Here is a 56,583-nt window from a genome sequence, read left to right on the forward strand (position 1 = left end):
TCTTCCACCCCGTTCTTCCCTGGCAACAGAGCTTTACGACCCGAGGCCTTCCTCACTCACGCGGCGTTGCTCCGTCAGACTTGCGTCCATTGCGGAAGATTCCCTACTGCTGCCTCCCGTAGGAGTCTGGGCCGTGTCTCAGTCCCAGTGTGGCCGATCACCCTCTCAGGTCGGCTACGCATCGTCGCCTTGGTGAGCCGTTACCTCACCAACTAGCTAATGCGCCGCAGGCCCATCCCCAAGCGACAGATTGCTCCGTCTTTCCCGGTCCCTCCAGGAGGAGAGACCGCATATCCGGTATTAGCATCCGTTTCCGGAGGTTATCCCAGTCTTGAGGGCAGGTTGCCTACGTGTTACTCACCCGTCCGCCGCTAACCTTGTCCCGAAGGACAAGATCCGCTCGACTTGCATGTATTAGGCACGCCGCCAGCGTTCGTCCTGAGCCAGGATCAAACTCTCCATAAAAGAAGACTTCGTGTCCGAAGGACGATGAAGTGCTTCAAGGTGTTTGACTTGCTCATTTATAACGTTGACTTGCTTCACTCGTTGTTCAGTTTTCAAAGAACAAATTTCCATGTCGCTTTCAATCGGCGACCTTTATAATATACCACAATGGCCTAGATTAGCGCAAGCATTATTTTTCAAGATTTCTTGAATCCCTTGATAACACTGCGTTTTCTCTGTCCCTCTCGAAGCGGCGAGATTTAATTTAACACATGCATCAAGGAGCCGTCAAGGGCTGTTCGACATTTATTTATATTCCCAATTCGTCGTCAGCCCCCGAAGCGGCAATGCCTTATTGCTGGCGATGGACACCTGCTGCTCCCGCCGTATACCCGATAATCCTCAGCGGGACTTCCGCTTTCTTTCGAACGCCGTTTTCATACTGGACTTCGAATTGAACAGAATACAAGCCTCTCTCCAAACCGGTGTCCAATTCCCCCCACTGACTGTGGTGCATTTCGCCGCTGTGGATGGAATTGGAAGGCGTTGGCTTAAGCACAGTTCTTGTCTCCATTATGCTGCCGTCTTTGCCTACAGCCCGTAGATATGCAGTTACGTAACGCACTGGCGCCGGAGAAACATAGCCGTAGACGATCCACTTCTCTCCCGCATAGAAGTCCTTTGGATTTCCGCTGATTACATGGCCTGCATCGGCATGGATACGCCGCCATTCCGATGTATGTTCAATATCGCCTGTCAAAGTGAGCGGCAGGACCTGGATCTGTTTGGTTATCTCGCTTTGAAGGTTGCCGTCGCTCACCACAAGCCGAATACGGTACATCCCTGGCTCCGCCGAAATAATCGTCGAAGCAATGTTTGCCATGGTACGCTTCCCGGATGGGCTGGAAATCTCCCACGTTTCTGTAAGCGGATCCCCATCAGGATCAGAGGAGCGATCCAGCAATGTCAATGAGTCCCCCTCGTATACAGGTTTGGGCGACCAGTCAAATTCGGCGATAGGCGGACGATTTGGCTTGATCCAGAAATAACCCGGATCACTCCATGCGCTCCAGTCAAACCCGTCGAAAACGCGTACCCGTATATACATATAGACATCCTCGGGCAAATCGGAATTCGGCCTCCAGCTATTGGCCGTGCCTGGCAGGACAGAGGAATCAAGAAGCTTTTCTCCACCATACCGGTAAACGATAAGTTGGAAATGAGTTTGGACATCCTGATCAGAATCGGAATAAACAAATCGGAATAATGGCTTCCGTTCCATCATCTCGGTTGGCTTGAGCTGATCTTTGCTCGCAGGATTGGCAAGCATGACAGACGGCAGCCGGTTAAGAATGGTGACCTGTTTTTCCATCTGGGCTTCAGAGCCGCTTGAATCCTGCACCAATTGACGAATGCGGAACAATCCGAGACTGCTGAACGTTTTTTGCCAGCTCGTACGAGAGCTGCCGGCTATCGTCTCCCCGCCGTTGGTCGTTGCATTTCGCAAATACCAAGTTTGAGGGAGATTCTCTCGACTTCCGTCCTCCTTGTCATAGGCAGTGGAGTCGAACGTAATTGAAACGCCACGGAAAGTACTCAAGTGTGTTTGATTGAATCCAGGAACCGGAGGAGTGTTGTGAGCAGGTATCGTTCCTATGTTGACCGTCTGAATGGAATACACCGACCAAGCCCCGTACTCATCCTTGACGGCCATCCCGACTTCGTAGATACCTCTTTCCTGCGGCGTGACGAGTTTCTGATAGACGGTTTCCCCGGATGGCGTTACATAGTAGAACTTCTTCTCTAATATTCCTTTTGTCGTTCGATAATCGATGCCCGTGTTCTCCGTGGAGTAGTTAGTCGAACTCACATATCGGTCGGGATCATAGCTGCTGTCCGTCCAGATGACTTTCCCGTCAGCTGCGGATGCAATCGTGAAATGCGACACTGGCCTCCGGTGAACCGTCACTTTCTTTATAAACGGATTTGAATCCTTTCGATAGTCTCCGAATCGATTGTCCGGATAGCGGTAATCCGGATGCGGATCGTCCCTCGCCTGCAGCTTGACGAGGTAATCCCCCACTTTATCAAAGGTCAGCTGTTCGGATTCAACCATGCGGCCGTTTAGAGATGATAAACCTTGATTGTTGATGAATCGCGGCGTATGTTCATAGCTCCATAAGTAGGAGCCGGCTTTAGGATCCCCTTCCGGATCGAAGAACTGAATGTTTTCATACTGCACATCAGCCCTCGCTGTGCCTTCATCCCAGATGGCATAATCCGCAGACCACTCCACTTTGTTTTCGACGGCCTTGTAAGTCAGTGCGCTGAAACGGACAAAGGCTTTGTTGGCATAGTATCCGAACTTGCCTTCCGTGAACTGGCCGTCTATGGCGCTTAGAATGGGAATGTTGTTCAGGAACGCTTCAATTTTATTGCCTACTGTTTTGACCTTCAATCCGTAGCTGACATCGGACTGGAAAGGGTAGCTACCATTCTGTAGTACCATCCTGGATCCATTCATATATTTCACAAGGTCAAACGAATGGCCATCTGTCTCTACCGCGTACCGGTTCCGTGGATCCTGCATGCGGAAGCTGAAGCCCATGCTCTCCTGGTCGATGTCCACATCCGTCATGCGAAGGCTGAATTTCATCTCCACATCATTCAGCGAAACGTCGGATACCATCTGTCCGTTTGTGAACGTTTGACGTGCAAGCGGACCTGTCGTAGGATCGCCTACGGCCATATAGACGTAAGGAATTTTCGACGGATAAGCAGGTTCCAGAACTTCAAACAGGACACCGTTACCTGTATACTCTCGGAAAAATGCACATCCATAGGCATTGCAGTCGCCGCCGGTGTTGGCATTATCCGCTGTAAGGGTTGTGTTGCTTCCTGTCCTGTTTCCGTTCCAATCAACGAAGGTGCCTGTTCCTCCGGGAAGCCGTTCCTTAATTGTGCCATCCCTCATGCTCAGCCGCAGCACGGTGGATTCAATGCTTGTCGAGCCCCCGTTTTGAACTAGAGGGACGTACAAATCATCCGCCGATGGCGACATCGACATTGGATGATAATTCAAGGTCGTCATCCCCCGGTAAAATCCGACCTGGTTGCTGTTCAGTCCGGCTTCCCGATTGATTTCATTCACATACTTCTTCCAGACTAGATTCATGTTGGCGTCGTATTTGTTAACCGTTAAGTCCAGGTAAGAGTGAATCGGATTCCATGTCTGTCCTGAAGATATTTTGGTGCCATGGCCCTCATAGGTGTATGTGTTCCCATACGGGTCCGTGTACCATTCATCCGCAATGTGATAATCAAAGCCGGTCCAATACGTTCCCGGCCTTAACGGTACGGATTTGATTGTTCCAAGGCGCTTGGGAGATAAATCAGGACCAAGCTTGACGAAATATCCGGCATCCCCGCCGTCTGGGAGCGTGTAGTTGGAGGAATGGTCATTGTAGAAGCTGCTTAAAACAATGGTTCCGTCATTTCCGGAACGGGATATTTTCCATTCATCAAAGGATCCCCATGACTTGTCCCGATCGGCTACAATTCCATCGAAACTGGAGGTAAAGCTTTTTTCCTTCAAGACTTGTCCTGTTGATACATTGTACGCGGCAACCCTCACTTCACCTTGCGCGGTCTGGATTACATACAAATAGGATCCCGATACGGTAAACCACTTTCGATAGGCGTTATCGATTGTAATCACGTACTCATACGGGCTGCCATTCGTCCATTTCCGTTTAGGCGAATAGGGGTTGCTGTAATCCCAAATGACAGGCGACAACTTCTTTGGATTCATGCCATAGATGGTGTAGCTCGAGCCCTTGTAACCGGAAAAGATCGTGAGTTTTTTAGTTGAATATACTTGAGGCAAGAAGTGATTGTACAAGATGTTTCCGTCACTTCTAACCTGCATCAATTCATTGTCTTTATCCAGAATGATGTCATTAAACTTGTTTTTGTTCGTAAGTGCGCGCCAGGGAGAAAGGGAGTTGGGTCCAAATCCATTGTCGGCTTGCGTTCCCATGGTCCAAAATACAGTATCATTTCCTGTTGCGCGGTTCATTTCATAGCGGTTCATATTATTCGCTGCCCCGCCGAAATTGCGGCCTTCGCCACCGACCAGGCTGCCGCCGTCAACACTCCACAGCTTGAGCTTGTCGTATACCTGCTCCAAAGTGTTCGGGACGTAAACAGGCCAATCAATCATTTTCTCCGGACGGATGGTCGTACTGGCGTCCAGATCCGGCTGCGGGTTCTTGCCTTTGAGATCGAAGGATACTTCTGGAGCATTGTTCACGATATTTAGGACAAGAGTTGATTGTGATTGATTGTCCGTGCTGCCCGTCAGGCCGTAGTTTTCAGTTACCTCTGTCCAGAATAAATACTTTCCGACTTTGCTGCCGGCAAAGGTGACTTGCTTCATAGTCCCGGTCAATGTCTGCCAGGTATCATCTGCAAAGCCATTGTTCAGCGCGTCGTATTTGTATTTGTATTTCGCCGAAATGATTTCATCGCCATCCGGACTGTAGGATTTATTGAGAATGACGTTAGGCTCATTACGGATGCCAAGTGAAGGAACTTCAAGTTTGGCAATGGGGGGCTGATCGGGTTTGACGATAATCTCGCATACGGCTGGAGCGTCCGATTTTCGGCCTTTCGTATCATACACATCCAGTTTGACTTGGACGGTGATATCTTGGCCGGTTCCGTTCGCATAGCTGGTCTGTTTGTTCTGCCATTCGTCGCGGGAGTGATCGATTGGCGTTCCGTCTGGACTGTAGCTGCCGCTTGAATCGAATGCGCTGAAAGGGACAATGTGATTTTCGATGACACTGGCCGGGCATTTAATGATTGAAATGGGGCTGCGGGAAAGAACGTTAATAAAGGCGCTGGCCTCTGCTGTCGCTCCCCACTGGTCACGGCCGGTTCCATAGACAGTATGAGTGCCTTTCTCCATTGTGACTTCGTACATGCCGTATTCGTTCGTCGGGTATTTGCCTTTTAAGCCTTTGATCCAGGGCGTGCCTCGACTGTAATCGAAACCATCAAAGATGAAGTCATCTCCGTCTGGATCAGTCGGAGTTGGTACCGATGGATCCTGAATGACGACGAGATCAAGAAGATCGCCTTCCATGGCTTGGCGGACCGGTTTTGTCGGTTCGCTGGGTTTCACCCATGCAATCTGGAAAGTTGGCGGATGGTTGTTCTTTGGTCCTTTGACTTCAAGAGTCTTCGGTCCGATCCAATCAGTTGCTCCGCAATCGGTTGATACCTTCATATAGACTTGATGGTTACCTTGCCCGATTGCTCTTGGATAGTCGGACCGGGTATAGGTCGTATCGGAATAACTTCTGATCCATTCAGTGACGCTTTCGTTGCTGCCGCGAACGAATTTGTACATGTGACCGGTATACGTGCAGCTTCCCAGTTGCAGATCCTTTGGGTGAGCTGTGAAGCTATCCCCGTAGTCTATTGAAGGGGGGAGGACGTCAAAATCGGCCTTAATCTCTTTGTTTGGAGTCGGCGTCGGTGTTGGAGCTGCGCCAGGCGTAAAGGTGCGCTGAATCGTATTGTTGCTTTCGTTGGATTCATTGATGACGTTGCCGCTATCTACCGTGAGCTTGAAGGTTTTGGATGCGCTAGTCATGAATGTGCTCACAAACGTCAAGCTGGCTGATTCGCCGCTCTTAATCGAGCGAATGGTATCGAGCTTGAGTGTGATCCCCTTTTCGTCCGTCACCTTGACATTGAAAGTGTTATTGATGTCCATGCCTTCGTTATGATAAGTGGCCGTGAAGGTGGCGGGTTTCCCGACTTCGATGACAGGTGGGCCGGAGATGTCGTCTGCGATGAGGTCGTGTTTGGTGGTGCCTATCCTTTCGTATGTAACAGTCACCTCATATTCCAAAAGATAAGTTACACCAGACCAGACTGTATTTGAATCGAATAAGTAATCTCTACCTTGAACATTTCCGCCAAGTGAATTATCAACGCGGTAATCAATTCCAACAAGATTATAATTTGCACTAAGTTGTTTGTGGACTTTTAAATAACCGTAACCGTCAGCACCCTTCCCTATATAGTCAATAACAAGACCAAGAGTGCTTGGGGTGGCCTGAGTAATATTAATTGATTCTGGATCAATTTTAGAAATTGACACTTCCTCTTTTGAGGATGTAAACATTGAATCAGGTGGAGGTATTTTATCTGACCATGAAGCAGCGCTCCCATCCGAATACCTTAATTCCAAGGGAATGCTTTTTCCACTACTATCTACGCTTGGAATTAAACTTGGATATTGAGAAACCCCGTTAACAATAGTTTCGGATGGTGCATTCCATGTGAAGTCTCCTGTAGAACTCTTGCCAGTCCTCCAACTTTTTCCGCTTGAATCTCTCCATACGGAGAAATACATAGTGGAAATTCCTGTAGAATCAACGTTTATAGGGTCACCATTGATTTGGGGTATTTCAATCTTCTTTGCCGCTTTATTGTACGAACCAAGTTGCCCTTTTATTAAGCCATTTTTTTTAATTGAATAGGATTTCACGTCGTAACTCTGATATTGGGGAACGCTAATGTTAAAATCATTGATTATTTGACTTGAATAAAATTTTTGGTAGCCAGGATTATTTGCTGAACTGAAAGTGCTGGTAAATGTATCTGAAGATGCAGCCGAGGCTGGTTGAGGAAATACCGAAAAATTAGACGTAATCAATGAAAGGAGTAATAATACAGCGGGTAGATTCTTCAATTCTTACCACCAAAAATTCGTCCTTCTTTTTCTAGATAAATTTTGTTTTGCTTATTAGCCCAGTCAAAATACAGGAATGGCCAATCACCATTTTTAATATTGATAAAATCTTTTTTATCTAAAGTGACGAGATGCCATACTTCCACTGTTTTGTTTTTTTGTATTTTCAGGGTTTCGAGTTTATTTAATTTAGAATCAAAATTTAATGGGTAAATGGCTGCGAAATTCATATAAGGATTACTAATCATCTCTCTAAGGTAAAGCTCAGTGTTTTGTGATGTTTTTGTAGCAGTCATAATTACATTGAAAGCTATTAAATAGTCGTTGTCCCATCCATTTCCATCTGCTCTAATAAGATTTGGCACTAGATTTCTGTAAGGACTATTTTTGTCAGCCAAATCTATTACAAGCATTTGTTTGAACGTCCCTTTAGCATTAGGGGAGATATCTTCTGTAAATGGAAATGATCTAATTATGGATGTTCCCCACATCGTTTCAATATTTGTTCCTCGATAAGCTACTTCCGCATACGAGGCAGCTCTTTTATCCGCTGTCAGATTTCCGCCATTTAAAACCGTCAGGACCCGATCCACAATAACCGTGGCCTGAGCGCGCGTAGAATTTTCTTTCAGACCCAGCTCTCCGCCGGTAAGGCCAGATAGGATTCCGCGCTTCGTTGCTTCATAGACCAATTGCGTGTCGCTAGTCTTCGTATTCCGCAATGTTTGATCAATAGCCCTTACTGTGATTCGCGCCATTTCCTGGCGGCTGATCGGCTGAGTCCAATTCCCATTAAAATCGGATGTACGGTGTATGCCAGCTTCTACAGCTGCACTTACATACGGCGTGTACCAGGGCTTGCCGGATAAGTTTGCGGGGATATCCAATTGGAGAGATAAATCAACAAGCTTCAGGAATTCAGCCCTGCTGATCTCTTGATTCGGTTTGAACGTGCCGTCTTCGAATCCATTGACCAGCTCTTTCGAGATGAGCTTTTGAATCGAGCTGTAATACCAGTCGCTGGATTTCACATCCTTGAAGGATGTACTGGCGGCCGCAGTTGAAGCTGCTTCAATTGATGCTGTAACGGAAGAAAAGAGAAGAGCAGCAGCTGTTAAACCGGTGGTCAGTTGGGAAAGTTTCATTTCAATCCGCTCCTTAACATAGGATCTTGTTATTTCCTAACCTGCTTGTGAATGGTCTGGCATGAATTGATCGGGTGATAGAGCAGCGGCTTAATTTCATTCGTAAAAAGGTTGTCCGACTTTCACACCTTTGTCACTTAAATGAACCGTCCGCTTTTAAACCAACACTAGGAATCGTTCTGTAATTGTCGTCCAGGAAAGATAAAATTATATGGTCTAAAAATTGTTATCGTTGTTCCCGAGCCTGCTCCGCAATAATCATCGATCTGGTCGAGTTGATAGATTCATACATGATCAAGCCTGAACCGGCTAGCATAACCATAGCCGACAAGGTAATTAACATTAACCGAACCAAGCTGCATTCCTCCAGACACCTCTTTTTGCCTTATATCGGTAATTTTAATGATTCCTTCCATAATCAGAACAAAAAAACACCCGTCCCAGCATCAGCTGCGGACGGGTGCTTCCCGATTCCGAATCATTCATTTCTTCCTATTATATCCATGTAGAATCATTAATCAACAACAAATTTATCTCGGGAGCTTGTATCTCAGCTCAAGCGCATCGGATTCCCTGGGATCGGCCATGACAGCCACTTCCCGAACATACCCTCGCTGAACGAGCTTCTGCAGGATGAGCGTAAGATCGACATGAAGCCCGTTCATGGAAGGATGGCTTGCCAGCTCCATGATGCTCCAAGGCTCCTCCCTCGATTCCAGAATATGAAAGATTAGAGAGGAGCAGGATCGCATTTTGCTCATGATCGAAAACTCGCAGGCGAGAAGCACGAGCTGAATGCGCTGTTCAAGCGTCTCCGGACTCGTCGTGAGCTCCTCATACAGCTTATAAATGCCCGGATGGAACCTTCGCATCTGCCGCCAAACGGATGGCTCCGGATGAAGTCCGGCTTCAAGCAGCTCCATATGGGCATAATGATTTAAAGTTTTGATAATATCGTTATGAGCATCGAATTGAAACCCGTCCGAAAGGTTTTGCTTGGCTTGAAGGCATGATTTCAAGAAAGCCTCATACTCCACAAGCAGCTTCCGCTTCATGAGCTCATCCGGGAATTGGCTGATGCGCGCCTTGATCTGTTCGAGGAAGCTTTCCTTGTCGAAAACAACGTCTCCTCGCAGCAGCCATTCGATGATCCTGCCGTCGCTCCCGTTGGAAACCCATTGCTCCAAGCCCACGCAGGTTGTCCGGCGGATCATGACACGCTGCCCTTCCATGCGCAAATGTTCAATCGAGGGCCGGCTGCACGCCGAGCTCGTGATGACGAGCAGCAGCAGGTCCAACCCGTCGATCTGCGGATGAAACGGATAGGGATGAGAGACAGACACAAGCCCGATCACTCCTTCTTCAAACTGGAGCATACTCGAAACGTGTTTTTTCATAAGTTCCAAACGGTTATCCCCCATATAGCTTCCACCAGAAGTTTCCGCTATAATATTAGTCTGTAGGTTATGATTCGACAAAAACAGGCGGTTTCCTGCCTTGCTTACAAGAAATCGGGCCGCTATGCCCGAGCCAATGAAAGGGAATGAATTCGAGTGCTACTTAAATCCAGCAAGATCAACGAGTTCCGCCTGTGGGGGCTTGTCCTCATCCTTGTCGGAATGGGGGTTATGATTCTTGGCACGGCGGGCATCGTTTTCTGGGGCCAGACCGGCAAAGTGATTGCCGCCGTGTTCATGGTTATCGGCATGATCGCCCTGCTCGTAAGCGTCGGCATCTATTTCTGGGCAGGCATGCTCTCTACCAGCGCGGTCATGCTCATCTGTCCGGAATGCGGACGCCAGACCAAAATTCTTGGACGCACCGACCGCTGCATGTACTGCAAGACGATCCTCACGCTGGACAAAGAGATGGCGACGCACGGTCTGGACAGCGATGATGAACTGCCTGTTGCTGCAAGCAAGACCGATTCGGGACCGGCAGCAGCCGCTCCGCCTTCGTCCCAGGCCTGAATTTCATAAAAGCCCTCGGCGCCGCGACTTCACTTGGAAGTCATGGCGCCGAGGGCTTTTTTTGATCGTGATTTAAATCGTCCTTGAATCAAGATGGATTGCTGAGGCCGTTGTGGATGACAGACCAGACATCATCCGCCTGGAAGGAGCGGCTCCATGTGGCCACGCCTGCCAATCCGTATTTGTGGACCAAGGCGATGCGCGCCTCAAGGGAGACTTTGTCTTCGATCCATATCCGGTTCAGCCCTCCCTCTACCGGGTACTGAACATAATTCTGGCCCGTTGACGGATCAAACTCCGGCTTCAGCTTGTTCGTCGCGATCAGCTCCCTGATCTTGTTCATGCCGACAGCCTTGGACGATACTTTGACCGACCCGTCCGAACCGGTTTTCTCCGTCCAGATCCGCGTATATAGAGGCATGCTCAAAATCAGCTTGGAGCCGGGAATCTTATCTTCTTCCAGCAGCCTCAAAATCGAATTTTCCACCCAAGGCAGCGAGGCGACCGAACCCGATTCGGGACTGGACGCCCAATGCTCGTCATAGGCCATGAGCATCATGTAGTCGACGCTTTGAATCAATTCGGCCCGGTCCAGGAACAAGGACCACATCTCGCTATTGGACTTCGGCGTCACATCGATGGAAACGACAAGACCCTGCTCATGCAGCATCGGCGTCAGCTCCCTCACGAATTGAACGAGTGCGCCTTTGTCGGAAGTCCGTACATTCTCGAAATCGATGTTGATGCCCTGAAGCTGGTACATTTTGGCGTAGGCCAAAAGCTGCTGGATCATGGAAAAACGGGTCTCGACATTGGCCAAAGCTTGAGTCGTCCGTTCCGGATCAAAGCCGTTGCTGAACAGCGCCCACACCTGGATCCCCTTGCTTCTCGCCCATTTCGCATAATTGGCATCCGCCTTGCTGCGGATTTGGCCGGCTCCATCCATTAATTCGAACCAGGTGGGGCTGACGACGTTGACCCCTTCCATGGCAGGGAACTTCGCCGGATCGGGAGCCACGTTGTATACCGCTTCCCAAGTCAGATTGATTTTCTGGCCGGTTGATTTCCACGCCAGTTCAGGCTGCTGCTCGACTGGCTCTTGAGTCGTCTGCTTGTCCGACAACCGAAGCTCGGATTTGCGGGCATAACCGCTGTACCCGCTTGGCCCTTGGACGGAGTACCAGTCTCCTTCTTCCTTCCAGACCGTGAGCCTGCCTTCCAATGGAACCTTTTCAATATAAGGGCTATGAATGCTCGGCCCGTTGCGGACAGCCAGCTCCTTTTTGCCAGGAATCGCATACTGGATGCTGTCGCCTCCCTTGGCAAGCGTAACGGCTCCAGTGACCTTCGATACTTGAGCTTGGACGCCGTACAGCGTGTTCAGCGGAGTCAAAGGCACATAGACGATGCCTTTTCGGGTTTCCGGAGCGACAGCCAGCTTGAACGGTTTGCTGCCAAGCTTGGCGGTGAGAGTATCCGTTTTCATTCGCAGCACTTGACTGCCATTGGTTAAAATGATGGATTCCGAATCGGCTTCATAGCGAATCGGAATCTCGCTTCCGAGCATGGAAGTGACGGCTTCGATCGGAAGCTTGATCTCGTCGCCCTCCAGCAGAGCGCCCGCTCCCATGAACTCGCCTTTATAGAACAGCGGATGCTCAACCGAGAACACTGGCGTCTCCTGCTCGTTGCTTGGCATAAGCAGCTGATATCCTGCCCATGCCCCTGCCATGATACCGATACATACACAGAATCCCAGCAAGCGGCGAAATCCTCTTCCCTTGCGCCTGCCCGCAGAGGTCATGCCCCTTCTCATTGCCCACACTCCTTGCGTATACAAAGATTAGACGAGTTCGGAACGCAAAAAGTTGACCGATCCTTCTCTATGAGTCTATTAAAAGAGGGCTATATTCATGCACATAAAAAAAACCGTTTGGAAGCATCGCTTCCAAACGGTTTCAATTCACGGTCGTTTTCGCGCATTGCGTGCATACTCCGTAAATTTCCATTCGATGTCCTTCGACACGGAATCCGGTCTCTCGGGAAGCGGCTTGCTCCACCTCCATGAGAGGAGGATACTCAAAGTCGACGATATCTCCGCATACTTTGCATATGGCGTGATAATGGTCGGACAAGTCGGCATCAAACCGGCTGGAGTCATCCCCATAGGTCAGCTCCCTGACCAAGCCTGCCTCGACGAACAAACGCAGGTTGTTGTAGATCGTAGCGACGCTCATGCTCGGGAAGTCGGGTGACAAAGCTTTATAGATCTCGTCCGCAGTCGGATGAGTCATGGAATTCATCAGAAACCCAAGTATCGCGTGACGCTGCGGGGTCATGCGGACGCCGCTTGCCTTCAGCTGCTCCAGAGCTTGCTCAACGCTGGCTCCCATTCCCGATCACGTCCTTCGTAATTTATAGTTGTATTTACTTTGTAGTAGTTCTATTGTAAGCCTGAATTTTACGTTTTGTCAATGAAGAGGCTACCATCCAACTTTTCTCTTTGCATGGCCTATGGGCTTCATCCGGGACCGGGATAAGAGGTAATCCGTATGTCGCTGTTGGCATCGACCCGGATCCGGTACGTACCGAGCCCGATTTGGCCTTTGACGGTCTTTTTCTCGATTTGGAGAGGCAGCTCGGAACGGATCGTCCCGAAGGTAACCGATCCATCAACCGTATAAGAACCATCCGCCGGCAAGGATAAGAGAATTTCTCCAATGGAGCTGTTGATGTCCCAAGTGCCCCCGACCACAGAGCTTGCCAGGCTGATCTCTCCATTCAGCGTATCCGCCTGCACGCTCCCGCTGACTTCACGGACATGGATGAATCCGTTCCTCGTCTCGAGCAGCGCTTCACCCCGAACATCGTTGATGTCCAGATTGCCATTGGCCGTGGAAGCGGTCAGCTTGCCATGGATCGACGAGGCTGTAATCGCTCCTTCCTTGGCCGACAACGCCGCGTCTCCGGTAATTCTCCGGGCTTTCACCTCGCCATTGCTGGTGCCCGCTTCCAGCGGTCCGGTCAAATCCATCGCTTCGATGGAACCGCTGCGATTGCGTACGACAAACCCGCCGGTTGCGCGAATGCCGCTTAGCTTGACGGAGCCGTTGCCCGCATTGAGCAGGAATTTGACCGTTTGCTCAGGAGCAGCGGGAGGAGGAGAGGGACTCGCCGCGTCCGTCTGTGGAGAAGGAGAAGGCTCCGTACCGTCGGGTACATTCTCTCCCGGCAGGGCTGTTCCCGCCGAGAGAGGACCAGGAGAAGGAGATGCTCCCGGAACGGACAGCAGTGTCTCCAAATCGGCCGGAATCGTAATCTGGAGATTGAAACGCGGCATCCGCGCCCCGTTGGCGCCGTAAGGCATCCCCTTTGTCTCAATGTGCAGCTTTCCTTCCGCAGATACGGAGACGGCTGATTTTTGCTCCACCAGATCCGCCTCCTGCTTGTTGTCGGAATCGACCCAGAGCGTCGCTTCGACGGTTACTTCCCGGCTGTCCGGGTCTGTCGAAGGTACGACCGACACGTCTCCGTTGGGGTTGTCGACCACGACATCGTTCAGCGGTTCCGTAATGACGGCGGATACTGGCTTCAAGCTGTAGCTGTACCCCTTTTCCTCCGACAGGTTCTCCATCCTCGCGCCGGTCCCGTATTGATCCAGCCAACGGAAAGGAAGCCCGCCGTATTGGGTGATCGAGTAGCTGATCCCGCAAGCAGCAGCGCTGCAAGAAGCGAGCCCGCGCCTGCCGACAGCCTTCGCCCAGGCTTTTTTCTCTCCAGCAGCTGGTAGACCAGCATTTCAAATCCGGCAAGAACGAACAAGAGCGGCCACCAGTCGGCTAACAGCCCGATGTCATTGCGTCCCGCAGCCTGATCCCACAGCAGCAGAACTCCGCATGCAGCCAGCAAAGCGGCGCTGCTGAGCCTGCCGAAGCGGAAGAAGCCCGGCTTGATCCGAAAGGCCATCCATGCGGCGATGATCAGAAGAATGACTCCGGATGCCAAATCCCCAAGCCAATCCAGTCTTGGCTGGACAGCTCTTGTCGGACGGATAAGAAAAAAGAGTATGATTCCGCCGGCGACAAGAATCATGCTGTGAGTCATCGCGAAGCCGACAGGCTCCGGTCGTAGGCGCGCATCGTCTTCAGACAGACCCGTGCGGCTGGCGATCTGCAGGGCATCGAACACGCTGACGAAATACAGCGCCGGCAGCGCCATTCCCAAATATACGAGCAAAAGGGCGCGGCTGCCGCTCGTCGCATCGGAAAATCGGACGAGAGCGGCTAGATCCAGCAGCACCGCGAGCAATAGGACCAGGCCGCGTCCATAGCGGCCGATGTAGAGATGGCCTCCGCCGGGGAGCAAAAAAGCGAGCAGTCCGGCCAGCCAGCGACGTTTCGGTTGGAATTGGGTATTGTTCATTCCGCGCTCACGGCATGCACACCATCCAGCGATTTGATTTCTTCAAGCAATTTGATGATATTGCACGATCGGGGGAAATTAACATACAGCAGCAGCATCACCCTCGGCCCTTCCATTTCACGGTTGCCGTGCTCCTGCAGCGACATCTTGCGCATGACGATGCCTTGCTGCTGGAGAAGAGCGCTGATCGCCTGAAGAAGGGCGTTCGTTTCGTCAGCCAGAATCTGCAGGTGATGCTCTTTTTTTCCGTTGCTGAATTTGCGTTCGACTTTATTAAGGACGATGAGGACGATAAGGACAATCACTGTGACGGCCACGGCAGGGAACAAAAATCCAGCGCCGACCGCAAGTCCGATGGCGGATACGACCCATAGCGTAGCGGCCGTCGTAAGGCCCGTAATGGATTTCCCGGTAAATAAAATGGTGCCCGCTCCCAGAAAACCTATGCCCGTAATGACTTGCGCTGCCAGACGAGCCGGGTCCAGACGGACATTCGTCTCGTTGATGAAGGCTGAAAATCCGTATGCCGACAAAAGCATCAGCAGACAGGAGCCAAGGCAAACCAATATATTCGTCCGAAGGCCGGCCGCATGATTCGACTGCTCCCGCTCGAAGCCGACCAGCCCGCCGAGCAGAACAGCCATAAGCAGCCGGAGCATCATCTCCCACTCGCTGATGTACCAGGGACTGCTGACAGCCAAGGATGCGCTCATGATGTGCCATCCCACCCTTTCTCTTCGTTGCTGCGCATCTTTTCAGGCTATTGTACCTTACTGTATGCGGCGACATGAAGCATTTCTTCGCTTCAACATACTTTAACACGGATGCTAGGTTCCGTAACGTCCAAAGCGGGCAGGAGCGATAAACCTCGTACTTATATCGCATATTGAAAAAAGCCGCTCCCGATAGGGAACGGCTGTTGAAATCAGCGGTTGAGATAGTCGGTCAAAAGCTTGTTGACGAGTCCCGGGTTCGCTTTGCCGCGGGATTCCTTCATCACTTGGCCGACGAGGAAGCCGATCGCTTTTTCCTTGCCCGCCCGGTAGTCCTCCACCGACTGCGGGTTCGCTGCGACGACCTTCTCCACAATGCTCTGGATGGCTCCTTCATCGCTGATCTGGACGAGTCCCTGCTCTTCCACGATCTGCTGCGGAAGCTTGCCGCTCTCGAGCATTTCCTTGAACACGGTCTTCGCGATCTTGCCGCTGATAGTGCCTTTTTCGAGGAGGCCGATCATTTCTCCCAAGCCTTGTCCGGTAATCGCGACGCCGTCGATCTCCTTGCCGGTCTGGTTCAAATAAGCGAGCAGATCGCCCATGATCCAATTGGACACCGATTTGGCATCGTTCGTATACGCCAGGCTCTCTTCAAAGAAATCAGCCAGCTTTTTCGAGGAGGTGATGACGCCGGCGTCATATGCAGGCAAACCGTATTCGGAGGTGTAGCGGGCTTGCCGTGCATCCGGAAGCTCGGGAATGGAAGCGCGGACGCGCTCCTTCCACTCGTTGTCGATAAGCAGCCGAACCAGGTCCGGATCGGGGAAATACCGATAGTCATGCGACTCTTCCTTGCCGCGCATGGAGAAGGTTTTGCCTTGGGAATCGTCCCAGCGGCGCGTCTCCTGCACGACGGTACCGCCGCCGTCCAGTATGTCGGCCTGCCGCATCTGCTCGTACTCCAGTCCGCGCTGCACGCCGCGGAAGGAGTTCATGTTCTTGAGCTCGGCTCGGGTGCCGAATTTCTCCTGGCCCCATGGACGAAGGCTGATGTTGGCGTCGCAGCGCAGGCTGCCTTCTTCCATCTTCACGTCGGACACGTCGCAATACTGCATGATGGCGCGCAGCTTTTCCAGATAGGCCTTCGCTTCCTCCGGGGTGCGGAGATCCGGCTCGGATACGATCTCCACAAGCGGAGTGCCGACACGGTTGAAGTCCACAAGGGAAGCGAAACCGCCTTCGACATGGGTCAGCTTGCCGGCGTCCTCCTCCAGATGGAGGCGGGTAATGCCGATCCGCTTCGTCTCGCCGTTCACTTCAATGTCGATCCAGCCGTTCTCGCCGATCGGCTGATCGAATTGGGAGATCTGATACGCCTTCGGGGAATCGGGATAAAAATAGTTTTTACGGTCGAACTTGCTGATATCGGCCACGGTGCAGTTAAGCGCCATGGCCGCCTTCATCGCGTACTCGACCGCCTGCCGGTTCAGTACCGGCAATACGCCGGGGTGGCCGAGGCAGATCGGGCATGTATGGGTATTCGGCGGCGCTCCGAACGATGTCGAGCAGCCGCAGAAAATTTTGCTGGCGGTATGCAGCTCCACATGCACTTCAAGCCCGATCACCGTTTCGTACGAATTGTATTCCGTCATGGATAACGTTCCTCCTGCTTGCAAGATACGGGCGCTTACAGCTGCGGGCGCGCCTTGTGGTGGTCGGTGTGCTGCTCGAAGGCATGGGCGGCGCAAAGCACGGTCGCTTCGTCGAACGCCTTGCCGATCAGCTGCAAGCCGACAGGCAGTCCGTCCGCGAAGCCGCACGGCACGCTGATGGCCGGCACGCCGGCCAGGCTGACCGGGATGGTGACGATGTCATTGAGATACATCGTCAGCGGGTCGCCGATCTGCTCGCCGATGCGGAATGCAGGCGTTGGAGCCGTCGGTCCGAGCAGCAGGTCGAAGTTCTCGAACGCCTGGTCGAAGTCGCGCTTGATCAAGGTGCGTACCTTTTGCGCCTTCAAATAGTAAGCATCGTAGTAGCCGGAGCTGAGCGCATACGTGCCGAGCATGATGCGGCGCTTCACCTCGTCGCCGAAGCCTTGGCTGCGTGACTTGCGGTACAGGTCGATGAGATTGTCCGGATTGTCGGCTCGCACGCCGTATCGGACTCCGTCGAAGCGGGCCAGGTTGGAGGACGCTTCAGAGGAAGCGAGCAGGTAATAGGTCGCGACCGCATACTCGGTATGAGGCAGCGATACTTCTTCCCATGTCGCTCCAAGGCCCTCGTACACTTTGAGCGCGGCCAGGACGGCCTCCTTCACTTTAGGATCGATGCCTTGACCCATATATTCCTTCGGAACGCCGATGCGAAGACCTTTGACATCTCCTGTCAAAGCGCTGACGTAATCCGGAATGGCAACGTTCGCCGAGGTCGAGTCCATGCCGTCATGTCCGGCAATGGCTTGCAGAACATAAGCGGAATCCTCGACGTTTTTGGTCAGCGGCCCGATCGCATCCAGCGAGGAAGCAAATGCGACCAGACCGAAGCGGGACACAAGGCCGTAGGTCGGCTTCAAGCCGACGACGCCGCAATAGGATGCCGGCTGGCGGATGGAGCCCCCGGTGTCGGACCCTAGAGCGAAATACACTTGGCCGGCTGCAACCGACGCTGCCGAGCCGCCGCTGGAGCCTCCAGGGACGTAGTCCGTATTCCAAGGATTGCGGACCGGGTGGAAGCTCGAGTTCTCATTGGAGCCGCCCATCGCAAATTCGTCCATGTTGAGCTTGCCGATCGTGACCGCTCCGGCATCGCGCAGCTTGGAAGCCGCGGTCGAGTCGTAGATCGGATTGTAATTGCTCAGGAACTGGCTGGCGCACGTGGTGCGAAGCCCCTTCGTCACAATGTTGTCCTTGATGCCTGCGGGGAGTGCGTGCAGCAGCCCCTTCTCCGCTCCTGCATCGCGGTCCAGCCCTGCAGCCCTGGCACGCGCGGATTCCTCGTTCAGCGTCAGGAAAGCCCCTATCTTGCCGTCCGTCTCCGCGATGCGCTTGAAGGAAGCATCGGTCAGCTCAGCAGCGGACAGCTTGCCGGCGGCGAGCTCGTTATGTACATCCTGAAGTCTCTTGTCAAATAAAGCCAAGCGTTGTTCCTCCTTTCAGCTAGGGATCCTATTCCAGCACGGCAGGCACTTTGAACTGCCCGTCCTCTTCATCCGGCGCGTTCAGCAAAGCGGTCTCGTTGGAAACCGATCCGCGCACCTGATCTTCCCGCATGACGTTCGTCACCGGCAATACATGGCTCGTAGGCTCCACATCCGTCGTATCCAGCTCTCCGAGCTTGTCCGCATAAGCGAGTATGGCGCTGAGCTGCTGGGCAAATTGCTCCTTCTCCGATTCCGTGAACTCCAGCCGGGCCAGTCCCGCCACATGCTCCACATCCCGAATCGTTATATTCATCGCGCTGTTCCCCCCTTGCCTCTTCGTCATTCCTTGTATTATACCTTGAGTTCCACAACATTCTCAATGAGCTGCAAATGCAAAAAAGAAGGCGTCCGCCAAGTTGGCGGCGCCTTCTGCGCTTACTTGCTTGCTTGTGCCGGAATATCACTTCCAGGCAGAGAGATCGACCTTGGAGCCCGGCTCCACGACCTGGCCCTTCAGGCCGAGCCCTCTCAAGCTCTCGACAAAAGCGCCGGCATCCTGATGGATGGGCGGAAACGTATCGTAATGAATCGGGACGACATGCTCCGCTCCATACCATTCGGCCGCCTGCAAGGCATCCTCTGGTCCCATCGTGAAATGGCCTCCGATCGGGATGAAGGCGATATCCGGCTTGCTGCGCTTGCCGATCAGAGCCATGTCCGAGAACAGACAAGTATCGCCGGCGTGCAAAATCCGCTTGCCGTCCACCTCAATGACAAATCCGGCCGGCATGCCGCCGTAAACGATTCTCTGCTCGTCATCCAGCACGATGCCCGAACTGTGGAAGGCCGGTATCATCGTCGCCTTGGCGAACCCGAGGTCGACCGTTCCGCCCATGTTCATGCCGATCGTCTCGGCACCTTGCCAGGACATGTAGGCAGCCAGTTCGGGAATAGCGACGATCGGAGCTCCGTTCGCCTTGGAAATGTCGGCGGCGTCCAGGATATGATCCTGATGCGCATGAGTAAGAAGAACGTAATCCGTGCGGATATCGGACGGATTGCTCTTGGACAGCGGATTGCCGCTTAGGAATGGATCGACCAGCAAAGATTTCCCGTTATCCGCCGTAATCTGAATGCAAGATTGGCCGTGAAAAATAATTTCCATCCTCATCATCCTCCTCTATCGACTAAAATCCGCTCCGCTTCTTAAATCCAGGCCTTGAGATTGACTTGCCGGATAAAGTCGTCGCGGCTTTGCAGCTCTTTGGATCCGGGCTCTTCGGCAGGCTCTTCGGCTGCGTCGCCATTCATGATCCGGTTGAACAGCTCTTCGTTGCGGGTCGCCAAGGCATAATCGATCAGAGCCTCCCGCTCCACGCGGTCAGCCTCCAGACGAAGCAGGATCTCCTCCAGCTCCACGTCATCTCCCGGAACGAGAAAATTGCGGTTTTCCGCTGGTATGCGGATGACATAATCAAATACATTGTCCGCATTGCGGTCATAGGCAATAATATATCCATACTCCCCGACAGGAAGATTCTGCTCATATTGATCAGCGATGATAACGACCTTGTCTCCGAGCTTCAGCATTGTCCACTCGCCCCCCTGCTCTTTGCCGCGGCCTATTGAAATAAACAGAAATGATAGGCTCGCGGACAGCTCTTTTAAAAAGTTTACTAGAAGTAGCGGGGTGAGTGCAAACGGATATGTTCAAGAGCCGGCAGATGAAGAGAACAAACCGGGCCGGAGGCATGGAAATTAACAGTATTGACATGGTTTTCCTGCACGGCAGCACCCTATGCTGCGGCTCCAAATCAAAAGCTAAGTGCTGTGGTTCTTATTAGGCTGTTAGCTGTGGTCTGATAAGGAGCTAAGTTCTGCTGACCTGATTAGGTTAAGTGCTGCGGTTCCCGATCAAGAACTAAGGCTTGTATAGACTGTATTCATCGGGCCGGTCAGCTCGGCGGTTCCTTTCACATGCCAGACAACCGGCTCCATCATGGAAAACAACCGCGGGTAAGAGACGGCTATGATCATGACGACGCCGGGCCGATCGAGCGTCACTTCGTAATTGTACCGGGAATTGCGGTACGTGAAAGGAAACGGCTGGCCGGCGTTGATGACTGCCCAGTCTTCCAGCACGACGCGCTGGCGCAGCCTGGAGCCGGGAAGCGGATGACCCGAAGCATCCAGCAGCAGATTGAGCCGCAAGTATTCCATCGCCTTCTCGTACGCCGCCTCTGCATTGATCGTGAACCGGCCTTCGGCCAAATCCTCCTTGTTCAACTGCTGGGCGGCCGCATGGACGGCTCTGCTGACGGAATGCTTGCTCTCGAACAAGGTGCGGATCGATCTTTCCTCATCGATCTGCAGCGCATGGGCGGAAGCCCAGACGGTCAGCATAAGCATGATAAGCAGCAATTTGGACATGGTTTTCCCCTTGCGTGATCAGGATCAGGCATTACGGCACGTATTCGCTCATTTTAATGCCCGATGCGGACATTCTCTCCTCGGGATCAGGCCCAGCAATCCCTATCAGGCTGTCGATCTGGAACAGCCTTTCGTAGGGATAGCTGATCGTAAGAAGCAGCCCCTTTCCTCTCAGCAAAGGTCTGGACGAAGAAGTGGCGACGCCTCCATCCGAAGCCGATATGCGGTACCGGATCTGATCCCGCCTCATTCCAGCCTGCTCCAGCCTGCTGCGGGAGGCTTCGACCATGGCATCGTCAATATAGCCGCGGCTGCCGCTCGCCCCCGTTTCGAGAAGGTAATCCACTTCCTTCTGGAGGAGAGCTTCCCTGACGATGAAGACATGCTTGTAAATCGGCGAAAACATCATCCAGCACAGCATTCCCGCAAACAGGACGAATACCAGAATCTGCTTCATGGATCGGTGCTTCGGATTTCTTCCGCCATCCGGCTGCCCATGGAGGCCAACCGGACTTTCGATCCTTCCTCTCCGTCCACGACGGATAGGTAAATGGCGATGACCGTTACCAATAAAAGCATGGATACGAGCAGTTCCTTCATGGATCCCCCTTGCTTTCAGCCAGTCGATTGGAGACTTAGGAACTTAAGGCAGCAGGCTGCTGATTTGGCCGTTCGCAGCCGTTCCGTGATTCTGAATCTGCACCCGCGTACCGGTGCCGTTGTCTGCGATTATGGAATTGAACAGCAGCATTACGACAACCAGCATCATGACCGTAACTAAAATATTGCGCATCATCTCACCTCCTTGAATAACATTTGCCTTGCACGGAAGCATGAATTGATGGATTCAAGCAGGAACACAACTGCTGAGCTGCTTGAGCTGTCGAGTTGGATGGGCCGTTGAGCTGCATAAGTGTCGAGTTGGATGAGCCTTGAGCTGCTTGAGCTGTCGAGTTGGATGGGCCGTTGAATTGAATGAGCTGGAACAGCAGCTTGTTCGGCTTAGAGAATTGCGCTAGTTGAGCGAATTGAACAGAGCCTGGCTCTCCCTCACCCACGGATAGATGAAGACCTGAAAGGTATACAGGATCGGAATACCCGCGAGCATGAACAGCATGTACGAGCTCGACTCCTTGCGGCTTTCCTTCAATAGCTCCAGCTTGTCCTTATAATCGCGGATACGTTCCCTTAACAGGACGTAATAGGCCTCGTGATCATGCACCCGCAGCGATTCAATCGTCTCGGCGAAGCTCATTCCCTCCTCCGTCCCGATCCGATGCTTGAACTGGCGGATGGATTGTTCGGCATCGTGATACCATTCGCCCAGCAGCCGCTGAAGGTCGCTCCGAATGGATCGTGTATAGGGCACGCATCTCATGAGTTTGGCATGGATATGCAGGCTGGAGCCTTGCAGGTACAGCAGTTGTACGCTTATGGCATGCACTTCCTGGATGACACGCCTCGATCTGGCTTTCTTCCAGGCACCGAGGATGGATTTGTCGGCATAGGCGCAGACAAACACCGCCGCGAATACGGCCATGATAACTGCTTGAACGGGTCGCGCCTCTCCTATTGCCAGCCAGGCTCCGCATCCTGTCACCCCGAGAATGCAAGACTGCATGGCTATCCTCCGCACAAGCAGGTAAAACCCCGGATCGTACTCCAGACCGCATCCGGCCAACAGCGCCGCTCTTGCTTTATAATCGAGGCTATCCCTATAAAGCTTCCAGAATGCAAGCCTTTCATCCGTCACCCGAACATGCTTCCAAGGACGATCGGGAAGATGGAGCCAGCGCTTGCGCTTCGCAGGAAGCAGCTTCCCTAAGAAAAAGATCGAAACCGCGACAAGCACAAACTGTCCCAAAACAGATGCAAAGAATAAGACAGCGGCCCAGCCTTCCATCATAATCATAACCACCTGTGTCCTTTACATTTTTTTGCGTGAGAGCCAAAGCCCCATTAAGAAAGACATGAAGATAAGCAGCAGCGCATTCAGCAGCATGTCCCTGCCAGCGGCGTCCTGCAGATAGTACCGATAGGAATTGTCTGCGTTGTACCGGATATTGATCCCCATGAAAACGGCAAGAAAGAGGATCGGCGTAAAATTCGCGATTCGGATCTCCAGAAGCTTATGGCGTTCCTGTTCTGCAATCCGCCTCGACTTGCGCATGTCTCCCACCAGCTCCCGCAAATTTTCGGATACCGGATTGCCTTCAACGAGTGCGATTCGGAGAATTTCGACCAAATAATCGCCCCACATATGACCGAGCGACGAAGCGAAAACTCGAAGGCTGGCTTCGTCATCCCCTCGGACGGACAAGTTGCGGTACAACTGCTCGAAAACGGGCTGCATCGGTCCAAGAAGCCGCTGTTCCTCGACAACCCGCTGCAATGCCCTGCGAATCTGCCGTTCGCCCGTAATCATATAGCACTGGTAAAAGAGCTCCACCGCCGGAAGGAAGTCCATTCTCGCCTGCATCTGCCGATGCAGCAGCAGGCTTCTAAGGAAAACGTAAGGGATCAGCCCTCCCATGGCTCCGGAAAGCAGACTTCCCTTGAAGCTCAAAAACAGCAGCCCCCCTCCCGCAGATCCGGCGGCCAAAAGAAAGAAGGAGAGAAGCAAAAAGCCTTCGGGTTTGATTTTAGACTGCACCGATTCAAGCAAGAGGGAAATATGGCCGTACATCCGCTCCTGCCTGGCTAACAAGGAAGCAAGCCTTGCCTTGACGCTGCGGTCGCGGCGGTAGTGAAGTCTGGCTGCCGAATAATAGGCCCTCTCTCCGTGACGAAGCATCGCCATCACCAATATGAAGAGGCATAGTCCGAGAAGCAGGGAGGCCGCTGCGGCAAGTACCCCTCCGCTCACAGCTGCAGCGCCTTCATCGGAATCTCCGTCCGATATTCGCCAGCTTCAGCTTCGGTGACCGCAAATCCGGCAGAAGACAACGTAAATCCAGCTTCGGCAAAGCGCCTGCAATCGTCCGGATCAGGAGAAGCAGCCACATGCCAGCTGCCTGATCCGCGTACATAGACGGCCCAGTCGAGCACGCTTGCTTGTCCCCGATCCCAGCGGATCCGGCCTATTCTTACGATTCTCCGCTTGCCGTCCAACACTTGCATCTCGATTCCGATCTGGGTCACATAACCCGCGATCCGCTTGGAGAGCCGGTCCGGATTCATGGCTCTGCCGTCAAGCATACACATATCGCAGATCGTATCCGGTATATCTTCAAGACGGTTCGCATGAACGGTCGTCATGCTGCCCGAGTGCCCCCGGGTGCAGGCTCTTACGTAGATGTTCGCATCGTCATCCCGAATCTCGGCATGGATGATCCTATCGGGAGATTGTCGGAGCGCCAGCTTGAATGCTTGCTTGGAACGGTGGAGCGGATCATCCTCGTCCATTTCGTATTCCACCGCGTTTTTGTTTGGAAAATCTCGGCTAAGCATCATCTCCAGCCGGCTTTCCAACGTGACGAGACGCTCGTCATCGGGCAGTTCGGCGATGAGTGCCTTGAGCAGATGGGTTTTGCCGGATCCCGTCGGACCGATAATGACCAGATTGTACCGGCAATCAAGCGCGGCTCTCAGCATGGCCGCCATGGCGGCGTTCATCGTGCCGCATTCGGGAGAGATCAGCTCTTTCAGATTAAAAGCCTTTGATGCGTAAAAACGAAGCGTAAGCGTCGGCTGGGACGTGAATCCGAATCCGGTCATCGTAACACGGGTACCGTCCCGCAGCATGACTTCGGCCCATCTTTTGCGGGGATTGATGCGGTCGTTATTGTAAAGAACAAGATTTTGCTGGATCCGCTCCACTTCCTTCAATGACTGGAAACGGTATGGAGACCGCGAGACCCGACCTTCCCGCATCACATAAATTCTTGTTCCTACAACCTGGATTTCTTCCAAGCCGATCCGCTCCTGAAGGACAAGCTCCAGCGCCCCAAGCCCAATGACTTCTGCGAACAGCGCCTCCGCCAAGGAAGGATATCCGCCAGCCGTTCCGGGCAGCTCGTGAATGCGCAGCCTCAACAGCCTGTCCGTGATAAAAGCCAGAATCTCCTTGCGCTCTCCCGAATAACCGAGAACGGCCCGATTCAGCTTCTCGCCGTATTCACGCCGCTCTTCCTCCGTCAAGCCGCGGGGAGAAGCTAGATATGCCCTCATGTCATCCGCCGCTTTGGCAAAGTCGGACGGCTTCCGAGCCTGATCCTCGTCAGCTTCATCGACGTCTTTCATCATCATCCGGACGACCGGAACGGTTCCGGCTTGCTTCGGCTTGCTTTCGTTCGGGTCGTCGTTCTTGAGCTTCGCGGAATAGGCGGAGGGAGAGAATCGCTTCTCTCCGCTCATACTCCCAGCTCTCCCCGATGAGCGCGCAGTCTGCGGTACCAAGGCTGCGATTCCACAGCCGGCCGCTGCCTCAGGCCATGCCGTTTCACAAGCGTCTCTGCAGGACCGCTCATGGCCTGGGCTCCGGCAGCATCCTTCTTGAGCCAATGCCCGTATCGGCCATGGTCAAGGGAATCATAAAAAGCTTCGTTCGTTTTAAAACTCCCGATTAGCGGCAGTCCTGTTTCTTTTCCAATTTCCTTCATCTTGTATCCTCCGGTTCTCCAAGGGGTTTGAATGGGAAGCAGTTCGTATCGGCTCGGATCGACTCCGAATAAAGGGGACACCTGGCGAATCCAGCGGCTGCAATCCTCCTGGAAATGCGAGAGCGCTCCGGTCGTGCACAATATCCGGGAATCTGCGCGCCGAGCCGTACTGATCGTCGCGGCATTGTCCCAGCAGCAGCCGGCGTCCGCCACGACCGCCGAAAAGGTCCGTGCAGCTGTCTCCAACAGATGCTCCGCTTCCTCCGGCGTGAAATATTCGGCCTGGTCCCTGAGCAGATTGCCAAAGAGAGCATGTACGCCAGGCTCATCCGGGAAAGGCCAGCAAGCCCGCCTCAGCATCCGAGGCGTCAGGGAGCGGGATTTCAGCTCGGGACGGATCGCGTCCAGCGTATGAGCAGGAGCATCGCTCCCAAGGTAACGATGGATTTTGGCGCTCTTCAAGTTCAGGCATAGGAAGCCTACCTCTCCGCCGGTCTGCTCCGCGATTCGGCAGGCTGCCGCATAAGCCGCCGCCGTCGTCCCGATGTTGGGCGTCGTCCCGATAAAGGCGATCAGCGGTGCCGTCATGGCCTGCCTCCCGCGGCGGCAGCCGCCACAGCGTTGAGCGAGTCGGGGCTATAGGCCACGACGAGCTTGCTCTCCCCCGACTTGCAAAGCGAATCGATCCGCAGCCATTGCTCTTCCGTCAGATTCAGGTTGATGTCCTCGATTCTTCCGTTCGCATCCCGGCGGGAAGCATACATCTTCTCGCGGTCGCCAGAGGCAAGCGACAGCAGATTGGGATTGTCCATGTCGTCGATTTCCTGGTTTCCTCCGGTCTTCACCGAAGCGACGATGACCGGTTCCGGGAACAGCCTTTCCGACAGCTCAGCCGCTCCCGATACGTACAGCTGCACCCGATCGCCGGCACGGATGCCGTTGGATACCGAAAGCACATAGCTTCGGGGCAGCTGGAAGGTAGATTCGTTTTTGGCCGGCATGAGCCGGTATCCGTCCATCTTCCAGCTTCGAAGCGGCTCTCCTTCTCCAAGCGGGACGATTGCCTCCTTGCCCGCAGCCAAACCCATCTCCGTCATCATGTCGGCATTGAACGCCATCTCCGGAATCGACATATAACGCAGATCTTCCGCAGCTATCCTCTCTCCGGCTGCAATGAAGCGCTTGGGAGCGACGATCTGCACCGATTGCCGCCTCTCCAGCATGTTGGATTGGACTTGATAAAGGCCGTATACAAGTACGGCGGATAGCGCAGCTGCCAGAAAAACGGTTGATTTTTGATTTCTTTTGAACATGTCGCTCCCTTCTCTGCCCCGGAAAAACAAAAAACGCAAGCAGGAACCGGTAATCCGGTTCAACTGCTTGCGTTCTTCGCGAGCAAAACGATGCCATGCATCGTATACGGTTATGTTTGAGTCTATAGTATCAACAGAATAAATACCTGTCCAGCATTTTTTTCCATATTTTCCTCATCGGACACAATCGCCAGGCAGAAAATGGCGGAGCCGATTATCTGCCGGCTTAAAAGTCGATCAGACCGACGCTGATCTGCAGCGCGTCGTCGACATGTCTCATCATCTCATCGTCGAGATGCGTAATCTTGTCAGTAAGACGCTGCTTGTCGATCGTACGGATCTGCTCGAGCAGGATGACTGAATCGCGATCGAAGCCATGAGCCTTGGCGTCGATCTCAACATGGGTAGGAAGCTTCGCCTTCTGGATCTGGGCCGTAATGGCCGCTACGATGACCGTCGGGCTGAAGCGGTTGCCGATATCGTTCTGAAGGACAAGCACCGGGCGCACGCCGCCTTGCTCGGAGCCTACGACGGGAGATAAGTCTGCAAAGAATACGTCGCCGCGTTTGACGATCAAGAGCTACACCCCGCTGACGAGGCGGCCCAGCGCACGGTCTGCGTCTTCCTCCGCGTGGAAAGCTTCCGAGGCCATGTTCAAGTTGATCTTAGCCATTTCCAGATAACCGCGCTGCATCAATTCACGGATCTGACGTTTTTTGCGCTCCACGAGATAAAGCTTCATCGCCTGCCGAATGAACTCGCTGCGGTTGGAATTCTCCTTGGCCACGATTCCGTCCACTTCTTCCAGGAGCTGGTCCGGGATACTGATCATGATTCGTTTGGTATTCTGCAGATTGGCCACCAACTCGCACCTCCAAAACTTGTCAAAGCCTATTACCATTATGTCTCCGTTGGTATCGAGCTATACTCAACCATACCTATGAAAGGGCACTTTTCGTTAGAACGGCAAGATCCTTCAATAGTCGTTAAAAGGCTATTCGCCGCATAGCGACGCGATTCCTTCTTGACTTCTTCAAAAAATGACAAGAAGCCTCACATCCCTCCGCCGAGAAGCGGATTCGACACTTCGACGACCGCACCGCCGCGAATGTAAATCCGCGGGACGCGCGCAGCAAGCATGCAGGTAAGCTCGTAATTGATCGTGCCGAGCTTGTCGGCAACCTCTTCGGCCGAGATCCGCTCTTCCCCTTGCGAGCCGATGAGGATGACTTCCTCGCCCGGCAGCACCGGGAATGTACCCGCATTGTCTGCGGCTGCAAGCGCAATCATGCTCTGATCCATGCAGATCGTGCCGACAACCGGAACTCTGCGGCCGCGCAGCAGCGCTTCTGCCTTGCCGGTGAGCATCCGGCTGAAGCCGTCGGCATATCCGACCGGCAGCGTGCCGATCCGGGTATCTTCGTCGGCGACGAAGCGGGTGCCGTAGCTCACTCCCCAGCCAGGGGGTACCGTCTTCACGTGCACGACTTCGGTCTTCAGGGACAAAACCGGACGCAGATTCACTCTGCCGAATTCCACTTCATTCGACGGATATAGACCGTACATGCCGATGCCGAGACGGAGCATGTCTCCGCCCAGTTCCGGCGTATCCATGCCTGCCGCCGTATTGGCGCTGTGCAGGATTGGAATCGGAAGGCTGCGGCTGCGCACGTAATGCATGATCCCGGCAAACCGCTCGTATTGCAGGAGCGTGTAGCTCTTGTCGGCCTCATCCGCTTTGGCGAAGTGGGTGAACACACCGTCGACCTGAAGCTGAGGAATCGCGAGCACCTTCTCGATGAACCGTTCGGCCGCTCCGCTGCCGTCGGCGAGCGTCCCGAGCCGGCCCATTCCGGTATCCACTTTGATATGAACCTTAAGCTTGCGCCCATCATCCTCGGGCAGCGATGCCGCCGCCTCCAGAACATCCTCCCGGAATAAGGCGATTGATACATCATGCCGTCGCGCCGCCGGCAGTCCCTCCGGCGGAACGTATCCCAGCACGAGAATCGGCGCGGAAATGCCCGCTCTGCGGATCGTGAGAGCTTCGTCAAGAAAAGCCACACCCAGATAATCGATTCCGCAAGCCTCGGCTTCGCGGGCGACCTGGATGAGGCCGTGTCCATAGGCATTCGCCTTGACGGATGCCATCATCTTCATTCGTGCCGGCAGCGCGGAGCGGAAGGCTGCAATATTGTGAGCCAGGGCATCCAGGGAAATATGAGCTGCGGTCGGCCGATAAAATGCCGCTTCATCCATCGTATTTCAGTCCTTTTCTTTTGAACCCAGTGCCTCTAATGTTAAACGCTGACCTCGGGACTGTCAATGAAACGGGGCCGGTTCGGCACTGGCACCTGTTGCCAATTCGGCATCGGCAGGTAGGGAAAAGAGGCGCCGCCCAATGCCCGCGAACGCCTCTTGCATGATTGTTTATTTGCCCATTTCATCCACTACAGACTGGGCTACCGCAATCATTTGGTCCTGCGGAAGATCGCCGCTGGTCAAGCGGAATTCCTTGCCTCCGTAGGTCCAGGTGAGCGTCGTCTGGTCGCCTTCGTTAAGCTGGGCCCACGTATAGCCGAGATCCACCAGCCGGCCGCTGCCCATCGCCACCGCCGTATCTTCCGGCTGGGTTTCGATCAGCGTGTAATTGTAGGTGCCCGTATAACGCTGGATGTAGCCGGGCTCACCGCCGAATACGATCTCGCTGGAATCCTTCAGCGCAATGCCGTCGCCGCCAAGATAGGATGGCTCCATCGGCACGAAGCTCGTCGGATCTGCCGCTGCATCCTGCTGCCCATCCTCGTCCTGCGCTCCGGATGGATCCGCCGAGCCTGCGCCCTGCTGATCATCGCCTGCAGACGCTGCTCCGCCTTTGCCTGCGTCGCCGTCCTTGCCGGCCGGGTCGGCCGCCTTGCCGTCCGTCGCATCCGACTCCGGAACGGCTGTCGTAGGCTGCGAGCCGGCCGCAGGTGAGGACTGGAGATTCGACTTCGTGTCGAACACGCTTTTGTCCAGCTTTTCATTGAATTTGAAGGAGTCGAACTTCACATCGACCAGCACGGAAGCATTCGAATCGCTTACTTCGACCTGCTTGGGCGCATAGTCGGATTTATTCAGCCAGATTTTTTGCCGGGCCAGGGAAGCATTCTGATAATTAGCCATGACATCGAACACATAGCTGTCCTTCTCGGAAGCGAACTGGCGCGAGTTGTCGAGCAGGATGCTCTTCACCAGCGTCTGGTACAGATAGACTTGACCTTGGTCTTCCGGCCAGTTGCTTTGGAAGCGGAATACCTTGTTCAGGCTCGGGGTCAGGACGAACACGCCCTCGTCGTTGCGCAGCACGATCTGTGTCAGGTCCTTCTTCTCGTTGGTAAGCGCGATCCGGTAATAGTTGGGCTTCTGGAACTTCACATCCACCTTGTACTCCAGCGGCTGCGTGGCGGTATGAAGCGTCATCGTCCCCGTTCCCTGGTAAGTCTCGGTCTTGTCCTGCAGCTTGCCAAGCTCCTTCACCACGGAGCCGGCGTCCTTGCTGCCGCATCCGGCCAGCACCAGCGTAAAGCAGGCAATCAAAGCCGCGATCCATGTGATGCGACGCATGTAAATCATCCCCTCTGCACATTGGTTTTCCTAAGCTGATAACATGTCTATGAGGGGTCTTGGCCAATTATGCGGACGGGTTTCAGCTTGGCCGAGTTTTTGTCTGGAGCAAGCCCAAAGAAGGCCTGTGATCCAGCTAATTCCGATATGTGCAGGGTTTTGCCGAGCGGGGGCCGCAGGACGCAATGCCAGCCAACTCCGCTTTAATGATAGAAAAGAATTCTTATCTCTATCGCTGGCCGTGCTTTCCACAAGCTTGCCATGCAGGAATGCCTCCAAAATCCAAGTGATTCGGGAACACAGACCTTCAGACCTTCAGACCTTCAGACCTTCAGACATTCAGACCTTCAGAACTCAAACCTCTAAATCATCAGAACTTCAAATCTGCAGAACTCGTCAGGGCTTCAAATCTGCAGAACTCGTCAGGGCTTCAAATCTTCATAACTCCAGAATCCCAGACCTCCGCCACAGCCTCCGAGCTTTTAATCGGCAGCGCGACTTGCGGCCCATTGGTTTCATCCCTGCTGCCCTTCCACTGCCCCAGCTGGAAATAAAAAGATGATTTTCCCCTATTGGCCATAAAATAATCCCCCATGTCCATAGGAATATCCCCCTCCTTTAGAACCAATCTTGCCTTGGCGGGCTGCTGGAAACCTTCTAGACTTTATCTAAGCAGATCAACGATCTGTACGATAAGACTTAGCTAAACTAAGGGGGATCATCGTCGATGAAGAAGAAGTCCCAAGCTCTGTGCGCCCTTTCCGTGGCGACTGTGCTGCTCCTGTCTGCATGCGGCAGCAACGGAAACAACAACTCCGGAAATACCGGCGGAGACGCAAGTCCGGCACCAAGCCCGGCAGCAAGCACATCGCCGAGCCCGGAAGCGTCCAAGGCTCCGGAAGCCAAAGACGTCACGCTCCGCGTATTCTCCACCTTCGCCGGAACGGACGCAGCCAAGCCTGCTTTCCAGAAAGCGCTTGACGATTTCTCCGCCAAATTCCCGAACATCAAAATCACGAACGACGCGATGTCCGCGAACGACGACAGCTTCCGCACGAAGGTCAACACGGACATGTCCAGCGGCAACGAGCCGGACCTGCTCTTCTACTTCGTAGGAGCCGACGCCAAAGGCTTCGTCGATGCCGGCAAGGTCGTTCCGCTGAACGCTCTGCTCGACGAGGACGCAGAATGGAAAGCCGGCTTCAACCCTGCGGCTCTCGATGCCGTCAAGCAGCCGGACGGCAACATCTATGCCGCTCCGCTGACGGGCTACTACGAAGGCCTGTACGTCAACAAGGACATCTTCAAGAAATATAATCTGGAGCTTCCAACCGACTGGGACAAGTTCACGACGGCCATCAAAACGCTGAACGAGAACAAGGTCATCCCGCTCGCCGCTCCATTCGATCAATCGCACTACCTGATCGAGCACTTCGTCCTCGGCGCCGCCGGCGGCGCAGGCCACAACTCCGGCATTCTGGATGCCGTCAATCCGGACTGGGAGCTCGGCCTCTCCAAGCTGAACGAGATCGGCAAGCTCGGCGCCTTCCCTAAAGACGCCGCCACGATCGACCTGAACATGGCTGCGAAATACTACTCCCAAGGCAAGGCTGCCATGGTCATCGAAGGCTCGTGGGCGCAAGGCAGCTTCTCCGACGAAGTCAAAGCGGCTTCGACCGTGCTTCCTTTCCCGGCCATTCCAGGCGGCAAAGGCGACGGCAAGTCCATCATCGGCGGCTTCGGCTCCGGCTTCTACTTGTCGAAGAGCACGTACGACAACGCGGACAAGAAAGACGCTGCCGTCCAGCTGCTCAAGTTCCTGACGTCGCCTGATACGATCAAAGCGATCGCGCAAGCCAACTCCGGTACGCCTGCCGCTGCCAACGTGCAAGTGGAAGGCCTGCCGCAGCTCGCTCTGGACGGCTTCAAGATGGCCAGCGAAGCTCCGACGATCAACGCTCCGATCGACACGCAGGTCGCTCCGGAAACGTTCACGACGATCCGCCAGCATATCCAAGGCATCGTATCCGGCAAAGATACGGCGAAAGCAGCCCTGGAAGCCGCTCAGAAGATCGAAGTCGCAAACAAGAAGTAAGGCGTCCATATCCAGGCGATAGCCAACCCGACTCGCCGCCCGCTTGCTTGAAGGGCGGCGAGTTTCTTTAAAAGACAGGGGCTCGACGATAAACCGCAAAAAGGTGATTGAATGAAGGGCGATAAGAACTATATTTTGGCTTTCCTGCTGCCGGCTTTCCTGCTGCTCGGCACCTTTGTCTACTATCCGTTCCTGAAAAGCTTCTATCTCAGCTTCTTCCGCACAAACGGCTTCTTCAACAAGAAATTTGTCGGCTTGGACAATTACGAGCGCCTTTTTTCCGATGATCTTCTGGGCGCCGCTACCTTGCATACGCTGGAAATCATGCTTTACGTCCTGATCTTCCAAGTCGGAATCGCGCTTGTGCTGGCCGTCATGGTCGACAGCATCTCCAAGGGCAAGCAGTTTTTCCGAACCGTCTTCTTCTTCCCGATCGTCATCTCCGGAGCCGCGATATCCCTCCTGTTCGTGCTCATCTACAACTACCAGTTCGGCCTGCTCAACGGCATCATCGCCAAGCTGGGCTTCGAGCCGATTCTGTGGATGAGCGAAACGGGCTCCTTGAAAGCCGTCGCGGTTCCGACCGTATGGCATTACGTCGGCTTTTACTTCGTGCTCTTCCTTACCGCCATGTCCAAGATTCCCTCCGATTTCTATGAAGCAGCCAAGCTGGAAGGAATCGGCGGCATCAAAAAGACAACCATGCTGACCATCCCGCTTATTTTGAGCGACATCAAGGTCGTCATGATCCTTGCCATCACCGGCACGCTCAAAATTTTCGACTTCGTCTTTATTTTGACCCGCGGCGGCAACGGGACGGAACTGCTCGGAACGTACATGTACAAGAAGGCCCTTGTGGACCAGAACTTCGGTTACGGTTCCACTATTGCGATCTACATCGTCATTTTCGGGGTCATCCTGTCCTTGATTACGAACCGTCTCCTCAAGAGAGAAGAAGTCACATATTAAGTTGCAATGGGGTGGAAAGTGAATGCAGCAAGTCAATCCTGCCAATGCCGTACCTGTCACGAGAGGCCGCTCCGGCAAGCGATTCCCGTTCGGGATGGCCTTCGTTTATCTATGCCTTTCCTTATGGGCGCTCACGACGATCTATCCGCTCATCTGGATCATCAACAATTCGTTCAAATCGTCCGACGAGGTCATGGACAATTCGTTCAAGCTGGCGATTCCGCCGGACAAGCTGAATTACACGAACGCTTTCGAGAGCATCAGCATCGGCCGGGCATACGCCAACAGCTTGATCATGTCCGTCTCCGTCGTCCTGCTTGTCTTGATCGTCGCCGGGCTCGCGGCCTATATTCTGTCGCGCTTCAAGTTCCGGGGACGCAACCTCATCAACTCGCTGCTGGTCGCGACGCTGCTCATTCCGACCTTCGCCACCGTCGTGCCGGTGTACGAGCTGCTGATCAAGTGGAAGGTGGTCAACACCTACTTCGGCCTCATTCTGCCGCAAACGGCTGGCAATCTGTCCTTCGCCATCCTCGTCATCGCAGGGTATCTGGCTACAATCCCCAAGGAGCTGGAGGAAGCCGCCTTCATCGACGGCTGCAACCGGTTCAACATGTTCACGAAAATCTTCCTGCCCGTTGGAAGGCCGGTCTTCGCCTCGACCAGCATCTTCGTCTTCCTGTGGTCCTACAATGACCTGTTCTCCGCCATCATCTTCGTCAACAAGGATTCGGTAAGGCCGATCGTGGCGCTGCTCGCTCAGATCAGCTCCCAATACGGCACCGACTTCGGCCTCATGGCCGCCGCTGTCGTGCTCACTGTCATCCCCGTTCTGATCGTATACCTCTTCATTCAGAAGTACATTGAAAAAGGGATGACCGAAGGCGCGATCAAAGGCTGATTCCATTCCCCAAAAAAAGAACCCTGCGGTCACAGCTGTGACCGCAGGGTTCTTTGATTTTGCGTCAATCATGAATGATGAGGCTTGCTGCTAGCTGGATCCGTTCTCCGGGACCTCTGCGTCCCCGGAAGGAACGGACTTGGATTGATCCTCCGCAGCTTGAGGAGGGAGGCTTTTGAGCCTGCCGCTCTTCTTCAGCGATTCGCGGAGCAGATATTCGATATGCGCGTTTACGCTGCGGAATTCGTCGCCGGCCCATTTCTCCACGGCCTGGTACAGCTCCAGGTCCAGGCGCAGCGGAAACGCCTTGCGTTCTTTGGCCATTAGACGGCTGCCTTAATTATAGAGCGTACCGGTATTGATGACCGGCGTCGTTCCCCGTTCGGAGACGATGGCAACCATAAGATTGTTGATCATCGCCGCACGCCGTTCGTCATCCAGTACGATTCCGTGGTGCTTCAGCTGCTGCAGGGCCGACTCCACCATGCCGACAGCACCGTCTACGATTTTTTGCCGAGCCGCTACGATCGCTTCCGCCTGCTGGCGCTGCAGCATCGCACCTGCAATCTCGGCTGCATATGCAAGGTGGGACAGACGGGTTTCCAGCACTTCCACGCCAGCTACGCTGAGGCGCTCCTGAAGCTCGGCGAGCAGCCGTCCGGAAATTTCGTCCGCGTTGCCCCTAAGCGAGATGACGGAGCTGTCCTCGTACGTGTCATAAGGGTACTGCGCCGCGATATGGCGGATCGCCGTCTCGCTCTGGATTTCCACGAACGTCTCGTAATCGTCGACGTCGAATGCCGCTCTGGCCGTATCCATTACCTTAAATACGACCACCGCTGCAATTTCGACCGGGTTGCCGGAAGCATCGTTGACCTTCAGCTTCTGGCTGTTGAAGTTCCTGACCTTGAGCGACATCCTGGATTTGACGGTGAACGGAACGACGATCCACAGCCCGCTATCCGATACCGTGCCTTTGTAACGTCCGAAAAACGTAATGATTTTCGCCTGATTCGGCTGAACGACCGTAAGCGAGCTGAACGCCACGAGCGCCAGCAGCAGCAGGACGACGCCCAGCACATTCATGCCAGCCGAACCATCGTCGGCATTGCCCGATACAAAGCACCAGATCGCTGCCGCTGCCGCCGCGATAGCAGCCAGCGTCGCCAGGAAACCGTTCGCATGCCAAGCCTGATGTTCCTTCATCCCCATCACACTCCATATCAACTTGATATGATTATGATATCACTTTTTCTTTGAAATGGAAAATAAAAAATCCTTCCTTATGGGAAGGATTTTTATCGAACCTAAAGGTCGCTGCCCCATCGCCCTCTCTTCCATCAAGAGGGCCGTGTACCGTCCATCTGATGAGGTCCCTTCGGCGCTGGAACCTTCAGCTTCCCCTGCTCATGCAGGCTTTTCAGCTCGTCGCGAAGCTGCTGCTCCGACTTTCCCTCGACTTTGATGCCTTGCTTGGCGGCAAATTCCTTCATTCTCGCGAAGCGTTTTTCCTTCATGCTCGCTTTGAAGGCCGTCCATTTCTCCGGCTGCTTTTCCTTGGCCGCGTGAATTTCCTGACGGAGCTGCTCCTCCGTCTTGCCGTCGGCTTTGATGCCGAAATAAGCCGCGGCTTCCTTCAGCATGGCGAGCTTGCGGGCTTCGCGGTATCGATCGTGATGCGGATGGCCTTTCGGATTCCGCAAATCTCCTTGATGGTTGTAGCGGTCCGGAGCGCCCATATCCTGCGATGCATGCGGAGATGCCTGCGGAGCTGCCGGAGACGCCTGCGGCGCGGCGTAAGCGGCGGCTGGCAGGGCAAGAGCGGCAAGCAGCAAGGCAGCCGCTGTCCAAGTTGCTTTCATCGATGCTGTCATCCTTTCGGTCTTGGATTCCTTCCTTTCGTATACTTCCCTCTTATTGTTTAATTATTCCAACCTTGCTGAAAATCAAAAAAGCGTCCCCGGAGGGACGCCCGCTGCTGTATGAAAAGGAATGGATGTTATACGGACTGGCTCTGGAGCTTCTCGCTGAACTGCTGCTCCGTCATATCGTCCTCCAGCACTTCCGACACGGGGATTTCCGGACAATCCGCCTTCGTGAACGATTTGCCTTTGAGATAGTAACCGTTCTTCCTCGCAATGGAGTAGAAGCTGCACAGCTGATCCGCGATCTTGACCGCTGCTTCTTCCGAAGTGGAGCTGGCCAGGTTGTTGCCGAAGCTGAGCGGATTTTTGGAGCTCTGAATATTGACTCGGTACGGAGCAACAGAGTCCGACTCTTCATGCTTGACCAGAATCTCGATGTCGGAGCAAGTATTACGATATTTGATGGTCATCATCAACACCGCCTGTTGAGACCTCGTATGAGGTAGATTCGGTCAGTGCATTCCAGCGCTGCCGTACTAGCTATTACACGGCTCAGGCAGCTGTTAAACAGCGTGCCCAAGCCTTCCGCCAACATTTTCAGCCGCATGCCCGTCACAGCCGTTCCCGTCGGTTGTCCTCCCGGAGAAGATCCCCCATCCAGCCTTTCGTCCGCATCCAGAAATAGACGCCGACCGTAGCCGCCAAAATGACGGCAAGCCCGAATACGTATCCAAGCTTCCACTTCAGCTCCGGCATCTGCTCGAAATTCATCCCCCAGATCGCGCCGATCGCCATCATAGGCGTGCAAAGAATCGTGAACACCGTGAGCGTCTTCATGATTTCGTTGCCGCGGTAGTTCGAGATATTGTCCTCGAGCAGAAGCAGCGACTCCACCTCCTGCCGGTACTCTTCCTGCAGCATGATCATCCTCTCCAGACGCGAGTTGAACGCCTGATGGATGAGACTCTCCTTCATCTCCTCGGGAAACGCTTCTTCCAGAGCAAACCGGATTTCGCGGACCGGCCTCGTCAGTCCGGTCCAGTGAAGCAGGCCGTAGCGGAGCTCCAAAATACGGTGGAACATATAGCCGCCATTGCGGTCCCGGATATTCTCCTCCATCTCGCGCAGCTTCTGCTCGAAATTGTCCATCCCGTCGAAGAACGGCTCCATGATGCCGGCAAGCAGCTTGATGAATCCGTCCAGAGCCGTCTCCGACTGCTCGATTTCCGCAAAAAAATGAGCGGCTCCTTCACAGCCGTCGACAATATCCTCTTCATCGAAACCGATTGTATACAGATTGCGGTGCCCGAGGTAAAAATGCATCGTGCAGTTGCTTCTCTGGTCATCATCCGATCTGCCCACGACAAGCGTCCCGAACACCGCATTTCGGCTCCCTTGAAAGGAAGTAGCCGCAAGATGGTTCACATCCCGATCCTTGCTTCTTTCGATCCATTTCCGCACGGACTCGTCCTGCCGCCACATTTCCGCCGCTTGCCCGCTGTCGCCGCTCCGATGCCACGCCCAGCTCCGGCCTTCCGCCGACGAGCGCTTATCCTCGTTCCCCATCGTTCCCACTCCTGACTGACTGCATCTTGACCGTTTACTACCCTTCCATTACCCTGCCCAGCCGCCCTTGGAATCAGTTGGCGACATGGCAATGATTGAAAAAAAGCCCCGCAAAAATGCGGGGCTGCTCTCAGCCGATAATGATCCGGCCCTCCGGATATCGGAACGGTTCTTTTTTGGATTTGGAGCGGATCGCGAACGCCAAGGTTAACAGCCCGAGCCTGCCGGCAAACATCAGGAAAATGATGACCCCTTTGCCGACAGGGGTAAGATCAAAGGTGGCTCCAAGGCTGAACCCGACCGTGCCGAACGCCGACACGGCCTCAAAGAGAAGAACGAGGAAGGAAGCATTCTCCACGGTCGTCAGGATCATCGTGGAGGCGACGATAATGATGACCCCCATGAGCGTGACCGTGATAGCCCGATACAGCTCCTTGGCTGCAATCCGGTACCGGAAGATCACCGCATCCTCGCGGCCGCGCAAAATCGCATGGATGCCGGCAAGCAGCACGACGAAGGTGGTCAGCTTGATCCCTCCTCCTGTAGAGCCCGGCGCGGCTCCGATGAACATAAGGATGATCATCAGAAGCTGGGTCGCCTGACGGAGCTCCTCGATCGGCACCGTATTGATTCCTGCCGAGCGCAAGCTGAATGATTGGAAAAAGCTGGCCCAGATCTTGCCGTTCAGCCCCAGATGGCCGAAGCTCCTTGTATTCGTAAATTCAAAGATAAAGAAAAGAATGGCGCCGCCCAATGTGAGGACGACAGAAGCCCACAACACGACCTTGCTGTGCAAGGAGATTTTGCGCCTCTCGGGAAACCGGATCAGATCCGCCATGACAATGAAACCGATGCTGCCGAAGAAAATAAGCGTCATCGTAATCAGATTGATCGCGGGATCGCTGACGAACTGGCTCCAGCCCCCGATAATTTCGAAACCGGCATTGTTGAACACGGAAACCGCGTGGAATACGCCGAAGTAGGCCGCTTTGGACAGCGGCATGGAGTCCATCCAGATGAACGTGTACAGCAGCGCTCCGACCCCTTCGATAGCGGCGGAGAACAAAAAGATCCTTATAACGAGCTGGACGATTCCGCTCATTTCCGTCTGATTGAGGGACTCCTTGAGCACGAGGCGGTCACGGAGCGATATTTTGCGGCCGAACGCCAGGGCAAACCAGGTAGCGGCCGTCATGAAGCCCGTCCCTCCTAGTTGGAACAGCACGAGCAGCACGATTTGTCCGAACAAGGAATATTCGGTGCCTGTGTTCATAATGGTGAGCCCCGTCACGCATGTAGCCGAAGTCGCCGTGAACAGAGCATCCAGTACAGGAATCCGCACCCCGTCAGCCGAAGCGGCAGGGGTAGCGAGAAGAATCGTGCCAAGCACGATCAGAGAAAGAAATCCGCCCGCAAGCACCCTCGGAGGTGTCAGGTAGGTAGAGCGGATATAACGATTGGACAGCACGGCTCGAAGCCCCTTTCCGCTTCATTTCTAAAAGCGTGGTGAAAAATAGATGACCTGCGGTCGGAACGGGTCGCCAATCGCTGTTGTCTCCTTGGCAAGCCTTCCCGGCCCGGACATGCAAAAAGCAGCCCACATCAATGCGTGGACTGCCTGCCCATGGTCCAGTCATAATCCAGATACCGGCCGATAATCGCTTCAAGCATCTCCAGCCGGATCGGCTTGCTGATATAATCGGTCATCCCGGCTTCCAGACAGCGCTGCCTGTCTCCCGGCAGCACGTTGGCGGTCATCGCCACGATGACCGGCTGCTTGCCGGCACGCGCGTCTCCGTTGATGAGCCTTGTCGCCTCAAGTCCGTCCATGACCGGCATTTTCATATCCATGAAGATCATATCATAGAATCGGTTTTTTGCCATCGCCACGGCCGCTTCCCCGTTCTCCGCCACATCCGCTTCGATGCCGAGACGATCGAGCAGCTTGAGGATCAGCTTCTGGTTCACGTCGTTGTCCTCGACGACGAGAACCCGGGAACGCTCGCTCGGCGCCGGCACGCCGCGATCTCCAGTGCCGAGCGTGAATGGCAGGACGTTGGCCTTCAGGACAAGGCGGCTGGCTGCGCTCGTCTCGCTGGCCGCAGTAGTCTCGGTATAGGTCTCGCTCAGCATGGCGGAGAAGGAAAAGGAATCCGAATGAGGAGGGGCTTCCCATGGACGTGAGCCGGGCAGCGGGTGGTCTTCGGCTGGATCTCCCTCCAAAGCCGGATAACATTCCTCCATCTGCTTGAGGCGGACGGTGAAGGTGAAGCAGGCTCCTTTGGGCTCATTGGCGCACGCTTCGATCGTCCCGCCCATCAGCTCCACCAGATTTTTGCAGATGGCTAAGCCTAGTCCGGTTCCTCCGTACTTGCGGGTCATGGAGGAGTCCAGCTGGGAGAACGGCTGGAACAGGAGGGGGAGCTTATCCTCCGGAATGCCTACCCCGGTATCGCTCACTCTGAACTGGACAACGATGCCCTCTTCCTGGCGCTCGGCATCGTCGGGCGAATCCTCGGCAAGGCGAACGTCGACATCAATATGCCCTTCATGCGTGAATTTGATCGCATTGCTGATCAGGTTCATCAGAATCTGGCGCAGCTTGGTTACGTCCCCGTACAGATACTCCGGCAAATCCGGGGATATCGAACAGAGGATATCGAGATTGCTCTCGCGCGACTTGGCGATGAACAGATCCAGCGATTCGTCCACGCAGCTCTTCAGATCGAAAGGAACCATCTCAAGTTCCAGCTTGCCGGCTTCGATCTTGGCGTAGTCCAGAATGTCGTTGATGACGCTGAGCAGGCTGTCGCCGCTCTTCAGGATGATCTCGGCAAAATCCTTCTGCTCCTCGTTCAGTTCCGTCTCCATCAGAAGATTGGTCATGCCGAGAATGCCGTTCATAGGCGTGCGGATCTCGTGGCTCACCATCGCCAGGAACTCCGTTTTGGCTCTGTCGGCCACCTCCGCTGCTTCCTTGGCCGCTAGAATTTCCTCCTCCGATTTCTTGCGCTCGCTGATGTCGCTGACCGTGCAGGCGAAGATGACTTCCTCATCCACCAGCGTGCTGCCGAGCTTGATCTCGGCATGGAAGACACTGGCGTCCTTGCGGCGCGGCATGACTTCGATCAGGCGCCCGGAAGAGATTCCGTCCATCGCGGCTTCGCCCATGAGATCCAGCTGCCTGACGCATATTCCCGGGATAAGCTCATCGACCTGCTTGCCGACGACTTCTTTTTCCCGGTACCCGAACATCGGATAGACCGACGGATTCACCGTCAAAATGGTTCCGTTCTTGTCAAACGTAATCATCGTATCCATTGAAGTCGAGCTGATGACGCTTTTGACGGCTTCCGACTTGGTCAGCTGGTAGGCCGTGCGCATCAGCTCCTTGTTCATGCGCTCCAGCTCCTGCGTCTGCTGCTGAAGCAGGACGGCTTGCTGCTGCAAGGTTTTGTTGCCGACGTACATCCGGACAAAGCCTTCGATCTTGGAACGGAAAATTTGGGGAACGAAGGGCTTCAGCATATAATCGATCGCGCCGACGGCGTAGCCGGCGAACATATGCTGGGCTTCCTTGCTCGTCGCCGACACGAAAATGATCGGTATCTCCTTGGTCTTATCCCTGGATTTGATCATTCGAGCGGTTTCGAAACCATCCATCCCGGGCATCTGGACATCCATGACGATGACGGCAAAATCATCCTTGAGAAGCGCCCGCAGCGCCTCCTCGCCGGAAAGGCATTTGACGAGATTGTAGTTGAGATCGCCAAGGACGGCTTCGATAGCCAGCAAATTTTCGGGGTAGTCATCGACCAGCAGGATATTGATAGGCCCGTCATAAGAGATCATGGTTTCCCCCCTCCCTTGTCTGTGGCTTTACTTGACTTTGCGGTAGATCCGGTTGATCAGGTCCAGCTCATCGAACTGATCCGCATGCCGGGTGAAGTTGATGCTTTCCTTGGTTCCCAGCAGCAGCACGCCGAACATGCTGAGACTGTCGTAGAGCAGCCCATGCACATGGTTCTGGAGATCCTTGTTGAAGTAGATCATGACATTGCGGCACAGGATGACATGAAATTCGTTGAAGGAGCCGTCCGTGACGAGATTGTGCTGGGCAAAAACGATATTTTTCTTCAGGAAGCTTTGGAAAATAACCGATTCGTACTTGGCCGTGTAGTAGTCCGAGAACGACTCCTTGCCGCCGCCGTCCTGGTAATTGCGCGTATACTGCTGCATCCGCTCAATCGGGAATACGCCCTGCCTCGCTACATCGAGAACGGTCGAGCTCATATCCGTGGCGTAGATTCTCGTGCGGTCGTAAAGCCCTTCCTCATGAAGCAGAATCGCCATCGAATAGACTTCTTCGCCGGTCGAGCAGCCGGCATGCCAGATCCGGATGAACGGATACGTCTTGAGCAGCGGAACGACATTTTTGCGGAACGACTTGAACACTTCCGGATCGCGGAACATCTCGGTGACATGGATCGTGAGATCCGACAGAAGCCTTTCCATGCAGCCACGGTCGTGGATCACCCGGTCCGTCAGCGACGTGATCGTCGTCAGCCGTTCCGCATGCACCCGATGCCATATTCTCCTACGGATCGAGGCATAGGCATAGTTCCTGAAATCATAGCCGTAGAGCTTGAACATGGCCACGAGCAGCATCTCGATCTCCAACTGTTCTCTTTCGTCCGAGTCGCTCGGACGAGGTTTGACGCTATTTATACAACCACACCCTCATTAGTGAAAGAAGTTGATCAACGTTGACCGGCTTGGCGATGTAATCGCTGGCCCCGGCTTCAATGCATTTGTCCCGATCGCCTTTCATCGCCTTGGCGGTGACGGCAATGATCGGCAGCTTGTCGTAGCGGGAGTCGGCTCGGATGAGCCTCATCGCTTCGTACCCGTCCATTTCCGGCATCATGATGTCCATGAGCACGAGATCAAGATCGGGATTTTTCTCGATCTGCTCGATAGCCTCCCGGCCGTTCTCGGCATAGGTAATGTTCATCTTATACCCTTCAAGGACATTGGACAAGGCGAACACGTTGCGGATATCGTCGTCGACGATGAGAACGTCCCTGTTTTCGAAAATGGTCTCCACGCTGTGAAGCTTGCGCAGCACGTTGCGCTTGTCTTCCGGCAGCTCGGCTTCGACCCGGTGCAGGAAAAGCGTCGTCTCGTCAAGCAGCCGCTCCGGCGACTTGACGTCCTTCACGATGATCGTCTCGGCGTATTTCTTGAGCATCATTTCCTCGCGCTTCTCCAGGTCGCGGCCGGTGTAGATGATGATCGGCAGATCATGCAGCTCTTCGTTGCGCCTGATCTGGTCCAGCAGCTCGAAGCCGGTAATGTCCGGCAGGCCGAGATCGAGGACCATGCAGTCGTAGTGATGCTCGCTCAGCTCCTTGAGCGCCTCGCGTCCGGACGATACTCCCGTAATGACCAGATCGTCATGGCCGATCAGCTCTTCGATGGCGTGACGCTGGATCTCGTCGTCCTCCACCACGAGCAGACGCTTCATATTGCGCTCCATGAACAATCCGATCTGCGTAAACAGATTGTCGAGATGCTCCTTGGAGACCGGCTTCTTGAGATAGGCGATCGCTCCGAGCGCGAGACCCTGCTGGACCTCGTCGATAACCGAGATCAGATGGACCGGAATATGGCGAGTGTTGGAATCGTTTTTCAGATGATGGAGAACGGACCAGCCGTCCATGACCGGCATTTGGATATCCAGGAGAATCGCATCCGGAAGGTACGTTCTTGCATAGGACAGGCCCTTGTCTCCCTGTCCGGCAACGATGGCCTTGAAGCCTCGCGAGCGGGCGATATCGACGAGAACTTTGGCGAAAGCGACGTCATCCTCGACGATGAGGACGACTTTATCCCCTTCCTTCAATTCCTTGAGGTCGTCTTCCACATCGAACGCATGGCGGGCAAGCTCGGGCTTCGGCTTCCGTTCCGCCGGGATGACCGGCGACGGAAGCGCCGCCGCCGCTTCGTCCATGCCGCTGAACGAGCTTCTTGAGACTTCGAAGTCGGATCCGTCGTTCATTTTGACGAGATGGAATTCCGGAAGCGTGAGCACGAAGGTGCTTCCCTCTCCCGGCTTGCTCGTCAGATGGATGTCTCCGCCAAGCAGTCTGGCCAGATCCCGGCTGATCGCGAGGCCAAGTCCGGTACCGCCGTATTTGCGGCTTGTCGTCCCGTCGACCTGCTGGAAGGCTTCAAAGATGATCGCCTGCTTGTCCTCGGGAATTCCGATGCCCGTGTCCTTGACTTCGAACGAAATCCAGCTGCCCTGGGCGCCTTCCGGCATCTCGGCCGGGGTGGATTTGCGGATCCGCATGCTGATGGAGCCCTGAGTCGTGAACTTGAACGCATTGGACAGCAGATTGCGCAGGATCTGCTTGACCCGGTGGCTGTCCGTGAACATTTCCGCCGGCACGTCCTCCTCCGTCTCCGTAAGGAACGGCAGCTCCTTCTGGATGCTGACCGGCTGGAAGCTGCGTACGGCATACTGCTCCAGATCCCGCAAAGGAACATGTTCGGTGACGACGTCCATCTTGCCTGCGCCGATCTTGGACAGGTCGAGAATTTCGTCGATCAGCTTGAGCAGATCGCTGCCCGAAGTATGAATGGTCGTTGCGAACTCGATCTGCTTCTGGGTGAGATTTCCGTCCTTGTTGTCCGACAGCATTTGGGACAGAATAAGCAGGCTGTTGAGCGGAGTCCGCAGCTCATGCGACATGTTGGCCAGGAACTCGGACTTGTACTTGGAAGCGAGGCCGAGCTGGACCGTCTGCTTCTCGAGCGCGTCCCTCGTCTGCTCGATCTGCTGGCTGTGCTTTTTCGTTTCCTTCATCTGCAGCTCCAGCAAATGGGTTTTCTGCAGCAGCTCCTCGTTCGTCTGCTCCAGCTCTTCCTGCTGGCTCTGCAGCTGCTCCTCGGAAGCCTTGAGCGCCCTCGTCTGCTCTTCGAGACGGTCGTTGGAGCTGCGCAGCTCTTCCTGCTGGCTGATCAGCTCTTCGGATTGGGATTGGAGCTCTTCGCTCATCGTCTGCGATTCGCGCAGCAGCTCCTCGATCCGGATCCTTCCGAACAGGTTGTGAAGCACCATGCCGGCAGACTCGCCGATCTGCTCCAGCAGCTCGTGGTGCAGGCTTGTGAACGACTGCAGGCTGCCGAGCTCAAGCACAGCCACGACGGAATGCTGATAATGGACCGGCAGGAGATAGAGCTCCCGGATCTGCGTCTGCCCGATGCCCGAGCGGATGTTGAGGTATCCTTCCGGCACCTCGGTCAGATGCATCGACTTGTTGTCCGCCGCGATTTGGCCCACGAGTCCTTCTCCGAACCGGAAGGAGGAAGCCGCTTGCAGACCCTCCGTCCCTGCATAAGAAGCACGCAGCGTGAAGGTTCTGCCTTCACCGAGATGATCGCGGATATAGAGAGCTCCATAGGTCGCTCCCGTAAGAGGGGCGACGGAGGAAATGAATTTCTCCGCCAGGTTCTCCAGCTCCGTGATGCTCTGAACGCCAACGATGACGTTGGCCAGGCTCGTTTTAAGCCAGGTCTGATCCTGCATCATCTGGTTGTATATTTTCTCCGCCTGCGTCTTTTCATCCAGATCGTCCGCGAGCTTGTAGAAGGAGTCCGCTACCTCCTTGAACTCGCCCTCTTGGACCATCGCATCCAGGCGCGTCTCCCGGGTCGATTCTCCTCGAGAGAACCCGACAATCGCGGAGGAGAGGAACCGGAAGCCGCGGTTGAGCGTCTTTGTATTCCAGATAATGATGAACAGGCCGAGCAGGACGCCCGCAATCGTCACGGCAACCATGATATTGGTCGTCGCCTCGTTATCGTTGCGCGTCTGTTCGACCAGCTGGTCCAAGGCGCGCTGATGATAAGCGGCCATCTCGTCGGCATTATTGACGAGCGTCTCCTGATAGCGGAGGCCTTCGCTTTCCCGCAGGGCGACGGCTCCCGCTCCGTTGCCGGACTCTACGAGCTTCATCGCCCGGTCGACATACGAGAAGAAGTCGGATGTTCCGGCTTCCATCTTGTCCAGCATCTGAAATTCGGATTCGGATGAGGCAATGCCTTCCAGCTTTTTAAGGGCGGCCTGGACCGATTCTTTGTTCTTTTCAATGCTGTCTCGGTTGCGGTCGACCGTTTCCTTGGTAGGCACGGTCAAGATATTCACCATATACTTGGCCATGTTGTTCACGTTGCCGCGCATGCTCGTCGTGGTGGCCACCTTGGTGTATCTCTGATCGTAGATCTCGTTCAGCTGATTGCTGAGATTGAACAGATTGCGAATTCCCGCGCCGCCCAGGACAATCATGATGGCGAGCAGGATGACAAACCCCAGTTGAACTTTTGTCCGTATTTTCATGTCAGCCGATCACCGGATCCCCTCTGAAGTAATAGTGGATGAGCTGTCTATGTGAGAACCTTAATCTTTCCCTCTATGAATCCTCTATGAATCCTCTATGAATCCATTCACTCTATGAATACAATTGTACAAATAATAGAGCCGGGAGTCATCCTCTCTCGACGTATTGGCAGCATTTCCTGGCCAACACACGAATCGGCCGCCTCCCTCAAGGGTTGCGACCGGACGTTGGATCAAAGTTTTCTATTCTTTACCCTGCCGAAATGAAATTGAACCACCTTTTCGACAGAAATCTATGTTTTTTTCATCCGCGGTTATTCCTCTACTCCATGTCCGCCCAGAAGAAGTCGACGGATAGAACTTGGCCCGTCTTCTGATTCAGGAACAGCTTGGCGGCAAAACCGTTGGCATCCACATATCCGACGCCATCCTCGGCCTTGTACTGAGGCTCTCCATACCGGCCTACCCAGCCTTCCAAGGTGACCGGAAGCTCCTCATCCCCTACCCGAACCGACCGGGTCGAGGAAGGCACGCTTACATAATCCACTTCCGTACCTGTGAAAGCGATGTTCATGTCGGGATAAGTCCAGCGCGTCTGCTCGGCGAGAAGCTCATCCTGAGCCGCTTCGAGCGGAAGTCCAAGCTCGGAGACGATCTGCTCCTTGTCGTCGGTCAAGCGGACTCCGTTGATCGTGCCGAAGTCCATCGTCCCCGGAACGGCATTTGTCGAGGAAGCGGATTCCTCTTTCAGCAAAGCAATGACAGCGGGAGGAGCAGGCTGGCCTGCTGCCGTCTCCGTCCCCTTGGCCGGCGCGGCGGCAGACGGCAAGGATGCGACGGGGCGGGTCAAGGAAATCGCCATTCCTATAACCAGAAACAGGCAGGCAACCGAAGCTGTAAGGATTGTCTTTTTCACATTGCTTCCTCCCTTTCCACATGCTGCTGATCCAATAGTATCCATTAACCAGCGGACTCAGCGCGCGAAACAGCAAATCAGCCTGCCGGAAGCCGGCAGGCTGGAGGTCGTCTTTATTCGGCTTGATCCGTATGCCCCGCCTCCAGAACGGCAAGCCGCTCCAGCACTTCGCCTCGCGAGAAATGCTCTCCGATGAACACGATGGCGTCGCGCATGCTCTCGGCCGGAGACAGAGGAATGAAATCCGTCTCCCTGTACGCGAATTGAAAATGGTACCGGCTCGCCGTGTCGGCGAATGTGACGATTCCTTTCGCCCGGTACACGTTGTCGGGCAGCGTCTGGAGCATGCTTTCGAAGTCCATGCTGTCATAAGGCCGCTGCGGATAATAAGTCACTGCCATCAGATGCTCGTGGGCATGGGCATGGCTTTCTTCCTTCCTGGCAGCGGATGCATCCCCTGTTCCCCCATCGGTCCTAGCGGCGACCTCCTCGGGCCTCAGGGCAGCTCCGGGATCAGCGGACAGCACGCCCTCGATCCATTCCGCCTCTGCGCGGCCATGCCGGACGGTGACGAGCGAAGCATGGGAATTGAGCTCCCGAATCCGCTGCTGAACCTCGACCAGCTCCTCGGGATGGAGCAGATCGGCTTTGTTCAGCACCAGCTTCGTGGCGCAGCGGATTCCGTCCTCCATCAGCTTCATCGTACGCCGGCTCCCCTTGAGGCGAAGCACGCCCGGGCCGTCGACGACAGTGACGACAGCGGACAGGTAGAGCGATTCGTGCAAGGCGGCGTCCATTACGCCTTCCACCAGCTCCAGCGGATTCGCAGCTCCGGTAGCTTCGATGAGAATGACACCGGGCCTCTCCCTCCTCGCCAGCAGGACCAGCTCTCCGGCCAGATCGCCTTTCATCGTGCAGCAGATGCAGCCGTTCAGCATTTCCTTGAGCGGAACGCCGGAATCGAATCTCGCCCCCTCCAGATGAAGGTCTCCCAGCTCGTTGAGAACGACTGCCGGCTTGATGCCGGCTTCCCGGCAGCCGTCCAGCAGGCGTGTCAGCAAGCTCGTTTTGCCGCTGCCCAGAAATCCGGCCAGAACGACGACCGGTACAGGAGTGACTTGTTCTTCCATTTTCTCCCCATCCTCTTCCGCTAATCGTCTTTGAACCTTTCCAGTATAACGGATTCCGTTCCGAAGGCACAAAAAAACGCCCGGCCGGATCGAATCGATCCAGCCGGACGTCCAAGCTTCGGGGGCAGCTCAGTGAGGCTTGGCGATGACCAGGATTTTGCCTTGGTCAAGAACTTCCTCATAGCGCTCGGCTTCCATTTCGGTCAAGCCTACCGACTCCAGCTTGGAGCGCAGCGCATCGCCGCGGGAGCGGAACATATTCGCCATGGAATCGAAGACGCCTTCCTCCTGCATGCCGATGCTGTTCGCTTGTGAATTTTCGGCCAGGCGATCCGTCTGGTCTTTATCGTGGGCAAGCACATAAATCTCGTCCTTGTCATATCCGCGTCGATTGAGCTCGCGTACTGCCGACATTGCGTCCATTCCGCTTTCTACAACTTGAATGCTTGGTTTCATGGTGTATCCCTCCAAATGGTATAGTTGTCGGTTCGGCCCCGCCGTGGCAGGGCGTTCAAGCTTACAGGTTAGTACCCCTGCCCCGATGCTCGTGAAACATTCCGCTTGGCGACGCCGAGGCGGCCATTCCGACTCTCTACAGATTAAAATGCCTGCGGAAAATCTCGGGAAAAGGATATCATTGGAATTTTCTCATCTTGGTTTCAAAGATTTTCAGGCCGTTTACTTATACCGTATAAAGAATTCGAACGAGACAACGGAGGTAACACAGATGAATGTTAACAACGAATGCATGGCAATGCTCCTCGCGGGAGGAGAAGGCAAACGGCTGGCGCCGCTGACGAACCGGCTGGCGAAGCCGGCTGTTCATTTTGGCGGCCGCTACCGCATCATCGATTTCCCGCTGAGCAATTGCGTTAACTCCGGAATCGGCAGCGTGGGCATCCTCGCTCAATATATGAAGCAATCCATCAGCGGCCACGTTGGCGACGGCTCCGCTTGGGACAACACGGACATCACGATCCTTAATTCCGAGGATCAAAAGACCGGCTACAAGGGAACGGCAGACGCCATTTTCCAGCACATCGATTTCATCGATTCCCATCAACCGGAGCATCTGCTCGTCATCTCCGGCGACCATATTTACCAAATGGACTATAAGGAAATGCTCAGCTTCCATAAAGCCCGCGGCGCGGCCGCGACGATCGCCGTCAAAGAGGTTCCTTGGGCAGAGGCTTCCCGCTTCGGCCTCATGAATACGGATGAGCGGCTGAACATTACCTCCTTTGAAGAAAAGCCGGCCAAGCCTCAGAGCAATCTGGCCTCGATGGGCGTTTATATTTTCCGGTGGGCCGATCTGCGCGAAGCGCTCATTCTGGATGCCATGCGCGCCGATTCTTCCCATGATTTCGGCAAGGACATCATCCCTTCCCTTCTGGCCTCGGAAGAGAAAATCATCGCCTTCCCATTCAAAGGCTACTGGAAAGATGTCGGTACGCCGGGAAGCCTGTGGGAAGCCCATATGGATCTGCTCCAAGGCACGATCGACCTCAACCGTCCCGAATGGCCGATGTATACCCCATCCCTGTCGGTAAGCCCGGCCATCTATGTGGAAGGCAAAGGGGAAGTAAGCAATTCCATCGTCCAGCGGGGCTGCCGGATTCAAGGAGATGTGGAGGGGTCCATCCTCTTCCACAGCGTCCAGATCGGAGAGGGCAGCACGGTGACGGACAGCATCATCATGCCGGGGGCGAGAATCGGCCGCAATGTGAGCATTCACCGCGCCATCATCGGCGAGGGCGCTTATGTCGCGGACGGATCCTCCATCGAGGGCAGCGATGACAACCTGACTGTCATCGGCGCGGGCGAGTTCCGCTACAGCCGCTCCCCGCTCCGCAGAACCCGCCCGACGGCTATGCTGGGAGACGTACGGACCGGTTCTTGATTATGAAGATGCACAAAAAGTCTGCCTTTGACGGGCAGACTTTTTGTTGTGTTCAGGGATGCTGCTGCACTCGCTCCTGCCCATCCAAGAGTCTGGAATCAAAAAATGTCCATGCTGAGATATCTCTCTCCGCTGTCAGGCGCGATGCAAAGAATGCGCTTGTCCTTGCCGATGCGGCGCGCTTCCTGAACCGCCGCCCAGACGGAGGCTCCTCCCGATGGACCGAGCAGGATGCCTTCCTTGGCCGCAAGCTCCCTGCATGCGGAAATGGCCGCACCGTCCTCGACCTGCACGATGTCGTCGTAGACATCTGTATTCAGAATCGGAGGCACGAAGCCTGGACTCGTACCGACCAGCTTATGGGGTCCGGGCTCGCCGCCCGACAGGACGGGGGAACCCTGCGGCTCCACGACAAGAATGCGCAATGCCGGCAGCAGCTTGCGAAGCTCTTCTCCCGTTCCGGTAATCGTTCCTCCGGTGCCGCTGGAGGCGACGAACACATCCATTCGCCCTTCCATCTGCTCCATGATCTCCAGCGCCGTCGTTCCCCGATGCGCATCTGGATTGGCGGGATTTTCAAATTGAAGGGGAATGTAGCTGCCTTCAATTCCTACAGCCAGCTCCTTCGCCTTGCGGATCGCTCCCGGCATCCTCTCCGCTGCCGGCGTCAGCACGACCTCGGCTCCGTAAGCCCGCAGGATGCCGATCCTCTCCTTGCTCATATTGTCCGGCATGACGAGAATGGACTTGTATCCTCTCGCCGCCGCATTCATGGCGATGCCGATGCCCGTGTTGCCGCTGGTCGGCTCGATGATCGTCCCCCCCGGCTTCAGGAGACCGTCCTTCTCCGCTTGCAGCATCATATTGGCGGCGGCCCGGTCCTTCACGCTTCCGCTCGGATTGAACTTTTCCAGCTTCACGTACACCTCGGCGTCCTCGGGACCGACGAGCCGATTGAGCCTGACTGCCGGGGTATCTCCGATCAGCTCAGTGACGGAATTCACGATTCTAGGAGGCATTGGCATCTTCCTTCATTAAAGTTTCAACAATTCGATTACTATGCATGTTACAGGAATAATCCCGGATTCTCAAACGCGCAGCCGCACCCTAAATCGATCGTAGTCATGGAGTGGTCAAAAGAACAAAAAAGGGACCCCGGAGGGTCCCTTTTTCCTTGCTGGATCAGGCTTGGTGGCCCGGCACTTACATCATGCCGCCCATCTATTAGCGGTTTTTGCAAGGATTCATGGACCTACGAAATTGCTACTTTCCCTAACCATCATGTAGGGCTATTTAAAACTTCCATTCGTATTGATTCGAATTTGAATGGATAATTAGTGAGTTTTCTTGTGAGTTTTTACTGTTCCGTGAGTTTTGTCGATGCCAATCCAATTCATGAGCCTCGAACTCCTTCAGCACCCTGTACCTCAGCGGTTGTCTGCTTTCCAACTCTATGTACTTCTCTTGCTCTAATTCCCCGAGGACATGCTGGAGTCGCCCCTCCCGCTTCCCTGTGAATTTACGGAGGTTTTCCATCTTCAGTGGAGTCAATCTAAAATATGATCGTTGACAGGATCCGCAATACCTTCCGCTCGATATCCTCCAGCCTTTCGCCGGGATTCATGACCATCATCTCTATGCTCATTGCATATGAACAAAATGCGAACAAACATTAAAAGCACCTGCTCTGATTCGAGCAGGTGTTGAGCCAATGAATTATGAAAGATACTTACCTCTGAACTTTAAGAACGGTTTCTCAACAACGTGGTATGTAAGGATTGAAATTAGAATAGTAATCGGCACAACCAAGATCAGAGAGTTCAGCATCCCGTCCCTGAATGCGTTGGAGGAAAAGCTAATGGTCCAATGACGATAGATAACCAACTTCACAATGATGTAATGAATTAAGTAGATGGAGAAGCTTATTTCTCCGATCCTGGAGAGCGACTTCTGAATGATGTTTTTATTTTCTGAAAAGACCTTCACGTAAGACACGATAAACACCGCCCACAGCGTCCCTTCGGTTGTCGGCCAGATGACTTTCCAATTCGCAGAAATTTGCCAGCCGCCGAGTCTATTAAATGCAAACAGTTCTGTAATTACCAACACAGCCGAAGCACAGAAAATAAGGAACCAGCTTTTTCTACTTAACTTGAGCTCAATAAAAACCTTTGCGGCCAGCATGCCGATTATAAATTGATCGATTCGTCCCACAATTGTCCAATAGGAAAGCTCTCTGATATTGCTCCCAAACAGCATCGCCAATGTTCTAAATACGATGGCGACAACGATCAATAGAAGCATCTTTTTCGCACCTTCATTCCGCATCATCCGAAGCAAAAAGGGGAAGATGAGGTAAAAGAGAAATTCAACTGATATCGTCCAAAACATAGCCGAGAATTCACCCAAATTTAACGAACCTTGAGCATTCGACAGAAAAAATAAGGTCTGTAGCATGCCAATGAAGTTGAAATTGCCGGGATAAGCATAAATTCCAACCACCATAAGTAACAAAAACATTGGGTAGATTCTGAACAATCGATTACGAATGAATCCCCAGTAATTCATACTTTTATCATAAGCACCGTACGTAAAAATAAAACCGCTTAGAACCATGAACAAAGCAACTGCTGTATGCCCCTCGATAAATAAGGACGAAATGGGGTTGGTCGTTTTGAGCCAATACCCATCCGGCACCTTATCCCCGAATGCAAAATCTCGCGAAATAAAATGCTGACCATGGTAGAACAAAATTAGCAATGCCGCCATTCCTCGGAGATGGTCAATCGCCGGTAGGTAGTTTATGTTTAAGCTTTTCATAGAAGACTCCTGCCCATTAAAGTGTCCTATTTATTTTAACCTTTATGGGAGGAATGTGACAATAAGAAAGCCTGCTCCGATATTGGTCAAAATCCCAGGATCGGCATGATGCCGATCATCATTTTATCGCTTTCGTGGACTGCTTTTGAATTTCGCTTTTACTTCTATAATAAAGAGAATCGAGTTTCGAATTAAAACAGCTCCATCTGATTTCGATAAGCATCAGAGAATTCGTGACCTTTATCGTGACTTTTTCTGTGCCAGTTGAGCTCATGAGCCTCGAACTCCTTCAGTATTCTGTACCTCAGCGGCTGCCGGCTCTCGATCTCTACGTACTTCTCCTGCTCCAATACTCCGAGAATATGATGGAGCCGACCCTCTCGTTTCCCCGTGAATTTCTGAAGGTTTTCCATCTTCAGTGGAGTCGATCTGATTTTTGAATAGTTGACCAGGATCCGCAATACTTTTCGCTCGATGTCCTCCAGCCTTCTTTCACTGGGAATCATGACCATCACCTCTGTTCACATTATATGCGAACACAATACGAACACTCAACAAAAAAAAGGCGTGCTCCGAGAAATCAGAGCACGCCTTTATCCTTCATGATGGGCTCGAGCAAGAGCAGCTTTCGAACGGCTTCTTCCTGCCAGGAGCCCGCTCCCATCGCAGTCTGGCCGAGCTGCAGGATTCGTGATGCGATGCCCGCTGCCGTCACCGGACCATCACCGTACGCAATCTCTGGCATGACCGGCGCGAGGTACAAGAGCTTGGCCTCTGCCGCTGATCCCCACGTCTTATCCGACAACCGCTCGGCCAAGTCACGCACCCGGCCGGCGATGGCGAAGGCTGCAGCGTAACGGCTGGCCTGACTGAGCTGGTATGCGATGCGCTCTTCATACAACTCCAGCGACGGGATTCTTTCCGCTATGGCCAGCTCCGCGTACAGACGGCCCCAGGGAAATGCGGGCCCCGGGCAAAACGGCTTGCGTATCGGGTCGATCTGGAAATGACCAAGGACTGTCTCCGGGCTGAACACGATTCGGTTGCCCCAGATCCGCTCGACCTCGAGCTGGATGTACTTGTGCAGCCAGCAGAGACGCCAGAACTGTTCCTCCGTGATTGAGCCGTCTGCGCCGTTACCGGCATAACCCTCGTGCTCAATAGAGACACAATACAGGTTCGGGTTCATACCCATCTGCCGGACGATGCCCGCCTTCGCCTTCGGGATCGCATCTGACAGCAGCCCTTGCGTCCAAGCCGCTCGCTCGAGACGGACATACTGGTGAATGCCGCCATCCCGGCCAATGCCAAAATGGGACGATACCTGCGCGGCCGGGTTCCGGAACCAAGCATCCATGCTGTCCATTGTACCCATGGAGATGTGGTTAACGATGACCAAGGGCGCATACTGCTTCCCGTTGCGAGTCCGGGGGCCATGATTCGGCACCCGATCCCCCATCCATTTCATGTCGATCATATCAGCAGCTCCCTTCTTAGAACGATTGGCTCGCGTCTGTCCCTTCCTGCTCTGCTTGTTTCGCATCCTTCTTGCCTTCGACTAGGTTGTAGCCCGTCACCGCTGCCGTCAGCGTGAAGATCAGCTCATTGCCCAAACCCAGCTTGAAGAGCTCGTCCGCTACAATCAGGCTGAACGCCACGATCGTGAAGATGAACTTCCGGCTGTTGGCTTTGAAGCCGATTGGCAAACCGTTTGCTCCGCGAACGACGGTCACGTACTCATGAGCCTTGAAATAACCGAGAAGGATGATGGCCGCTGCGGCGATGTTTGTCACGTCGATTTGCACACCAAAAAAACGAGTTGCGGCTGCAGCTGCTGCAGCGCCAAGCACCGTCAGGGAATCTGCCTTAAGCCATTTTTTCATCTTGTTTTTCCTCCGCTTCGTTATAGTTGAGTTTGTGGTAAACAACGGTTCCCGGCCGACTGCGGCCGACTGCAGCGAGGGCACGCGATCGTGCCGCCGAGAAAAAAATAAAGAACATTCTGAGAGCGCGCCGAAAGCTTTTCGACGTCTTCGAGATACTTGCATCCTCCGGACATACCGGATCCACCCCCAGGACGGCCATCGTGCGCCGCTGATTTTCCATGATGATGAGCTGATTGGCCACATAGACTTTGACTTCGCTGTCATCCGAGAGCAGCCAGGGCACTATCCGGCGCAAAGCCTGCTTGACCTTACGCTGCTTGAGAAATACATAAACGGCCGTTCCCAGCGCACTGAGCGAAAGCCCATTCTTCCAGACCGCATGCGCCAGCTCGACGATCAGGTCATACACGCCGACCAGCCTCCTCCGGCAGCTGCACCTGCACCGGGCCGGGCAGGAGCAGTCTTTGCACCACCCACGGGCTAAGCAGTCTGCCGATCACACGCAGGCTGTCGTCGCTGAAGTCGGACTCCAGCAGCTCTGACTCGTCCATTTCGATCATGTCGTTCACCCCACAGGCAAAAGAAAAGAGCCCCTCACGGAGCTCCCTCTTCGACCTCGTATTCGTAATCGTAATCCTGCGCTTCGTGGTAGTCCCCGCTACGCCCGCCGCCGCTTGTCATCAAGATCAGGTTCAGCAGGATGATCACGATGACGATCAGCGTATTGCCCGCCTTCTGGCTCATGCCCCCCCTACTTCCCCAGCGCTTTTTTGGCTGCTGCGTTCATTTTAGCATCGATCTCGTCCAGCCGTCTCCGTTTGTGCTCAGCTTGCACATCCTTCGCGGCGAGGATCTCCTTGTACTGCTTCTGCAGCTTGGCGATCTGCTTCTGGTAGGGCTTCATGCGCGCGTAGTCCTTCGCATCCTCCGGCATCATCTCTGTCTCGTTGTAGTCGGCCGAGGCCTTCTTCTTGCTGAGCTTGTCCCAGTCCTTGTAGAAGTCCTCTCGAACCTGGCCGCCGCCGCTGGTCTTGACGAAAAACGACCGGGCGACCGGCTGCTCGGTTGCCTTCAGCTTAGGCAGCGGGACTTCCCTGCCGCCCCGCGCCGCGTTGATCCCGGCGTCGATCATGTCCACCCCGTAGTTAGCCAGGCCGGCGCCGTAGCCGCTGATCGTGTTGTCGATGATTCTCGGGCTGGCGAGGTTTGTCTCCCCAAGGCCCATCTTGGCCATGAAGGAGCCGATCTCCTTAGACAGCTCGCTCGTGTAGACGCCGTACTGGTCTTTCTTTTCGAAGCGCTGCTCTCCCATCGGGACGACCGGCGCATCGCGGAAGAACGAGTGATTCGTGATTGCCTCAAGCAGAGGCGTCAATGCGGTGAACAGTACCGGCGGCGTGAACGACTGAAGAGTTGTCTTGGCGTAGCCGTCGTAGGCTTCCGGATCGTTCTCCTCCAACCAGCCGAGGAACCGCTCCGTGCTCGTCGCGAACAGCATGCCGGCTTCGAACGGCTTCGGGATCCGGACAAACTCGCCCGTTCTGGGGATACCGATGATGAAGAAGTTGTCTTA

General features: G+C 54.3%; 53 protein-coding genes, 1 rRNA gene and 1 pseudogene. 5 read left to right on the plus strand and 50 right to left on the minus strand.

What is annotated here, in order from left to right; genetic code table 11:
- The 4 genes from BN871_RS10245 to BN871_RS10260 all read right to left on the minus strand — a co-directional run.
- Nucleotides 1–465: ribosomal RNA gene (locus tag BN871_RS10245) — 16S ribosomal RNA — on the minus strand; the annotation flags it as partial.
- Nucleotides 466–796: 331 nt separating this feature from the next.
- On the minus strand, nucleotides 797–7,213 hold the full coding sequence (locus tag BN871_RS10250; RefSeq protein ID WP_157060258.1) for a CARDB domain-containing protein: 6,417 nt from the start codon (nucleotides 7,211–7,213) through the stop codon (nucleotides 797–799).
- Complete coding sequence (locus BN871_RS10255) at nucleotides 7,210–8,358, minus strand: S-layer homology domain-containing protein (protein ID WP_048745805.1); 1,149 nt, start codon at nucleotides 8,356–8,358, stop codon at nucleotides 7,210–7,212. The genes BN871_RS10250 and BN871_RS10255 overlap by 4 nt, the downstream gene beginning before the upstream one ends.
- 530 nt (nucleotides 8,359–8,888) lie before the next feature.
- Nucleotides 8,889–9,779 (minus strand): nucleotidyltransferase-like protein, encoded by an 891-nt coding sequence (locus tag BN871_RS10260; protein ID WP_269745415.1) that lies wholly within the window; start codon nucleotides 9,777–9,779, stop codon nucleotides 8,889–8,891.
- A 132-nt stretch (nucleotides 9,780–9,911) separates the two neighbouring features.
- On the opposite strand from BN871_RS10260, the gene BN871_RS10265 reads away from it, so the two are divergent.
- Nucleotides 9,912–10,328, plus strand: a complete 417-nt coding sequence (locus BN871_RS10265) for a YgzB family protein (protein WP_048745809.1) — start codon at nucleotides 9,912–9,914, stop codon at nucleotides 10,326–10,328.
- An 88-nt stretch (nucleotides 10,329–10,416) separates the two neighbouring features.
- On the opposite strand, the gene BN871_RS10270 is transcribed toward BN871_RS10265, so the two are convergent.
- The 24 genes from BN871_RS10270 to BN871_RS27605 form a co-directional block, all read right to left on the minus strand.
- Complete coding sequence (locus tag BN871_RS10270) at nucleotides 10,417–12,027, minus strand: glycosyl hydrolase family 18 protein (protein ID WP_232312953.1); 1,611 nt, start codon at nucleotides 12,025–12,027, stop codon at nucleotides 10,417–10,419.
- 259 nt (nucleotides 12,028–12,286) lie between these two features.
- On the minus strand, nucleotides 12,287–12,721 hold the full coding sequence (gene perR, locus BN871_RS10275; RefSeq protein ID WP_021877254.1) for a peroxide-responsive transcriptional repressor PerR: 435 nt from the start codon (nucleotides 12,719–12,721) through the stop codon (nucleotides 12,287–12,289).
- Between the two features lie 128 nt (nucleotides 12,722–12,849).
- Nucleotides 12,850–13,923, minus strand: a complete 1,074-nt coding sequence (locus BN871_RS10280) for a DUF4097 family beta strand repeat-containing protein (RefSeq protein ID WP_048745814.1) — start codon at nucleotides 13,921–13,923, stop codon at nucleotides 12,850–12,852.
- Nucleotides 13,920–14,750 (minus strand): DUF6677 family protein, encoded by an 831-nt coding sequence (locus tag BN871_RS10285; protein ID WP_048745816.1) that lies wholly within the window; start codon nucleotides 14,748–14,750, stop codon nucleotides 13,920–13,922. Before BN871_RS10285 ends, BN871_RS10280 begins: the two co-directional genes overlap by 4 nt.
- Nucleotides 14,747–15,463, minus strand: coding sequence for an MgtC/SapB family protein (locus BN871_RS10290; protein ID WP_048745818.1), 717 nt, complete (start codon nucleotides 15,461–15,463; stop codon nucleotides 14,747–14,749). The genes BN871_RS10285 and BN871_RS10290 overlap by 4 nt, the downstream gene beginning before the upstream one ends.
- A 212-nt stretch (nucleotides 15,464–15,675) precedes the next feature.
- A complete protein-coding gene (gene gatB / locus BN871_RS10295; RefSeq protein WP_048745821.1) occupies nucleotides 15,676–17,118 on the minus strand; it encodes an Asp-tRNA(Asn)/Glu-tRNA(Gln) amidotransferase subunit GatB in 1,443 nt (480 codons plus the stop codon).
- Nucleotides 17,119–17,153: 35 nt separating this feature from the next.
- A complete protein-coding gene (gene gatA / locus BN871_RS10300) occupies nucleotides 17,154–18,605 on the minus strand; it encodes an Asp-tRNA(Asn)/Glu-tRNA(Gln) amidotransferase subunit GatA (RefSeq protein WP_021877249.1) in 1,452 nt (483 codons plus the stop codon).
- Between the two features lie 28 nt (nucleotides 18,606–18,633).
- Nucleotides 18,634–18,921: an Asp-tRNA(Asn)/Glu-tRNA(Gln) amidotransferase subunit GatC gene (gene gatC / locus BN871_RS10305; protein ID WP_048745823.1), complete on the minus strand. Its 288-nt coding sequence runs from the start codon at nucleotides 18,919–18,921 to the stop codon at nucleotides 18,634–18,636.
- 147 nt (nucleotides 18,922–19,068) lie between these two features.
- Nucleotides 19,069–19,773 (minus strand): metal-dependent hydrolase, encoded by a 705-nt coding sequence (locus BN871_RS10310; protein ID WP_048745825.1) that lies wholly within the window; start codon nucleotides 19,771–19,773, stop codon nucleotides 19,069–19,071.
- 41 nt (nucleotides 19,774–19,814) lie between these two features.
- Nucleotides 19,815–20,198: a hypothetical protein gene (locus BN871_RS10315; protein WP_021877246.1), complete on the minus strand. Its 384-nt coding sequence runs from the start codon at nucleotides 20,196–20,198 to the stop codon at nucleotides 19,815–19,817.
- Nucleotides 20,199–20,522: 324 nt separating this feature from the next.
- Nucleotides 20,523–21,038, minus strand: a complete 516-nt coding sequence (locus tag BN871_RS10320; RefSeq protein ID WP_021877245.1) for a hypothetical protein — start codon at nucleotides 21,036–21,038, stop codon at nucleotides 20,523–20,525.
- 31 nt (nucleotides 21,039–21,069) lie between these two features.
- The gene (locus BN871_RS10325; protein WP_021877244.1) at nucleotides 21,070–21,495 is read right to left on the minus strand and encodes a hypothetical protein; all 426 of its coding nucleotides are present in this window, start codon (nucleotides 21,493–21,495) and stop codon (nucleotides 21,070–21,072) included.
- The gene (locus BN871_RS27595) at nucleotides 21,492–21,638 is read right to left on the minus strand and encodes a hypothetical protein (protein WP_021877243.1); all 147 of its coding nucleotides are present in this window, start codon (nucleotides 21,636–21,638) and stop codon (nucleotides 21,492–21,494) included. The genes BN871_RS10325 and BN871_RS27595 overlap by 4 nt, the downstream gene beginning before the upstream one ends.
- 43 nt (nucleotides 21,639–21,681) lie before the next feature.
- Nucleotides 21,682–21,834, minus strand: a complete 153-nt coding sequence (locus BN871_RS27600) for a hypothetical protein (protein WP_157054033.1) — start codon at nucleotides 21,832–21,834, stop codon at nucleotides 21,682–21,684.
- A gap of 219 nt (nucleotides 21,835–22,053) precedes the next feature.
- The gene (locus tag BN871_RS10330; RefSeq protein ID WP_157060259.1) at nucleotides 22,054–22,659 is read right to left on the minus strand and encodes a hypothetical protein; all 606 of its coding nucleotides are present in this window, start codon (nucleotides 22,657–22,659) and stop codon (nucleotides 22,054–22,056) included.
- A gap of 306 nt (nucleotides 22,660–22,965) precedes the next feature.
- The gene (locus BN871_RS10335) at nucleotides 22,966–23,904 is read right to left on the minus strand and encodes a type II secretion system F family protein (RefSeq protein ID WP_048745829.1); all 939 of its coding nucleotides are present in this window, start codon (nucleotides 23,902–23,904) and stop codon (nucleotides 22,966–22,968) included.
- Nucleotides 23,901–25,394 carry an ATPase, T2SS/T4P/T4SS family gene (locus BN871_RS10340; protein WP_083436366.1) on the minus strand — a complete coding sequence of 498 codons (1,494 nt, stop codon included), beginning with the start codon at nucleotides 25,392–25,394 and terminating at the stop codon, nucleotides 23,901–23,903. The genes BN871_RS10335 and BN871_RS10340 overlap by 4 nt, the downstream gene beginning before the upstream one ends.
- On the minus strand, nucleotides 25,391–26,227 hold the full coding sequence (locus BN871_RS10345) for a hypothetical protein (protein WP_048745830.1): 837 nt from the start codon (nucleotides 26,225–26,227) through the stop codon (nucleotides 25,391–25,393). The genes BN871_RS10340 and BN871_RS10345 overlap by 4 nt, the downstream gene beginning before the upstream one ends.
- Nucleotides 26,224–26,952: an SAF domain-containing protein gene (locus BN871_RS10350; protein ID WP_021877238.1), complete on the minus strand. Its 729-nt coding sequence runs from the start codon at nucleotides 26,950–26,952 to the stop codon at nucleotides 26,224–26,226. Before BN871_RS10350 ends, BN871_RS10345 begins: the two co-directional genes overlap by 4 nt.
- Before the next feature lie 226 nt (nucleotides 26,953–27,178).
- A complete protein-coding gene (locus BN871_RS10355) occupies nucleotides 27,179–27,529 on the minus strand; it encodes a type II toxin-antitoxin system PemK/MazF family toxin (RefSeq protein WP_021877237.1) in 351 nt (116 codons plus the stop codon).
- Nucleotides 27,530–27,532: 3 nt separating this feature from the next.
- Nucleotides 27,533–27,814 carry a CopG family ribbon-helix-helix protein gene (locus BN871_RS10360; RefSeq protein ID WP_048745833.1) on the minus strand — a complete coding sequence of 94 codons (282 nt, stop codon included), beginning with the start codon at nucleotides 27,812–27,814 and terminating at the stop codon, nucleotides 27,533–27,535.
- Between the two features lie 191 nt (nucleotides 27,815–28,005).
- Nucleotides 28,006–29,211, minus strand: a complete 1,206-nt coding sequence (alr, locus tag BN871_RS10365; RefSeq protein ID WP_021877235.1) for an alanine racemase — start codon at nucleotides 29,209–29,211, stop codon at nucleotides 28,006–28,008.
- A 171-nt stretch (nucleotides 29,212–29,382) separates the two neighbouring features.
- Entirely contained in the window at nucleotides 29,383–30,558 is a 1,176-nt protein-coding gene (locus tag BN871_RS10370) for an outer membrane lipoprotein carrier protein LolA (RefSeq protein WP_048745836.1), read from the minus strand.
- Between the two features lie 430 nt (nucleotides 30,559–30,988).
- The gene (locus BN871_RS27605; RefSeq protein WP_021877233.1) at nucleotides 30,989–31,159 is read right to left on the minus strand and encodes a hypothetical protein; all 171 of its coding nucleotides are present in this window, start codon (nucleotides 31,157–31,159) and stop codon (nucleotides 30,989–30,991) included.
- Between the two features lie 126 nt (nucleotides 31,160–31,285).
- On the opposite strand from BN871_RS27605, the gene BN871_RS10375 reads away from it, so the two are divergent.
- The 3 genes from BN871_RS10375 to BN871_RS10385 all read left to right on the plus strand — a co-directional run bounded on the left by BN871_RS10375 (nucleotide 31,286) and on the right by BN871_RS10385 (nucleotide 34,523).
- Nucleotides 31,286–32,653 carry an ABC transporter substrate-binding protein gene (locus BN871_RS10375; RefSeq protein ID WP_021877232.1) on the plus strand — a complete coding sequence of 456 codons (1,368 nt, stop codon included), beginning with the start codon at nucleotides 31,286–31,288 and terminating at the stop codon, nucleotides 32,651–32,653.
- Between the two features lie 111 nt (nucleotides 32,654–32,764).
- On the plus strand, nucleotides 32,765–33,622 hold the full coding sequence (locus tag BN871_RS10380) for a carbohydrate ABC transporter permease (protein WP_021877231.1): 858 nt from the start codon (nucleotides 32,765–32,767) through the stop codon (nucleotides 33,620–33,622).
- A gap of 22 nt (nucleotides 33,623–33,644) precedes the next feature.
- Nucleotides 33,645–34,523 (plus strand): carbohydrate ABC transporter permease, encoded by an 879-nt coding sequence (locus BN871_RS10385; protein WP_021877230.1) that lies wholly within the window; start codon nucleotides 33,645–33,647, stop codon nucleotides 34,521–34,523.
- Between the two features lie 90 nt (nucleotides 34,524–34,613).
- Here the strand turns inward: BN871_RS10385 and BN871_RS10390 are convergent, their stop codons facing one another.
- From BN871_RS10390 to BN871_RS10445, 13 genes and pseudogenes are all read right to left on the minus strand, one after another.
- Complete coding sequence (locus BN871_RS10390; protein ID WP_021877229.1) at nucleotides 34,614–34,847, minus strand: Arc family DNA-binding protein; 234 nt, start codon at nucleotides 34,845–34,847, stop codon at nucleotides 34,614–34,616.
- Between the two features lie 12 nt (nucleotides 34,848–34,859).
- On the minus strand, nucleotides 34,860–35,729 hold the full coding sequence (locus BN871_RS10395; protein ID WP_048745839.1) for an SPFH domain-containing protein: 870 nt from the start codon (nucleotides 35,727–35,729) through the stop codon (nucleotides 34,860–34,862).
- Between the two features lie 134 nt (nucleotides 35,730–35,863).
- A complete protein-coding gene (locus BN871_RS10400) occupies nucleotides 35,864–36,385 on the minus strand; it encodes a hypothetical protein (protein WP_048745842.1) in 522 nt (173 codons plus the stop codon).
- 137 nt (nucleotides 36,386–36,522) lie between these two features.
- Complete coding sequence (locus BN871_RS10405) at nucleotides 36,523–36,861, minus strand: hypothetical protein (RefSeq protein ID WP_127507149.1); 339 nt, start codon at nucleotides 36,859–36,861, stop codon at nucleotides 36,523–36,525.
- Between the two features lie 139 nt (nucleotides 36,862–37,000).
- Complete coding sequence (locus BN871_RS10410) at nucleotides 37,001–37,954, minus strand: magnesium transporter CorA family protein (RefSeq protein ID WP_048745844.1); 954 nt, start codon at nucleotides 37,952–37,954, stop codon at nucleotides 37,001–37,003.
- Between the two features lie 130 nt (nucleotides 37,955–38,084).
- Nucleotides 38,085–39,422 carry a TrkH family potassium uptake protein gene (locus tag BN871_RS10415; RefSeq protein WP_021877224.1) on the minus strand — a complete coding sequence of 446 codons (1,338 nt, stop codon included), beginning with the start codon at nucleotides 39,420–39,422 and terminating at the stop codon, nucleotides 38,085–38,087.
- A 134-nt stretch (nucleotides 39,423–39,556) separates the two neighbouring features.
- On the minus strand, nucleotides 39,557–40,885 hold the full coding sequence (locus BN871_RS30410) for an ATP-binding protein (protein ID WP_407059870.1): 1,329 nt from the start codon (nucleotides 40,883–40,885) through the stop codon (nucleotides 39,557–39,559).
- A 69-nt stretch (nucleotides 40,886–40,954) separates the two neighbouring features.
- Nucleotides 40,955–41,806: pseudogene (locus tag BN871_RS30415) on the minus strand (response regulator); the annotation flags it as partial.
- A 27-nt stretch (nucleotides 41,807–41,833) separates the two neighbouring features.
- Nucleotides 41,834–42,622 (minus strand): protein-glutamate O-methyltransferase CheR, encoded by a 789-nt coding sequence (locus BN871_RS10425; RefSeq protein WP_083436370.1) that lies wholly within the window; start codon nucleotides 42,620–42,622, stop codon nucleotides 41,834–41,836.
- Nucleotides 42,623–42,674: 52 nt separating this feature from the next.
- The gene (locus BN871_RS10430) at nucleotides 42,675–46,358 is read right to left on the minus strand and encodes a response regulator (RefSeq protein ID WP_048745847.1); all 3,684 of its coding nucleotides are present in this window, start codon (nucleotides 46,356–46,358) and stop codon (nucleotides 42,675–42,677) included.
- 322 nt (nucleotides 46,359–46,680) lie between these two features.
- Nucleotides 46,681–47,274 (minus strand): hypothetical protein, encoded by a 594-nt coding sequence (locus tag BN871_RS10435; protein WP_021877220.1) that lies wholly within the window; start codon nucleotides 47,272–47,274, stop codon nucleotides 46,681–46,683.
- A 113-nt stretch (nucleotides 47,275–47,387) separates the two neighbouring features.
- On the minus strand, nucleotides 47,388–48,404 hold the full coding sequence (locus BN871_RS10440) for a GTP-binding protein (RefSeq protein WP_048745848.1): 1,017 nt from the start codon (nucleotides 48,402–48,404) through the stop codon (nucleotides 47,388–47,390).
- Nucleotides 48,405–48,533: 129 nt separating this feature from the next.
- Entirely contained in the window at nucleotides 48,534–48,860 is a 327-nt protein-coding gene (locus BN871_RS10445) for a general stress protein (protein ID WP_021877218.1), read from the minus strand.
- 271 nt (nucleotides 48,861–49,131) lie between these two features.
- Between BN871_RS10445 and BN871_RS10450 the strand changes: the two genes are divergently transcribed.
- On the plus strand, nucleotides 49,132–50,304 hold the full coding sequence (locus tag BN871_RS10450; RefSeq protein ID WP_048745850.1) for a glucose-1-phosphate adenylyltransferase: 1,173 nt from the start codon (nucleotides 49,132–49,134) through the stop codon (nucleotides 50,302–50,304).
- Between the two features lie 98 nt (nucleotides 50,305–50,402).
- On the opposite strand, the gene cysK is transcribed toward BN871_RS10450, so the two are convergent.
- The 9 genes from cysK to BN871_RS10490 form a co-directional block, all read right to left on the minus strand.
- Entirely contained in the window at nucleotides 50,403–51,323 is a 921-nt protein-coding gene (gene cysK, locus BN871_RS10455) for a cysteine synthase A (protein ID WP_048745851.1), read from the minus strand.
- Between the two features lie 697 nt (nucleotides 51,324–52,020).
- On the minus strand, nucleotides 52,021–53,124 hold the full coding sequence (locus BN871_RS10465) for an acyltransferase (RefSeq protein WP_048745854.1): 1,104 nt from the start codon (nucleotides 53,122–53,124) through the stop codon (nucleotides 52,021–52,023).
- A gap of 191 nt (nucleotides 53,125–53,315) precedes the next feature.
- The gene (locus BN871_RS10470; protein ID WP_021877214.1) at nucleotides 53,316–53,630 is read right to left on the minus strand and encodes a hypothetical protein; all 315 of its coding nucleotides are present in this window, start codon (nucleotides 53,628–53,630) and stop codon (nucleotides 53,316–53,318) included.
- Nucleotides 53,631–53,704: 74 nt separating this feature from the next.
- Nucleotides 53,705–54,601 carry an N-acetylmuramoyl-L-alanine amidase gene (locus BN871_RS10475; protein WP_048745856.1) on the minus strand — a complete coding sequence of 299 codons (897 nt, stop codon included), beginning with the start codon at nucleotides 54,599–54,601 and terminating at the stop codon, nucleotides 53,705–53,707.
- Nucleotides 54,602–54,617: 16 nt separating this feature from the next.
- Nucleotides 54,618–55,007 (minus strand): hypothetical protein, encoded by a 390-nt coding sequence (locus BN871_RS10480; protein ID WP_048745857.1) that lies wholly within the window; start codon nucleotides 55,005–55,007, stop codon nucleotides 54,618–54,620.
- On the minus strand, nucleotides 54,991–55,419 hold the full coding sequence (locus BN871_RS10485) for a hypothetical protein (RefSeq protein ID WP_048745858.1): 429 nt from the start codon (nucleotides 55,417–55,419) through the stop codon (nucleotides 54,991–54,993). The genes BN871_RS10480 and BN871_RS10485 overlap by 17 nt, the downstream gene beginning before the upstream one ends.
- On the minus strand, nucleotides 55,412–55,570 hold the full coding sequence (locus BN871_RS27610; RefSeq protein WP_157060260.1) for a hypothetical protein: 159 nt from the start codon (nucleotides 55,568–55,570) through the stop codon (nucleotides 55,412–55,414). The genes BN871_RS10485 and BN871_RS27610 overlap by 8 nt, the downstream gene beginning before the upstream one ends.
- Nucleotides 55,571–55,604: 34 nt before the next feature.
- Nucleotides 55,605–55,754 (minus strand): hypothetical protein, encoded by a 150-nt coding sequence (locus BN871_RS27615; protein WP_021877211.1) that lies wholly within the window; start codon nucleotides 55,752–55,754, stop codon nucleotides 55,605–55,607.
- A gap of 7 nt (nucleotides 55,755–55,761) precedes the next feature.
- On the minus strand, nucleotides 55,762–56,568 hold the full coding sequence (locus tag BN871_RS10490) for an LPD38 domain-containing protein (RefSeq protein ID WP_332310211.1): 807 nt from the start codon (nucleotides 56,566–56,568) through the stop codon (nucleotides 55,762–55,764).
- Between the last annotated feature and the right edge of the window lie 15 nt (nucleotides 56,569–56,583).

It is taken from the genome of Paenibacillus sp. P22 (assembly GCF_000469945.2).
Taxonomy (GTDB): domain Bacteria; phylum Bacillota; class Bacilli; order Paenibacillales; family Paenibacillaceae; genus Paenibacillus_O; species Paenibacillus_O humicus.

Coding starts and splice junctions, on each gene's coding strand:
- BN871_RS10350 (WP_021877238.1), bottom strand. CDS start 26,952: ATGTTCAAAAGAAATCAAAAATCAACCGTTTTTCTGGCAGCTGCGCTA.
- BN871_RS10375 (WP_021877232.1), top strand. CDS start 31,286: ATGAAGAAGAAGTCCCAAGCTCTGTGCGCCCTTTCCGTGGCGACTGTG.
- BN871_RS10345 (WP_048745830.1), bottom strand. CDS start 26,227: ATGACGGCACCGCTGATCGCCTTTATCGGGACGACGCCCAACATCGGG.
- BN871_RS10425 (WP_083436370.1), bottom strand. CDS start 42,622: ATGCTGCTCGTGGCCATGTTCAAGCTCTACGGCTATGATTTCAGGAAC.
- BN871_RS27605 (WP_021877233.1), bottom strand. CDS start 31,159: ATGGACATGGGGGATTATTTTATGGCCAATAGGGGAAAATCATCTTTT.
- BN871_RS10255 (WP_048745805.1), bottom strand. CDS start 8,358: ATGAAACTTTCCCAACTGACCACCGGTTTAACAGCTGCTGCTCTTCTC.
- BN871_RS10290 (WP_048745818.1), bottom strand. CDS start 15,463: ATGAGCGCATCCTTGGCTGTCAGCAGTCCCTGGTACATCAGCGAGTGG.
- BN871_RS30410 (WP_407059870.1), bottom strand. CDS start 40,885: ATGGTGAGCCACGAGATCCGCACGCCTATGAACGGCATTCTCGGCATG.
- BN871_RS10470 (WP_021877214.1), bottom strand. CDS start 53,630: ATGATTCCCAGTGAAAGAAGGCTGGAGGACATCGAGCGAAAAGTATTG.
- BN871_RS27615 (WP_021877211.1), bottom strand. CDS start 55,754: ATGAGCCAGAAGGCGGGCAATACGCTGATCGTCATCGTGATCATCCTG.
- BN871_RS10260 (WP_269745415.1), bottom strand. CDS start 9,779: ATGGGGGATAACCGTTTGGAACTTATGAAAAAACACGTTTCGAGTATG.
- BN871_RS10330 (WP_157060259.1), bottom strand. CDS start 22,659: ATGCAGTCTTGCATTCTCGGGGTGACAGGATGCGGAGCCTGGCTGGCA.
- gatC (WP_048745823.1), bottom strand. CDS start 18,921: ATGAATATAACGATTCGGGATGTGGAGCATGTGGCGGGACTGGCCCGG.
- BN871_RS10370 (WP_048745836.1), bottom strand. CDS start 30,558: ATGCGTCGCATCACATGGATCGCGGCTTTGATTGCCTGCTTTACGCTG.
- BN871_RS10390 (WP_021877229.1), bottom strand. CDS start 34,847: ATGGCCAAAGAACGCAAGGCGTTTCCGCTGCGCCTGGACCTGGAGCTG.
- BN871_RS10405 (WP_127507149.1), bottom strand. CDS start 36,861: ATGATGACCATCAAATATCGTAATACTTGCTCCGACATCGAGATTCTG.
- BN871_RS10475 (WP_048745856.1), bottom strand. CDS start 54,601: ATGATCGACATGAAATGGATGGGGGATCGGGTGCCGAATCATGGCCCC.
- cysK (WP_048745851.1), bottom strand. CDS start 51,323: ATGCCTCCTAGAATCGTGAATTCCGTCACTGAGCTGATCGGAGATACC.
- BN871_RS10395 (WP_048745839.1), bottom strand. CDS start 35,729: ATGAAGGAACATCAGGCTTGGCATGCGAACGGTTTCCTGGCGACGCTG.
- BN871_RS10380 (WP_021877231.1), top strand. CDS start 32,765: ATGAAGGGCGATAAGAACTATATTTTGGCTTTCCTGCTGCCGGCTTTC.
- alr (WP_021877235.1), bottom strand. CDS start 29,211: ATGGATGAAGCGGCATTTTATCGGCCGACCGCAGCTCATATTTCCCTG.
- BN871_RS27600 (WP_157054033.1), bottom strand. CDS start 21,834: ATGATGCGCAATATTTTAGTTACGGTCATGATGCTGGTTGTCGTAATG.
- BN871_RS10385 (WP_021877230.1), top strand. CDS start 33,645: ATGCAGCAAGTCAATCCTGCCAATGCCGTACCTGTCACGAGAGGCCGC.
- BN871_RS10465 (WP_048745854.1), bottom strand. CDS start 53,124: ATGAAAAGCTTAAACATAAACTACCTACCGGCGATTGACCATCTCCGA.
- BN871_RS10410 (WP_048745844.1), bottom strand. CDS start 37,954: ATGGGGAACGAGGATAAGCGCTCGTCGGCGGAAGGCCGGAGCTGGGCG.
- BN871_RS10270 (WP_232312953.1), bottom strand. CDS start 12,027: ATGCCAAGCAACGAGCAGGAGACGCCAGTGTTCTCGGTTGAGCATCCG.
- BN871_RS10445 (WP_021877218.1), bottom strand. CDS start 48,860: ATGAAACCAAGCATTCAAGTTGTAGAAAGCGGAATGGACGCAATGTCG.
- BN871_RS10310 (WP_048745825.1), bottom strand. CDS start 19,773: ATGGAAATTATTTTTCACGGCCAATCTTGCATTCAGATTACGGCGGAT.
- BN871_RS10450 (WP_048745850.1), top strand. CDS start 49,132: ATGAATGTTAACAACGAATGCATGGCAATGCTCCTCGCGGGAGGAGAA.
- BN871_RS10440 (WP_048745848.1), bottom strand. CDS start 48,404: ATGGAAGAACAAGTCACTCCTGTACCGGTCGTCGTTCTGGCCGGATTT.
- BN871_RS27610 (WP_157060260.1), bottom strand. CDS start 55,570: ATGATCGAAATGGACGAGTCAGAGCTGCTGGAGTCCGACTTCAGCGAC.
- BN871_RS10325 (WP_021877244.1), bottom strand. CDS start 21,495: ATGAAGCAGATTCTGGTATTCGTCCTGTTTGCGGGAATGCTGTGCTGG.
- BN871_RS10430 (WP_048745847.1), bottom strand. CDS start 46,358: ATGAAAATACGGACAAAAGTTCAACTGGGGTTTGTCATCCTGCTCGCC.
- BN871_RS10315 (WP_021877246.1), bottom strand. CDS start 20,198: ATGCTGAAGCTCGGAGACAAGGTCGTTATCATCGCTGATCAATATGAG.
- BN871_RS10400 (WP_048745842.1), bottom strand. CDS start 36,385: ATGAAAGCAACTTGGACAGCGGCTGCCTTGCTGCTTGCCGCTCTTGCC.
- BN871_RS10285 (WP_048745816.1), bottom strand. CDS start 14,750: ATGAACAATACCCAATTCCAACCGAAACGTCGCTGGCTGGCCGGACTG.
- BN871_RS27595 (WP_021877243.1), bottom strand. CDS start 21,638: ATGAAGGAACTGCTCGTATCCATGCTTTTATTGGTAACGGTCATCGCC.
- BN871_RS10480 (WP_048745857.1), bottom strand. CDS start 55,007: ATGAAAAAATGGCTTAAGGCAGATTCCCTGACGGTGCTTGGCGCTGCA.
- gatB (WP_048745821.1), bottom strand. CDS start 17,118: ATGACGGAATACAATTCGTACGAAACGGTGATCGGGCTTGAAGTGCAT.
- perR (WP_021877254.1), bottom strand. CDS start 12,721: ATGGGAGCCAGCGTTGAGCAAGCTCTGGAGCAGCTGAAGGCAAGCGGC.
- BN871_RS10320 (WP_021877245.1), bottom strand. CDS start 21,038: ATGTCCAAATTGCTGCTTATCATGCTTATGCTGACCGTCTGGGCTTCC.
- BN871_RS10340 (WP_083436366.1), bottom strand. CDS start 25,394: ATGAGCGGAGAGAAGCGATTCTCTCCCTCCGCCTATTCCGCGAAGCTC.